This is a genomic window from Mesorhizobium sp. 43Arga, from assembly GCF_053714255.1.
In genome coordinates this window covers 1-56,144 of the sequence record NZ_JBSKBO010000015.1, presented here as the reverse complement: position 1 = coordinate 56,144, position 56,144 = coordinate 1, and the positions used below count along the sequence as shown (strand labels likewise).

Sequence of the window (56,144 nt, the reverse complement as noted above, 5' to 3'; positions counted from 1 at the left end):
CTTTGATGCTTTGAGGAGCATCGGAGCAAATGGATCCAAGTCCTACCGCAAGGCTGCCGAAGCTAGCCTTGGCTCGGCGAATGCTACGAGGCGATTTCTTGCGGCGCGCAACGCCTCGCAGCAATTCAGATCGGCGATCGACCTACTCTTTTATCTGATCGACATCGGCGCCAGCGCCCTCGAGAGGCTGGCCTCGCCGCGGCCGTAAGTCTCCGGAGTATAGTTGACGAGTGTGTCGGTCCTGGCGGTGTCCAGCAACTGATTTTTGATCTCGATCGGTGATGCTGTTGTGAATTTGCTGCCCAGGATGGCGGCATAGCCCGCAATCACAGGCGCCGCGTAAGATGTTCCCGGTAGGCCGGTTTTCTCATATTCAACACCGACGGTCAGGAACTGGTTCTGCAGATCCGGGATCGAGCCGGGGTAATTCGAATAGGAGGCCAGCTCAGCCTTGTTCTCGGGCTTGCCATTGTGGTCGAGCGCACCGACAAAAATTGTTGATGGCGCTCCCCCAAGACTGAGAGCTAGGAAATCGATTCTCCCTTCTGTCGTCGGGGTACCGATCCGGATGCCATCGTTGCCGGCAGATTTCGCGATGAAGGCAGTACCCGCCCGGGCCACGTCGACGATCGACTGAGAGAGCGGATAATCGGTTACTGGATTAAAAAGGGCGTAGCTCAAATTGATGACATTGCGGCCATAGGGCAGGTTGATCGGGGTGGTCTCGTCCACATAGTCACGCTCGAATATGTCTGCCCCAGGGGCCACCATGCCCGCTATTTCGGCTACCCATTGCCCGTGTATCTGGCTCTTTGGGCCAAGGCCGAGATCCGCTTCAATTTCGGGATAGGAGGTGAAGCCATCCACGATTGTCACCGACACACCAGAACCGGTGTAGCCCAATGCCCAAGCCTGGCCAATGTCCGGGCTCATCCAACAAAAGGTGCCGTCGGCGTTTTGTGGGCAGCCCGAGCTACTGCTCCCTGCAAGCCCTGCAGCGGCGCCCCCATCGCTGAGGTCACCAGCGAAACCACTTTTTGCCGTCAGGCAGAGGAGGAGCCCGAGGCCGGCAACGAGCGCTACCGGCAACGATTGGATCTTGCGCATATTAATCTTCCTGTCTGGATTTGTTGTTCATTGGCGAAATGTCCCGCCCACGCCCTTCACCACACTAGAACTGACGCATGAACCGGAGTTCGAGTTTCAGTCGGTTTGGGTGGAGGTTTGACAGATATTTCAACGTCTGCGCAGGCTGGATTTGTGAAGCCGCAAGGCGGCAATTTACCGCTTGGATGCCGCCGATCGCGCCATAGTCAGCCGTGCAAGGTTGTTCCGTCAGGGTCCCGCCCAAGATCGATCTGACGGTGAGAGAAAGCGTGGTGGACGGTCTCGGTCGCTTTTGCACGACAAAGCCGAGTTCCACACTTGGGTCGATGCGGAGCTTTTCGGCACGCTGACCGGTGCTCGCGCCCCACAGCAGACCGAAATCGTCCGACAGCTGCGTCAACATTTCAAATCGCATGTCGACCCAGCTGCTATGAAACCACTTATCGAAAGACACCCAGGTGCCGTCCGACAGCTCGTAACCTCCCTGGCCTAGGCGGCGCGCGGTTTCGGTGAGCTCTGACCCCTGATGGATGTCGACAAGGCTGGTCTCCTGCCCGCTCGCAGTCGTCGCGCTGACCAACACTGCCATAACCAACGCGACCAACCCCGCCGCCAACCGAATGCACATCTGCCAACGCCCGTCATTCCAGCCGGCAGCCAATCCCCGGTCGATCGACAGGGCCCCTTGATAAGTGCACAAACTCTCCCGGCGTCTCAGCTGCAAACATCAGGTCGCCAACCGGCGACGCAATCATTCTCGGTAAAGCCACTTTTCTACAGTCCTTCATTCGTCAGTGCTGCCTTTTCGGCCATCTCTTGAATGACGCCCCGCCCGCAGGGAGGAAGTACGCGAGCAGGGCGTGCCGCACAAAGGGCCGGTTGGATCGGGCAACAGCACAGTGGCGGCAGAAATTGATTAGGGGACCTTCTTGACGACAACCTGACCTCAAGCGTCTGGTGCGTGAAAAAATGCTCGAGGCTGGGCCACATTGGCTGACGGCCGTGCGGCAACCCGAAGTGCCCATCCCGTCGGTCTGGATGGCGGATACATCCGCGACCGCAACGACCGGAAGAAGAACTTCGAGCTGATCGTCGGCCGCTCGCTGCCTGGCGAGGTTGTATACTTGCGGCATTGTGCATTCGCGATCCAAAGGTCAAGTAGCTAGCCGCCTTGATGCACGGCAATGAGCTTTTGGCGGCCTTGGGGGGTAATGTGGGTCGCTGTTGCGGTGCTTTCTCCCAAGCCTCGGCAGGCGCCGGGGGTGATCCGTCTTGATGGCAGGCGGGGGAGTTGCAGGTTGCGGTCGGCGGGTTCGTTTCGGGGCGTCTTCGCTCTGTGGCTAGGTCGCGAGCCGCGGATGAACCTGCGGAAATTGCCCGTCTTCGCCGACGCTTCGAAGCGAGCCGTCGTGCTGGTCTCCAGATCCGCGATACGCTTGCGCAGCGTCATAGTGGGCGCCAGGCCGAGGGTAAAGTCGACATCGTTGGCACCGCACCAGTCGATGACCGGTGGACTGCAATAATGCCCGTCGGCTCGGATCAGGATCCGTGTGTTCGGCCAATTGCTCCGGATTGCCCGCACCAGGCGGCGCAAGGTCGGGGCGGATTTAAAACCGCACCAATGAAGCGGCCGTCGCCATCGAACACCACGATCGGCTGGAAGCCGTACTCGTCGCAGAGGGCGTTGAACAGGCGCAATTGCTGGTCGCCATGCACGGCATCAAAGGTGTCGTCAATGTCGAGCACGATCGGCTTCGGCACTTCCCGGAAGGAGGCGCAATAAAGGTCGACCATCGTCCGGCCCATCGCAATCAGCTCGCGCACACCGGGTAGGTTCTCCAGCCGGCACATCGTCGACTGCGACGCCAAATCCCGACCGGAAGGCAGCGCATCCTGGGCCATCTTGAAGACCGGATCGGAGCGCAGCCGGTTGGCGTCATTGCCATTCTCGTAGCCGGCAGCGATCATCTTCATGCGAAAGCCGATCATGTCGGCCAGGCTGTCGATGACCTGGTCCGGGCAGCGCGGATCGTGGATGCAACGCGCAAGACGCTCGGCCACTCGCAGTCGGTTCTCCACTTCGGCCAGAGCCAGAACGCCGCTGTTGGACGACAGCATGCCGCCGTCGAAACGGGCGACGACGGACTTGCCGCCAACAGATGACAAACCGCTCAGCGGATTGGCGTAAGTGACGGGACGCAATCACCTCCCGGTCATCGGCATGACGAATCGCAAATTGGTGGAATATTTATAGGCATAAACCCATACCTATACGCTCGAGCCGCATCGACTCTGCCATCCGACGGAGGGCAACGTGTGCAGGCGGCCTGACCACGCGCGGCGATGCCGAACTATCGGGGCGCGGCACGGTACTTGACCGGCAGCCTTCTGGCGCAGGTCAGGTATTTGCCGCTTACCGTCTGTTTTGGCCGCTTTGCAGGGGGTGTCGTCGGCGTCACGCTGGCCAAGGTCGCCGCCTTCGTCGTCGTCATGCTGGTGGTCGGCCGCCGGGTCATTCCCTAGATCCTGCACTACGTCGCCCATAGAGCGTCAGTGCGGCGCACCGCCGGCAAGAAGGTACCGATAGCCATTCGTGGTGATCCATCGTGCGCGTGCAAGGTGCGTTTCCCATGCCCTGAATGCTCGCTCCGGCTCCTTGTCGGGATCGATGTGCAAGACGATCCTGGCCACCTCGCGCCAGTCGGCATCCTCGGACGCGGCGTCGAGAAGGCGAATATAGGTGAGCAGTCGCTCCTCATCGTAGCCTGTGAGGACGGAAGAGGTCGGCGCCACGTCGGCGACATCGGGATCGAGGAGGGGCTTCCGCATGGTGATCTCGCACGAAGTTCCTGGGCGGTGATGGCTCTGGCAAAACAGTACAACCACCCCTGCAGCCAAGACAACCCCAGATTGGGCGTTAGAGACCGGGCACAGGAGCACCTCCCCCCAATCTGGTCTCCGCCTGGCGTTCAATTGCAGCAGCGATCCTCCCAGGCAGGGGGTTGCTCTTTGCACCTCGACGCTGCGATCCGAGTGCTTGTACCAATTCACCGTCAGCGGCATCCAGCGCTTCGTGTTGCGCGATTTAACACTCTTCCTCGTACCGTGGGTCCAGGAAGCTTCTGCGATGATAACCTAACCTGAGCCCTGTCAGCTGGACGCGATTTGCGCGCGCCACAACCGAGTATAGGCGCCATCTGTTGCCAGCAGATCGGCATGCCTTCCCTCCGCGACGGCTCGCCCCCTATCCAATATTACGATTTTGTCGGCCCCGGATACGGTGCTGAGTCGATGAGAGATGACGACGATGGTCTTACCGGCCCGACGCAGATCCTCAACGGCCCTTAGGACAAACGCCTCGGCGACCGAGTCGAGAGAGGAAGTCGCCTCATCGAGGATCAGGATCTGCGGATCCCGGTACAGCGCCCTGGCCAAGGCTAGGCGCTGCTTCTCGCCGCCGGACAGGCGTACGCCGCCTTGGCCCAGATAGGCCTGCAAGCCGCCGGGCCAGCGCTGGATCACCTCCAGCAGGCCTACTTGATCGCAGATCTTCACGATCTTCTCGACGTCCGGCTCGAACTCGCCAAGGGCGATGTTCTCGATCACCGAGCCCGAGAACATGTCGATCGATTGCGGTACCGCAGCGACTACCTGACGCAAGGATACGGCCGAGAAGTCCTGAAGGGCATGTGGGCCGATCTGGATGCATCCGCCCTCAAGCGGGTAGACATTTTGCAGCAGCGCCGCAAGAGTGCTCTTCCCCGAACCGCTTTCCCCCACTACGGCCGTCATCTCGCCCCGGCGAAAGGTGATGCTGAGATTTTGGAAAAGCTCCGGCTGCGCGCCATGGCGAAACGTCACGTTCTGCAGGCGGATATCGCCAAGGTCGATCTTAGTGGCATCAATGCCGCCGCCACTTGCCGGCTCAAGGTCGAAGATCTCGAACAGGCGGTCCGCAGCAATAAATGCATCCTGAACGATCCGGTTGGTTTGGATCAGGTTCGCGACCGGCCGCGTGATATAGCCGAGCAAGGCATAGGAGGACAGTAATTCGCCGGGCGTGACGGTCTGATCGAGGGCAAGCCTCGCACCGAACCACATCAGCAAAATGGTAAACAGGGTCGAGAGGAAAGCCGAGGCATTGTCTGCGAAGATCGAGATGAGGCCGGAGCTGTAGACGGAGTGCAGCATCTTGATGAAGCGGGTCTCCACCTTGAAGTTGGCGAAGCTCTCAATGCCGGACGTCTTGATCGTGGAGACCGCCCCGAGTGATTCCACCAGTTGGACCTCCAGGTCGGCGGCATCCTCCATAATGGTGCGCTGATGCTTTCTATTCAGCCGATTAATAATCCAATAGACTAAGAGGTAAAGTGGGATGGAGGTCGCCACGACCAACGCGATTTTCCACGAGTAGATGAACATCAATCCGAACGAGAACACTATCACTATCGCGTCGACGAACATGGTGATCGAGACGTCGTTCAGGAGGCTCCTGATCTTCACCGCGTCGTTCATGCGGGAGACGATCTCACCCAAACGCATGCTGTCGAAGAATTTCTGGGGCAAGCTGACGATGTGAGTGTAGTAGCCGAGGATCAAGTGGACATCGATCTTCTGGCCCGTTTGCAGGATGAGCCGGTTTCTGAGGAAATTCATCAGGATCTGTGTCACCAGGATCAGCAGCATGGCTACGCTCATGAGGTTGAGCAGGTTACGGTTGGCTGCCGGGATCACATTATCAACGATCTTCTGGACGTAGATGGCGGTTGAGAGGCTGAGGATCGTCGTCACCAGTGCGCCGATGAGTGCCTGCGCCATCACGTGCCTGTGTGGCGAAAGCAAACGGGCGAAATGGGTGAGTGGGGATGTCGTCTCGTCACGGCGGTTGAAGGTGTCTGCCGGGACCAGGAGCACCAGGACCCCGGTCCATTGCAGCTTGAATTCCTCATGGGACAGTTTGCGGATTTCGCCGTAGGCTGGATCCATGACGCTGACCCACTTGGCATTGATGGCCTGAATTACAACGAAGTGGTGCTGGACCTCCTTTATGATGACGTGCGCAATAGCCGGCTTCGGGATCTTGAAAAGGCTGTCGAAGCCACCTTTCACGCCCTTGGCGATGAACCCTAACTTTTGAGCCGCTTGCGTGAGGCCTGACACCGTGGTGCCGGAACGGTTGGTCGAGGCGTACTGGCGGATCCGCGACAGTGGCAGCTTGTAACCATAGAAGGCCGCAACGAAGGCAAGGCAGGCGGCGCCGCAATCAGTGATGTCGCGCTGCTTGAACTTGGTGATATTGCGCATGGCGGCTCGCTGCTTGGAGGGGGAACTATTACGTCAGGACCGGATTGAGCCAATCATCGACCCCATTGTAGAGGAGTTGCAGGAGAGTGCGGTCGGCCATGAGGAAGCGGGCCCGCACGGTCATGCCTTTCTTGAGGCGACCGACAACTCCGTTTTTGAGAACGAGGTAGCTGCGAGACAGCGAGCAGCGGACTTTGAACACCGGATTGTTGTCGTGAAGGGTGAAGTCCTGTGCCACGTCGAGCACTGTCGCGTCGATGACACCCCATTGATTGTAGTTGAAGGTATCTACCTGGAGCCGCACCGACTGGCCGGGCCGCACGAAGCCGATATCGTTGGGGAGGACGTAGATTTCCGCCACAAGGTCGCCGTCCGGCGAGACCCAAGCCACGGTTTGCCCGGCTTGGACGTAGCTATCCGGCGCAAGGCCGGAAAATTGCTCCAGAGCGCCAGACACAGGGGCGCGAATACGGCTTAGCTCCCGTTCATGCTCGAGCTGATGCAAGCTGGCTCTCAGTTCCTTAAGGCGAAGATTAGTATCGAAGAGCCGCTGGTTCCACTCCGCGGATTGGCGCCGGGCAAGAATCTCGCCCTTGATGTCAAGGCTGTTGAGGGCGAAAGCCTTGTCGTTCACCGTCTTTGCGGGCACCGCGTTACCGGAAACCAGTCGCTGAGCGCGATCGAGTTCCGTCGCGGCATTACTGCGAGCATGTTGGTTCTCTTGCAGCAGGTTGAGAAAATGTAGCCGCTCCGCCGTTGCGAGCTCGGTCAGGAGGCGGAGAGGGATGTCGGCCTGTGCGCCGGAGGAAATCAGGATTGCGAGATCATGGGCTAGATCGCTCTTCGCACGGATTTCGCCTGTGAGTGCCTTGAGCTTCTCCTCGATCACCTGATCATCAAGAGCAAGGATTTCTTGCCCACCGGCCACCTGATCGTTGTCAGCGGCAAGGATACGCGAAATCCGTCCAGAAATGGGCGCGATCAGGGGCGTCTTCTCGATGACGGGGCGAATGATACCTGCGCTTTGAACCGAAACCGTGACAGTGATGAGTGGCAGCGACACCAATGTCGCCACCGCAGAGAGCACAAGCATTTTATAAATGGCCAAAGATCGTCCTGATCTTCGGGAGAGAATGCTCTCTGCGGTGTAGCAGGCGGTTTCGGGCGAAACGGGAATTGCCAGGCTATGTTCAGGACGAAGCACAATTAGCTCCGGCACTTATGTTCTAATGTTGCCGGCGTGAGCCATACGCCCAATTCGCTTTAGTCGCCGCAATACCTATTATCGTAGCACCTGCCGCAACCAGTCCCCACAAGTAACCTCCCGAAATTGCAGAGTGTTCGTCGGGAGCTAATTCGATGACACCATAAGATGGCATATATTCGTTCATCGTCGTCTCCTTTCCTAGCAGTCAATACCTGTCATTCAGTGGTGCCGGTTGGCCAGGTTTGCCCATATTGTTACACCTGCCAGGCCAACAACTCCAAAAATGGCGAAACCTATCGCCCAAAACATCCCACCTGAAACCGCAGTCGCTTCTTCAGGAGCCAACTCGGTCACACCATAGGCTGACAAATCGGTCCTCATTGTTGATTCCCTTCGAGTGAGAAGATCGGTCGATGACCCGCGATGACGACTGCGCCGCCGCACAGGAGAGATACTCAAGAATGATGCCAACTGAGCGGCAAGCGCCTCAGAAAGAGTATTCTGCAGGTTATTCAATGACCTCACTGAGCGTGCGTCAGCGCGCCGGGTCGAGCATCATTGGTCGCGCTCTCGACAAACCCGACAGTAGCGGTCAACACAAAGCACGTCGGGAGGGTACTGTCGCCCGGACAATGAACGACAAAGGGCGAGCATGGTGAAACTTTCGATAGTGGGTGTGGCGGTGGGGGCTGGTCTCATCGGGGGCGATAAACCATTCACCCCGACCTCGCCGAAAGACATAGTCGGGCAGAAAATTCCAGACATGGGTCATTGGCGAGGTCGCGCAGATGACCTGAATAGTGGGCGGCCTCCGCTCCCGGCATCGCAATGTGCCAAAGTGTGGCTGTCGAAAGTCAAAGAGCCACAGAAACGGGCGCGACCATGGGCGTCTTCTCGATGACGGGGAGTATGGTACCTTTACCTGCGCTTTTAACCGAAACCGTGACAGTGTGTGATGAGGGGCAGCGACACCAATGTGGCCACCGCAGAGAGCACAAGCATTTTATAAATGGCCAAAGATCGTCCTGATCTTCGGGAGAGAATGCTCTCTGCGGTGTAGCAAGCGGTTTCGGGCGAAAGGGGAATTACTAGCCTAGTGCGCGTCCATAAACGGCTGTTTTCCCGGAGCTTTCAGTGGTCTTTGGCCTGCTGAAGCGATGTTTTGGGGACGCGTGATGGTACAAGGGCATGGAGGTTGCGGCCGGGGGTCGATCTGGCGGCAACGGGGTCATAGGGGTGTCGGCCGGCGCTCGCCGGCGTGCTTGTGAACGCGGCCCGAAGACTGGGGTCAGGTCGATCTGAGGCGGGTGAAGAGGGCGAGATTGTAAGCGACCACCGAGGACCAGACGTAATCCTTGCAGTGGTTGAGCCCGCGCCAGGTGCAGCGGGCCAAGCCATAGGCGCGCTTCAGGCAGGAGATGCTGGCCTCGATACCAGCGCCGAAGTTGCGCAGCTTGCGATAGACCCAGCGGCGGCTGATCATGTCTTCGATCCTGAGGGCGCTCTTCTTCGACATGGCCTTCAATTCACAGCCGATCTCGTGTCCGGCGAAAAGATCAAATACACTGGATTGGACGGTGCGTTCTTGGCGCATTGTCGGCTCCTGCGGTGGCAGAAACGCTTTGGAATCAATGGCTTGATCTCGAAGTGCATCTGAACCCGCCGGGCCTTGCCTACCCAAAATCAGGATTCATTCAATAATATCAGCAGCTTGCCGTTTATGGACGCGCCCTAGGCTATGTTCAGGACGAAGCATAATCAGCCTTGGCACCTCTGTTCTAATCGTGGATTTTGGAACGTACCGCCCCTTACCACCCGAAAGTCGCCGCCACGTAAGCTGTTATTGCAGCACCTACCCAAAGCAGTCCCCAGTAGCCCCCCGAAATTGCAGATGCTTCTTCGGGAGCTAATTCGGTGACACCATAGGATGGCATATATTCGTTCATCGTCGTCTCCTTTCCTAGCAGTCAATGACTGCTATTCAGTGATGCCGGGCCTTCCAGGCTGACCAAATGGCTAGACCTCCCACGGCAATAAATCCAGCAACGGCCATACCTATTGCCCAAGGGTTTCCGCCCGCAATTGCAGATGTTTCTTCAGGAGACAACTCGGTCACACCATAGGCTGACATATCGTTGCTCATTGTTGGTTCCCTTCGAGTGAGAGAAGATCGGTCAGTGACGCGGGTCGGCCGACTGCGCCGCCGCACCGGAGAGATACTCAAGAATGATGCCAACTGAGCGGCAAGCGCCTCAGAAAGAGTTTGGGGAGGTTATTCAACGACTCCACTGAGCTGCGTCAGCGCACCGGGTCGAACATCATGGTCGCGCTTTCGACAAACCCGACAGTAGTAGCGGTCAACACAAAGCACTTCGGGAAGGGTACTGTCGCCCCGGACAATGAAGGGCAAAGGGTGAGCATCGTGAGGCTTCGACAGTGGGTGTGGCTGTGGGAGGCTGGTCCTATCGACGGGGGATGAGCAATTCACCCCGACTTCGCCGAAAGATGTAATCGGGCAGAACATTCCAGACAAGGGTCATAAGCGAGGTCGCGTAAACGGCCGCGCAGTTCCGTCTCCGCCGGCCGACGCGTGGATACTAGGAAATCACCTTGAGCTTCAGCGCGCCTTCCATAGCCAGCGGGAAACTGATGCCGCGGCCGAGTTAGAGCACGTCGCGGCATCTGGCATTTGCTGGCGAGCGCTTCGGCAGCGAAGGGTTCCGTTACACGACCATGCTGCCGGCCCAGCGATTGGCCGCGGCTGGTGAAGATGACACGCCGCGCAGGCGCTGCTGGAAAAGGCCGGTCTGGCAATAGACCGGGGGGTCGCCGAGCCGACCGCCGAGACGGTCGCTCATGCCCCGGATCGTCACCGCGGAATCGAAAATCCTGTCGACCGAGATCGCGATTGCGGCGACCAACAAGCTGTTCGAACCCGCCGGAACACGTTCGACGCTTGCCGAGCACAATCTCGATCGGCACTGGCGACGACGCCGAGGCGATTGCGATTGCCCACCGCTTGGCGGCCGACTTCGTCAAGGATTCTTCCAAGCGCTTCGCGAGCGGGTCTGGCCGGTATGGCTGTGACAAGCAATCGGTAAGTGGGATGGCACGGCGGGCCAAAAATGATCGCGCGCACTGGCCATTCGCGAGGTTCGCCGGCCCAGACCTGCTGCTAAGGGCAGTTGCCACTAGGAATCCGAACGGGGCGTACTCAGTCCGGGCAGTAAGCAGCGCCGACAGGTCCTGCACCGTATCACTTCGCCAAGGCCCTCCGACTTGTGGATACCGAGGACGTCATCATCGAGCAGGCAGATGCGATCCGGATGAGCTTCCGGGTGTCGATGGTGCTTCCCATTCTTCCGCGCCCCTTGAACACCCATGGCCGCGACAACACATTGTGCGACGGTCGGCGGGCAATGCGGACGGTTCTGCGCAAAACGAGGAGGAGAGACGGATGAACGCGGAGGATTTCAGCAGCCCCGTTTTCGTGAGGCGTTCCGTGTACATCGTTCAAGAGATTGCCAATCTTGCGGACGCTATCGACTTCCTCAATGACTGGCCCGAAGATCAGCAAGACCTAGTTCACCTGGCGGCGCTCCGGGCGTGCCTTGATGCATGCGATGGGCAGAAACCCTTGAGCGCGGCACGCCACGCGTTTCTCGACTTTGCCAAGCGCTGTGAGATTTTGGAAGATCCGATGTCCGCCATGAAGTGGATCGCAGCCTGCAAAAAGGCGCGCGCTTAGAAATTTCTATAGCTGTGTCAGATTACCGTGGGCTGAGCGTGGCATCATGAGGCCGGAAGAAGAGCCGTTTTTATCCGTTGCAGGCAGCAGCTTCAGCGAGGCGCTCCTACAGATTGAATCGATTGCCGGCGGCGGCCGTCCGGCTGCTGAGGGGGCGCCACGACGCCTCCGGCTGATGAAAGAGGCGTGACCGCGAGTGGTATATCAGTTCAAAATGCGAAGGCGCCTAGTACATTTGCGATGCCGAAGCCGGTTCGAGAGATATCGTTTCGGGAGTGCGGCCGATGCGACAGGCTTTGCCGAGGACGTCGCTTCCCTGCTGACGGAGAGCGCCGAGAAGGCAGCGAGCAAGGTTCCAGGGATCAGGGTTCTCATGCGCAAGGACAAGGAGCCGGCAGAGGTCTACAATTATCTCTTCGGTCTTCAGTATCTGGAGCCGAAGTACACCCTGCTCTTTCAGGATACGCAGATAGAACAGCTGTCGCCCGGGCAGCGAGGCGCCTTGCTGTTGATTTTCTATCTGCTGGTTGACAAGGGACGAAATCCCATCGTGCTCGATCAACCCGAGGAAAATCTGGACAATGAGACGGTTGTAAGCCTGCTCGTGCCAGTTCTCAACGAGGCAAAGAAGGCCAGACAAATCATCATGGTCACGCATAATCCGAACCTGGCGGTGGTGTGCGATGCCGAGCAGATCATACACGCAACATTCGACAGGAAGAATGGCGCGCGAATCTCTTACCAGTCAGGCTCGATCGAAGACGGCATCATGAATAGAGCTGTCGTTGACGTGCTGGAGGGCACAAAGATGGCATTCGATAACAGAGGCCAGAAGTACCATTGAGGAATGGGTTCGCAGCACGATGTCGGTTCGATGCGAAGAGTGCCTGGTCCAGGGCGCAGTGCACGTGGTTTGAGAACCCGCTGTTAAGGTGCTCCTGGGCCCTGGCCAGGCGCGCAAAACTTGCACCGAAGTGGGTTTTCGACGGCGGTAATCTGGGCGCAGTCCCGAGGTCCCTTCAACCGGCCAACACGCTTGACATCATCCGGCTACCTTGGAAGAGGCTATGCTATAACGTCGTCGCCTGCAGCCAGGTCCGCCTGCTGCGGTGTTCTCGAGGGCAGCGCGATCAAAGCCGTGGCCTTTGCCGCCACCTCATCAAGGCTTGCGGCAAAGCGGTTATCTGTGACGCGGTTGTCACTAGTTCCGAGCCATAGCGGGTGACGAGATATTCCGGTTCTGGCTGAGGGAATGAAGATGCCTGGCGGTCTTCGCGAACGCGCGGCCCCGCTTCCAGTGCCGGCTCCGTGCGCGCCGACAACTCATGCTGCATCTTGCGGATTTGATTGGGGCTGACGCGTGAACGGAGTGGTCGTTCGAAGCTCCGATCAGATTGTTTGGACCGCAGGTATTTCGAAGCGCACATACAGCTGTCACGTATGGGGCTCAGTATGCTGGCCGCGGGGAAGAAAACATCTTCAGGCAGGAGGCTACGGAAATGTCCAAGACCACCACCGACAAGTCCAGCGAAAACGCCGAAACGGTTCAATTTCCGGCAATCGACCCTGGCAAGGCCACCGATCAATTTCGCGCCGTTGCCGAAAAGAATGTCGAGCAGTCGAAAGAAGCTCTTGCCAGGTTACAATCCGGTGCTGAAGACGCTCATAAGGCGCTCGAGTCAACCGCCGAAACCGCAAAATCGGTCACCAACGAGCTGTCGCTGAAGACGATCGCCGCACTGCGCGCCAATGCCGAAGCCGCCTTCTCTCACCTCGAGGCCCTGGTCGGTGCGAAGTCGCCGTCAGAAGTTTTTGAGTTGCAGACTGCCTTCCTCCGCAAACGCGTCGAAATCGGCATTGAGCAAGCCAAGGAATTCCAGGAGCTTACCAAAAGAGCGGTGACTGACGTCTCCAAGCCGGTCAAGGACGCCTTCGAGAAGACGCTGAGGGGTCTCAAGCCCGCCTGACTTGGTCAGACGGCCGGAGATACCTGCAAATCGGCCCATAGAAAGGAATCGACACCTCCTACCGCGCTCATCGATCACCATTTCAGGGCGCGGGCTTGGGGAGGGTATGAGGTCACGATGACGCCTGGCCCAAAAGTAAGCCGCTCAACACGGACCGGAACTTCCGATGGAAGAACGGATCCGCCGGTGCCCCCAGCAAAGGCGGCACTCTACGAGATCCATGATTTCCCTCGGGCGCAAATGCGGCTTCTTCCCGATCGAACCGTCGTCGCCGTGACAACACACTCTGCGATGGTCACCGGGGCGTCGATCCGCCGGCCTCTTACACAGATAAGCCGTTCAGCAGGTCGGAGGAAATGAATGAACGCTGAAGTTTTCGGCAGTCCCATCTTCGTGAGGCGTGCCACGGTTATCGTGCAAGAGATTGCCGGCCTTGCGGACGCAATCGAGTTTCTCGATGAATGGCCTGAAGATCGCAGAGACCTGATCCATCAGACCGCCCTTCGGGCGTGTTTTGACGCGCACGACGGGTACAAGCCTATAGCCGCGGCTCACAATGCGTTTCTTGGCTTTGCGAAACGGGCGGGGATTTTGGAAGACACAAGCTCCGCGATGCGATGGATCGCTGCCTGCAAATCGGGCAGCGGAAAAGGTGGAGGCGTAGACCGGCGGTCGGATGCGATTGGCGTGGAACGGCTGCGCCGAGCTTGCAAGGCGCAGGCAAATTCGCCAATTGGTGCGGAGTTCGAAGCTGCGTTTCGTTGATGGAGCGCCGGAAGGGCGGTCCATATAAGGCCGATCACTCGCCATGCCGGTGTCCGAATTCATCGACCTCAAAGGTACTGCGAGGCAGGTCAGCGGCCTCGAGGCTGAAACCCGTATGCTCTGCGCAAAGCCCGATTGCGGCGGCCGGCCGCTGCCTTAAACGAGTGCTGTATTCTCCTGTTGCGCGTAGGCTTTGCCCAGACATTCTGATCCGAGGATGAAATCGGCCGCCGCGCGCCTCGGCCAGCGCACCGCGGTGCTGGACCGGGTTGCCCGGCGGCGCAACGGCAGACAACAGCCGCCTATCACGCCTCGGCGTGGGTGTCGGCTCGCAACAAGACATCGTCGAAGATGACGCCTGTCTCTTCACTGATTGCCGACGGGGCGACCTGATAGCGGGCATATTCACCCGGTGCGAATTCCACTCCGAACCGATCGACAACGTCTTTCTGCGAAAGCCTAAAGGCGTAGGTGCGTAGCGATCGGCGACCGTTGATGTCGCGAGCCGAGACCGCAACTACTTTCCAGAAGACCAGGGGGTATTGCACCGGACCGGTTCCAAAATCCTCGGACGGATCGTCAGGATTTCAGGACGGGGGCCTGCTATAATGCAGGCGCGCGTGTCCCCGGATTGTAGATCGCGTTGAATGTGGTTTTCGAACCCGCCCCAGAGGCCCTGAACTCCCGGCCACTGCTTGCCCGGCTGAGAGCGGTTGAAGGCGGCATGCTGTGGTGTGCAATTGGGAAGAGTGAATGTGTCGGAATTGGCGAACTCGATCTCCGTCGGCGTATCACCCCAAGCGTTGTCTTCCCGGCGCACGATATGGCCGCGGTCGATCTGCTTGGCCGGGGCGTAGATGTCGGCATCGGTTAACTGGTATTGCGCGGGAATGCGCGGATCAAGGATCCAACGATCCTGCCCGAAGAATGCACGGCCGCTGGAGGTCCTTTTCGATGCATCATAGTCGACATTGACCGCAGACCACATCTGCATGCGTCGGGATGCGTTCACCGCCAGGCTAAAATGATGGTACTTGAGCACGACGACCTGGCCGTTCCGTCTGGCTGCACCGATACAATTGGCATCGACCTCACGGCAGCCTAAAGTCCAAAACACCAATCAGCCGCCTCGGCCTAACCGGGGACAACCTGTTGAGGCTCCACACCTAGAGCGCGTCGCAGACGGCAACGTCACAACAATTGCGACCTTCTATTCGGCCAAAGAGGCTTTGACGATCATGCCCAGCTTGAATGAGAGCTACAGGCTGATGCTGGGCGACGAGCAGATATGGCCGAACCAGGCTTCACCGGGCCGTGCTTGGGTCTAGCTTGGACTTAATAGTGCCGATGGCCTTGATGATGGCGTTGGCGGATTCCTGATCCAGTGCGATCTCTAGAAGTCCTTCCGTTGTCGCTATCGAAAGGATGCCGATAGTGCTGCCGGCATCATCGAATGTGGCAACGTGGATTTCGGTCGGCACGAAAGGCCGTGCCCTGTCCTTACGTTTCATGCTCCGGTCTGGCCCTGTTGCCTTCAGCTTATGCGTGGGTCTGGCGGTGCCGAAGAAGGCATGTGCCGTGCTCCTGCGGTCTGCGCGATGATCGCCTGCAACCCGGCCGACTTTAGGCTCCGCTCTGATGGCGCCTGGGTTCGGCAGAAGACGACAGGGAAGGGCCTTCCCGTCGAAGGCACGGCGCTGCGCCTATTTCAGCCGATCTCCACACGTCAATTCCTCGGCCTATACGGCAGCAAAAAAGGGCCAGGGGCACCGCCCTCGAACCGAGATGTCGTCTATCTGACGCACGATCAGCATCTGTGCGAGATAGCAAAGCCCACAAGAACACAGCTCGCCTCAGCTCGTCAGCTGGCAATTTCGCTCGTCACTCTGGGTGTACCAAGTGTGATTGAAGGGACAAGGAATGTTGATAATAGTTGATAAAAGCCCTATCTGAGGTATGCCGTGACCGAGGGAGATTCATATGATCAGCGCTGATCTGGGCAAACAACTTGAAAGCTACATCCAGCAACTCGTCGAAACGGGCCGCTACGGCTCGAAAAGTGAGGTTCTGCGGGAAGGCGTGCGACTGGTTCAAGATCGAGAAACGAAACTGGCCGCACTGGATGCATCAATCATGCGTGGAATAGCCGATGCTGACGCAGGGCGAACCCATGCTGCCGAAGATGTTTTCAGCGAACTGCGGGAACGCTACAAAGCCATGCTGCCGGGCTCGGCCGAATGAAAGTGCGCTTTACGACCGAAGCCAAGGCGGATTTGCGGCAGATAGCCGACTACATCGCGAAGGATAATCCGCCCCGAGCTTTGTCATTCGTGGATGAGCTGGAACAGAAATGCCTAACCCTAGCAACGTCCCCAAAAGCTTTCCCTTTGGTGCCCCGCTATGAACGGCATGAAATCCGCCGCCGCGTTCATGGAAACTACCTGATTTTCTATCGTGTGAATGGCGAGCAGGTTGTTATCGTCCACGTCCTGCACGGTGCGATGGACTATGCCGACATACTGTTTGAGGGCTAGACCCTAAACGGACCGCCGAAACCGTCTGTCAGGCGATCGGCGAAATCCTCAACCGGATAACACCCCTCGAGTGCTCAAACTACTTCGCTATTGCCGGATACGATCTGAAATAACTTCATCCCGCTCTATTGGTCTCTCGCCTCAACGCAGAGGCCAATTTTGGACAACGCTCGACCCCAGCCCCTCTGCCAGTGACATTTGCTCGTCGAGTTGGTTAGTCTGCGCCAACGCCAATCGAGAGAAACATGTCGTTCAGCCACAGCCGCCAAAAAAAGCTCATCGAGATGATCCAAGCGGATGGGGAAGTGCGCATCCGCGATCTGATGCTGCACTTCAACATCTCCGAAGAAACCGCGCGCCGCGATATCAAGCAACTCGAACAGGACGGGTTGATCGTGCGCGTTCACGGCGGTGCGGTCGCCACACAGCAGCCCAAGCTTCTGGCCATTTCATCGCGCACGATCTCGGAGCGCGACGGAAAGAACGCTATTGCCGCGATCGCGATGGATCTTCTCAAGCCCGGCCAGAATCTGTTTTTTGGCGGCGGCAGCACGGTCCTGTCGTTGGCCGCCGCATCTGGGTTCTGCCGGAAATGCGCATCGTCACCAACATGGTCGACACTGCCATTGCCGCGGCCGAAGGGCATCGACATTGCGTCGTCATGCTCGGTGGCGATTTCAATGCTGATTTCCGGACAGTGAGCGGTTTTGCCGCTTTACGCACACTTCGCGAGCAAGAGATCGATACCGCTTTCATCGGCGTCAATGCCGTACATCCGACCCAGGGTGTCTTCGACCACGAGGAGGCAGGCCAAGCTCTCGCCGCGACATTATCGGAGCAGGCCCGACAGATTGTCGTTCTCGCCGATCACAAAAAGTTCGGGCTCTCAGCGCGCTACCGGGTACTGCCGCATTCGGCAATCTCCGCAATCATCACCGACCAGCAGCCGCCAGATGACATGCTGGCGGCGCTCGAGGCCGCGGGGGCCGAGATTTTGTACCCCCAAAAACCGTCATAATCCCGCAAACACGAAGCCGGCAAACCCTGCGGTAGGCGTTGATGTGGCATTTTCCGGGCTATGCTAACTGCGGCAAGTCCGAAAAACCTCCGCATACCGTCTAAAACCCTCACAAAAGCGTCATGGAAGTCCGCTATATGTCTGCCCGCTTCGGGAAGGGACCGCAATCGACTTCGCAAGGCTCGTCGTCCCGGCAAAAACAAGAGGGTTTTGATATGCAAACGACACGTCGCACATTTCTCGGCATGACGGCGATGGCGGCCGGCGCAATGGCTTTGCCGCGCACGATCATGGCCGCCGGACAGCGCCCCAGCCTCAATATTGCGGTACAGGATCTGCGTACCATTCTGGAGCCGGTGGATGCGTCCTCCATCGCCAATGTTTCCTGGCGGGTGCAGTACAGCATCTTCGATCAACTGCTGCGGACCGACTATAACGACAATTTCCGCCTCAACTACGCGCTTGCCAAGTCACTGAGGCAGATCGACGCGAAGACGCATGAGATCGTTTTGCGCGAGAATGTCAAATTCCATGACGGCTCGGCGATGACAGCTGATGACGTCGTCTTTTCGCTGAGCCCGGAGCGGCTGCGCGGCGACAAGGCCCCCGGTGCCGCTGTCTTCGCCAACTTCCTGTCGTCAATCGCCGACGTCCAGAAACTGGACGATCGGACCGTCCGCCTGGTTACTGCTACGGAGGATCCCGTCTTCGCCAATCGCCTCGGCGCCTGGGGTACACAGATCGTCAGCGCCAAGGCATGGAAAGCTGCCAAGAACTATGACGCCTGGGCAGCAAGGCCGATCGGCACGGGTCCTTACAAAGTCGGGGACGTGCGGACCGGTGACGAGATCACGCTGGTTGCCCACGATGACTATTGGGGCGGCCAGCCGCCTTTCACCTCCATCCGGTTTAAGCGCCTGCCCGAAATTGCAGCCCGCGTCGCCGGTCTCAAGGCGGGCGACTACGACATCGTCACCGATATCACACCCGATCATATTTCCGAGATCGGTGGCGTCAGCGGCCTTGCCGTGACGGGTGGTGAGGCCATGTGGTTTCGCTTCCTGACCTTCGCTCCGCTCAAGACGCCAGTCCTGAAGGATGTCAATTTGCGTCGTGCCCTGGCCTTCGCCATCGACCGCGATGCGTTGGCCGACGGTCTCTGGAACGGTCGTGCCAAGGCGCTCAACGGCTGGCAGTTGCCGATCTTCGGCGCGATCAACGATCCCGAGCGCAAGGGCGTGTCCTACGACCCGGCCCTGGTGAAGGAACTGCTCGCCAAGTCGTCCTACAAGGGCGAGGAGATCCCTTACCCGACTGTCGGGACCTACTATCCGATGCAGCTCGCCGATAATCAGGCGCTGGTCGAAATGTGGAAAGCCGCGGGCATCAACGTCAAGCTGATGATGTGCGAGAATTGGGATCAGGTTGGCAACATCGGCGGCATCAACGACACCTCCGGCGGGGCGTTCTACGCCGACCCGGTGTCGATGCTCTGGCAGATCATCGGACCGACCAACGACCTGCAATCGAGCGGCGCCTGGACGAACGACGAGTTCAACAAACTCGGTCACGAGCTTGAAACGACGACCGATCTTGCCAGACGCAAGGCCGCGTTCAAGCGCATGCAGGACATTGTCGAGATCGACGATCCCTGCATTACGCCGCTGCACTCCATGCCGTTCATCTATGGCCAGAAGAAAGATGTTGTCTGGCAGCCAAATCCGCTACCGCAAATGTATCTCGGTCCAAAAATGCCGTCTGAGCCGGTGGCTTGAGCTCGATGCTCACCACATTGACCAGGAACAGCGCGGGTACCGCGCTGTTCCACGCTGATCATCCCCTACCCAGGCCTGCCATCAAAATCGCCGGACTGACGGTAGCGTTTGGCGGCTTGCCGGTGCTGCACGGCGTCGACCTCATCGTCAACAAGGGCGAGGCGGTCGGCATTGTCGGCGAGTCCGGTTGCGGCAAGTCGGTCACCTGGCGCGCCGTGCTCGGCCTGCTGCCGAAATCCGCAACCATCAACGGTGAAGCTTGGGTGGAGGAGACCAACCTTGCCGGTGCGCCGCAGGCGGTTTTGGATAAGGTGCGAGGCGGACGCATCGCGATGATCTTCCAGGATCCGGCGAGCGCGCTCAATCCGGTCCATCGCATTGGTGCCCAGATCACCGAGACACTGCGCCTGCATCGGGGGCTGACCGGCGGCGCCGCACGCACTGAGGCGAAACGGCTGTTGGACCAGGTTGGCATTCCCGACGCCGCAAGCAGGATGAGTGCCTATCCGCATGAACTGTCAGGTGGTCAGAACCAGCGGGTGATGATCGCCATTGCGCTTGCGGGTCAACCCGAGCTGGTTGTCGCGGACGAGCCGACGACCGCCCTCGATGCCACGGTTCAAGCGCAGATCCTGCTGCTGCTCAAACAAATCCAACGCGATACCGGCATGGCGCTGGTCATGATCAGCCACGATCTCGCCGCGGTCGCCGCGGTTTGCGATCGAGTCAGTGTCATGTATGCCGGGCGGATTGTCGAAGAAGCGCCAACCCGAACGCTTTTGACAGATCCGCAACATCCCTACACGCGTGACCTAATCGGAGCCATCCCTCCCTCGGACGGGCCACGCACCAGGCTTACGTCAATTCCAGGTGCACCACCCTACGGCGTTGTACCGGACGGCTGCGCCTATGCGCCCCGCTGCCGAAGTGTCGATCCCCGATGCAGCACCATAGGGCCCGATCTTACGACCGTTTCGTCGCGGCACGTCGTCCGTTGTGTCCATGCCACCCCGGGGGCGCGCCAGTGACATTGTTGCGTCTCAATGAGGTTAGCCGAAGATACCCGATCGGGAGACAAATCTTCGGCCGGAAAAATTGCTGACCGCCGTCGATGCGGTGTCGCTTGAGGTCAAAAAAGGCGAGACGACTGGCGTCGTTGGCGAATCTGGCTGCGGGAAGTCCACCACTGGACGCATTGCGCTCGGTTTGGAGCACGCGGACAGCGGGCAAGTCCTGTTCGAGGGAATTCCACTTCCGCCGGCCGACACAAAGGAATGGCGCGCAAAGCGGCAGCGCATGCAGCTTGTCTTCCAGGATACATTGGCAGCGCTCGACCGGCGCATGACGGTCGGTGATCTGATTGCCGAGCCCTTGATCATCCATCGGATTGGACAAGCCGAAAGTCGTGCCGAGCGCGTTCTCGAGCTTTTGCAAGCCGTCGGTCTGACCAAACATCAGCAAGCGCTCTATCCGCATCAGCTTTCCGGAGGACAGCGCCAACGCGTGGTGCTGGCGCGCGCGCTTGCGCCAAGCCCTTCGCTTCTGGTTTGCGACGAGCCAGTGTCGGCGCTCGACGTTTCCGTCCAGGCGCAGATCGTCAACCTGCTCATGGATATTCAACGCGAGCGCGGGTTGGGCATTTTGTTCATCAGCCATGATTTGAGGATCGTTCGACATGTCAGCGACCGCATCGTCGTCATGTATTTGGGTCGGGTGGTTGAGGAAGGACAGGCTGACGTCGTGATTGATCAGCCTCTTCATCCATACACCCGGGCCCTTGTGTCTGCGATGCCACGACTTCCTGGCGGCTTTGCGCACTACGTGCCCTTGGCCGGCGAGCCGCCAAGTCCTGCCAAGCGGCCGACCGGATGTCCCTTCCATCCGCGCTGTGCTCTGGCGCAGGATATCTGCCGAAAGATCGAGCCGCCGGTCCGAGCAACTGGACCGAACCGACAGGTTGCGTGCCATCTGGTGGCACACTGATGACATCCTTGGCGTTTTACATTGGCCCCAAGATACTGCGGGCGGCACTCTCGATCGTGGTGGTGGTCACTCTTACATTCCTCGTGCTGCGGGCCTCAGGCGACCCAGCGCTGCAAATCCTTGGGCCGAGTGCTCGCGCTCCGGATCTTGAGGCATTCCGCCAGCGGTGGGGATTGGATCAGCCTCTTTACGTCCAGTATGTCCGCTATCTCTGGGCAGCCCTGCATGGAGACTTTGGAAACTCGATGCTGGGCGGCAAGCCTGCGATAGATCTGGTGCTTGAGAGGATGCCTCTGACGTTGACCCTGATGCTTCCTGCGCTCGCGCTCAACGTGTTGATCGGAATCCCGATCGGCGCTTATGCCGCCATGCATCGCGACAGCTGGATCGACAGGTCCGTGATGATGCTGACCGTGCTCGGCTTCACGGTCCCGAGCTTTGTGCTGGGGCTTATCTTCATCCTGATCTTCTCGGTGACGCTCGGCCTGTTTCCGTCCGGCGGCGCTCACAAGTGGCAAAGTGCCGTCCTGCCGGTGCTCACACTTGGTGTCGGCGGAGCAGCCATCATCGCCCGCTTTACCCGCAGCGCCATGATCGAGGTCTTGTCGCAGCTCTATGTGGTGGCAGCCAGTGCCAAGGGTGTCACTTGGCGCCAGGTCATCCACTATCACGCCTTCCCCAATGCGCTTATTCCCGTCCTGACCCTGTTGGGTCTCATGCTTGGCGGACAGGTCGCCGGCGCGGTGCTGGTCGAAAACGTCTTCGGCTGGCCAGGCATTGGCCAACTCCTCGTAGTCTCCGTTGGAAACCGCGATCTCGCGGTCGTTCAGGTGATCCTTTTCCTCGTTGCGCTGACGATGACGTCAGCCAACCTGATGATGGATCTGCTCTATGGCGTCATCGATCCGCGCCTGCGGACCAATCGCTCCGCATCGCACTGAGCAAGCCGCATGCGCAAGAAACAAAAGATTGACCATCCGACGCTGATTGCGTCGCTCTGGCTTTGCCTCATGCTCCTGATCGCAATCGCCGCGCCGCTGATCGCTCCGCATGACATCACCGCAATGGATCTCCGCCACCGCCTCGATCCGCCTTTTGGTTTCGGCGGCACCGTCGCGCACCTGTTCGGCACCGACGATCTGGGTCGTGACGTCGCTTCGCGTCTATACTATTCAATCCGCACCAGCTTGCTGATCGCCTTCGGCGCAACCCTGATCAGCGTCTTCGTCGGAACGGCAATCGGGTTTGTCGCGGCCTATTGCCGGAGGCTCGTCGAGCATTTCCTGCTGCTGCTTATCGACGTTCAGGCCTCACTTCCCTTCCTCATCGTCGCGCTTGCGATGCTGGCCTTTTTCGGCAATTCGCTGGTGCTGTTTGTCGGGCTCATGGGGCTTTACGGGTGGGAGCGCAATGCCCGCCTGGCGCGCGGACTGGCATTGGTCGCGGGCGCGCAAGGGTATGCCGGCGCAACGCGTCAGCTCGGCGCTCATCCCTTGCGTATCTACCTTCGCCACATATTGCCAAACAGCGCCGCCACGCTCCTGGTTGCGGCGACTGTGACGTTTCCGGAAATCATTCTCGTCGAAAGCGGCCTGTCATTCCTCGGTCTGGGTGTCCAGCCGCCGATGACCAGCCTCGGCGTTATGGTTGGAACCGGCCGCGAATATATCACGCGGGCTCCCTGGATGTTGCTCGCCCCCAGCATCGTCATCGTGGCGACCGCTGTGGCCGTCAGCGTTCTTGGCGATTTTCTGCGCGACAAACTCGATCCGACGCTCAGCTAGTGGATGTTCCCGATGCAAAAGAAGCTCATCTCGGTCCTCGTCGACGGCGTTAGTGCCGACACATTCGAAACCTGTGCGCACCGGTTCCCGAACATGAGACGGTTGGCCGACAGCGGCCTGCGCGTTCGCCGCCTGAAATCCGGGATCCCCGGCACTTCCGTGCCCGGCCGGGCGACGATGTTGACCGGCGTTGGTCCGGAGGTGCATGGCATCTATGGCAATCACATTTTTCGGGGCGACATTTTCGTAGCACCTCTCGCCGCGGATCTGCAGGCCCCAACGCTTGCGACACACGCCACGAAAGCCGGCCTTGATGTTGCGGCGATCGGTCAGGCCCTCGTCGATCCCGCCGACACATCGGTCCATGTTTCGCCCTGGTGGTTGCGCGGCTTCGTGACCGGTCACCGTTTCAGCAAGGCGGTACCCCCGGAGGCTCTCGCTGCCTGCCGCTCCATTCATGATCCCAACGGGCGGCTTGCCGCGGCTGGGCTGACTGACATGGAGGCATTCCTCAATCCGGTCGATGAGGGCGCGCCGCATTTGATCGCGGGCTTGGCAGTCGATCAGTTTCTTAACCGGGCAGCGGTTGCCCTGCTTGGCTCCGATCAACCGCCGGACCTTATCCTGACAGAAATCGAGATGCCGGACGCGTTTCAGCACGATCTCGGCTACGGCAGTTCCGCGGCGATCTGGTCCATTGAATTCGCTGACATGTTGACCTGCTGGCGGTTCTTGATCGCTCGGGCCGGCGCAATGACTATGTGATTTCGATTGCCAGCGACCACGGGCATGGCACGGTCGATACCGCAATCTTCCCCGAGGCGGTCATTCCAGACATGCTCTGGATGACGGAAGGAGCAAGTCTCTACGTGTCGCTGAAGAACCCCGGCGACCTGGAGAAGGCCACCGAGCGATTGTCGGACTTTCGCGTGGAACGCTGGAATGACCTGCACTTGCCGGAGCCTCTGCGCGGGTCGGTCGCCATGTTCGTTGCGCCGCCAAGGCATTCGTTCGAGGAACGGCCGAGGGATGCAACAGGGGAATTGACCGCCATCGGCAAGCCGCAGGCGATATCCACGCATGGCTTTCGGCCGGGTAGCCGGGAGGATGATCGGTTGTTCATTCTCTCCGGTGGCAACATTGCGCCGCAGGTCATTGAGGAAGCGGATGCCAATCAGTTCGCGCCGACGCTGGCGAGCGTACTTGGCTTGCCACAGGCTCCCTATGCCGGGCTTTCGCTCATCGGGGCTCCAACTAGTCCCAAACCTGCCATGCGCTCTGGCCTGACGGGGAACTCGTCCACCTAGAAGACCTGTGAGACCGCACTCAACCTACTCGGCAAGCTCAGCCTGTGGCGAGATCACGGGCAGGGAAGGTTTGGCATTGATGGACCGTTATTCCTGGAACTTTTTGGCACGTACGCATCAAATCGACGAGCCGGGCGACGGCGACATCAAACTCGTAGGGGGCCAGCGCATGTCGTTTGCTGACGTCATCGGGCACCCGGCTCGAGCAGAATTGGTCGAGCGTCCCGCTTGCCGAATCTAGTCCGCCCTCATAGAAGAAGAAATGGGGCGCGCGCCTAGTCGATAGTATTGAACGGGAATGGGGGGATCACGGCAAAGCCAATGCCTTGATCCGGAGGGCTCCTGAATATGTACTCCAGAGGATCTGAATGGCGTGAGTGGGACTTACACGTACATTCGCCAGCATCATTCCATTGGGACGGCGAACGGCTCGGATCAGATAAAGCCAGAAACGATCAGCTCATCGATGAGATGATCCGCGCCCTCAATGACGCTGCTCCGATAGCGTTTGGGCTCATGGACTACTGGACATTCGACGGTTGGTTTGCCCTCAAGGCGCGGCAGGTCCAGCAGGCTGCGCCGGAGCTTATGAAAACTGTCTTCCCTGGTATCGAACTCCGCCTGGCGGCGCCGATGGAGGGACGACTGAATGCCCACGTTCTTTTCTCCAATGAGATCAGTGATCAGCATCTCAGAGATTTTCTCTCTCGGTTGAAGCTTGAACTGATCAATCAACCCCTGTCTCGCGACGCGCTCATCGAGTATGCGCGATATGCGGGCGCAGACAAACTGGCAAAACATGGTTTTGAGAAGAGCAAAATTGCGTCGGACGACGCGGAGGCGTTCATCGCCGGCTGTAAAATCGCGGAAGTGAATGTCGATTCATACAAGGAGGCGATCCGCCTTGTACCCGGGGCTCGTGCAGTCGGCTTTATGCCCTTCTCGACCAACGACGGTCTCGACACCGTCAACTGGACCGACCATTACGCCTATGCGCTAGGCCTGTTCGAATCGTCTCCAATCTTTGAAACAAGAAGGCCGGATCTCTGGGCAGCCTTTTGTGGTGTCGAGACAGAGACGAATAAGAAATGGCTTGGTAATTTCCAGGCTGCACTGAAAGGTATACCCCGACTTGCCGTGTCGGGCAGCGATGCTCATTGCTTCCGGGGAAACGGAACCAACGATAAGCGAGGATACGGCGACTTTCCGTCCGGCAAGCGCACGTGGATCAAGACTGATCCAACCTGGAAGGGCTTGTTGCAGGCGCTGAGAGAGCCCGCGAAGCGCTCATTTTTAGGTGAACGACCACCGAAGCTGGAGCGCATCAACCAGCATAAGACGTTCTACATAGATAGGATTCGCGTAGGCAAGGCGTCTGATAGCACGCTTGCAGACACCTGGCTGCATGGAACAGACATTCCTCTAAACCCCGACCTCATTGCGATCATCGGCAACAAGGGGAGCGGCAAGAGCGCGCTCGCCGATATCCTGGCTTTGCTGGGCAACTCCCAGCAAAGCGCCCACTTCTCATTTCTGAAACGCGATCGATTCCGCGGGAAAGCAGGAGAGCCGGCCCGCCAATTCGTTGGCGAACTCTCTTGGCTCGCTGGCGATCCGTGTGTGATGAGCCTTGCCGACGATCCGTCGGCTGAACGGGTCGAACTCGTCCGGTACATTCCGCAAGGCCGGTTCGAAGCTCTGTGCAATGATCATGTGTCAGGCAAGACTGACGAGTTCGAGAAGGAACTCCGAGAGGTGATCTTTTCTCACGTCTCGAACAACGTGCGCCTCGAGGCTCTGAGTTTCGACCAACTCATCGACAAGCAAGAAAACGTTTTCCGGGCTCGGGCGAATGAACTTCGCAAATCACTGCGGGCGCTCAACGAGCATATTGTGGGTATCGAAGATCAGCTTCACCCCAATGTGCAAAAAAACCTCGAGGAGCAGATCCGGCTCAAGGAGGCGCAGATTGAGGAACACTCCGCAATTAAACCACCCGTAGTCGAGCAACCCACGGACCAACTCACTGCTGATCAGCGGCAGGCAAGCGCCAGACTTGCGGAGATCGGAGCGGCGCTGGAGCAATTGAAGAATGACACCAGAAAGGCTGCCGATGACAGGCAGATCATCGGCAGAAAGCAGCGGTCGGTTCGTAACATCCGGGAGCGCATTGGGCTTTTTGAGAAGCAACTCGCAGCCTTCCTGTCCGAAATCGCCGACGACCTTGCCACCGCCGGTTTGAAAGCAGAAGAGCTGATCACCCTGACCGTCAATCGTGACGTCCTGACAGAGTACCACCAGACGCTGACCAACAGCGACGAAACGATCGCAAAGAACGTGGAAAGCGCCGCTACGACCGAGATCGCACTGGTCACCGAACAGAATCGGCTTTCTGAAAAATTGAACGAGCCGCAACAGAAATACCAGGCGTACAAACAAGCCTTGAAGGAATGGCAAACCGCACTGGAGGCGATCGAGGGTTCGGAAACCGAGCCTGAGAGCCTCAAGGGATTGCAGCTAAGGGTTGTTCAAATAAACCAACTGCCGACGAAGCTTGCGCAAGAACGGGCATCACGACGAGAGGTAACCGCTCAGATATTTTCGGTGCTGGAAGAACAGCGAGCCGCGCGGGAGGAGCTGTTCACGCCACTGCAACATTTGATTCAGAGCAATTCTCTGATCCGCTACGAGTACAAGCTTCAATTCCAGGCCAGGCTGCTGGGCTCACCTGACGCCATTGCTACCAACCTGTTTGGTGCCATCAAGCAGAATATCGGTGAGCTGCGTGGGGAAGACGAGAGCTTCATCGCGGTTCGAAGCCGGTTCGAGAGATATCGTTTCTCGAGTGCGACCGATGCGACAGGCTTTGCCGAGGACGTCGCTTCCCTGCTGACGGAGAGCGCCGAGAAGGCAGCGAGCAAGGTTCCAGGGATCAGGGTTCTCATGCGCAAGGACAAGGAGCCGGCAGACGTCTACAATTATCTCTTCGGTCTGCAGTATCTGGAGCCGAAGTACACCCTGCTCTTTCAGGATACGCAGATAGAACAGCTGTCGCCCGGGCAACGAGGCGCCTTGCTGTTGATTTTCTATCTGCTGGTTGACAAGGGACGAAATCCCATCGTGCTCGATCAACCCGAGGAGAATCTGGACAATGAGACGGTCGTAAGCCTGCTCGTGCCAGTTCTCAACGAGGCGAAGAAGGCCAGACAAATCATCATGGTCACGCACAATCCAAACTTGGCGGTGGTGTGCGATGCCGAGCAGATCATACACGCAACATTCGACAGGAAGAACGGCGCGCGAATCTCTTACCAGTCAGGCTCGATCGAAGACGGGATCATGAATAGAGCTGTCGTTGACGTGCTGGAGGGCACAAAGATGGCATTCGATAACAGAGGCCAGAAGTACCATTGAGGAATGGGTTCGCAGCACGATGTCGGTTCGAGGCGAGGAGTGCCTGGTCCAGGGCGCAGTGCTGATCTGTGGTCCCACTGCCATCAGTCCAGCAAGGCACAAGCCAAGCTCCGGATGAGCTTTGACAACTGCATCCTCCAACGTGATAAGGCAGCGGCGACAATAACGCCGGCATAGGCGCCCTCGTGTTCAGAGGCCGGAGACCGCCGAATGGCATTTCGATTCCTACATACGGCCGACATCCATCTCGACTCGCCGCTCCGTTCGCTCGCGATGCGAAACCCCGATCTTGCAGAACTCGTCGGAGACGCAAGTCGCCAGGCATTCGTCTCGACAGTGGATCTGTGCCTTGCGGAACGTGTCGATGCGCTCGTCATTGCTGGCGATCTTTATGATGGCGATCAGACGTCGATGAAAACGGCGAGGTTCCTGGCGTCGCAGATGGCACGCCTCCACCAGGCCGATGTCAGGGTTTTCAAGATCCGCGGAAATCACGACGCCCTGTCTCGGATATCGAAACAGCTGGTGTTTCCGGACACGGTCACGATCTTTGGCGGCCGTCCCCAGTCAGTGCTGCACACGGCCGGTGGGCTGGACGTCATGTTCCACGGCTTGAGCTTTGCCAACCCGAAGGCGCAAGACAGCCTGCTGCCCAAATATCCGGCCGCTCGCGAAGGAGCTGTCAATGTGGGCATCATGCACACCAGCCTTGCCGGATCGGCCGGCCACGACGTTTACGCCCCCTGCAGCGTCGCTGACTTGCACGCCCATGGTTTTGACTATTGGGCGCTCGGCCACATCCATGTCCGCCAAGTCCATCCTGGAGTGAGCACGGTGGTGATGCCAGGGATGCCGCAAGGCCGTGACATCAACGAGGCCGGCGAGAAGTCCGTCACCCTGGTGACGATACGAGACGACCGCTCGGTCGCGATCGAGGAAAGGCTGACCAGCGTTGTGCAATTCGAACGGGTGAGCGCCGATCTGACCGGGGCAGTGGAATGGTTCGAAGTCGTCGCGCGTGTCCGATCCGCGCTCGAAGCGATCCGCGCTTCTGTGACGTCGCGTCATGCCGTGGTCCGTCTCGGTCTCACGGGGATGTCGCCTTTGTCGTGGGCAATTATCCGCGACAGGGACCTTCTCTTGGCCGAGGCCGAGCAGGTAGCGGAACAGGTAGGGGACACATGGGTGGAGAAGCTTGAGCTTGGCCTCATTCCACCCAGGATGGAAACCCCCGGTGAGGCCGATCCGATTTTCGAACTCGCCCAATCCATGCGCGCCGGCGCCAGCTCGGAAGCCTTCCGAGCTGAGGCGCGGGCATTGGTCCTGAAAACAATCGCGGATCTTCCGCCCGATGGGCGCGAATTCGCTGGCAAGGACGAGACTGCGCTGGAGCTGTTCCTCGACAGGGTTCTTGCCAGTGGCGCCGACCTGGTCACGGCCCGCCTCAAGTCAGGTGGATCGCAATGAGGCTTCGGCGCCTTGACCTCATTCGTTATGGAAAGTTTACCGACAGGACGATCAACTTCGGGCCGAAACCGGTGTCGGGGCCAGACCTGCATATCGTGTTTGGCCTTAATGAGGCCGGCAAATCGACAGCGCTTTCAGGCTATCTGGACTTGCTATTCGGCATCGAGGAACGCAGCCGCTATAATTTCCTGCACGAGTATAGCGCGATGCGCATCGGCGGTGTGTTGGAACTCGGTGATGCCGAGCATGCGTTCACGCGCACGAAACAGCGCAGCAATTCACTGTTGAACGCTGAGGGCCAACCGGTGAGCGATGTGGCGATAACGGCCCATCTCGCCGGTCTGTCACGCGATGCATGCGAGACCATGTTCTCGCTGGACGATGAGACGCTGGAAGCGGGCGGGAAATCGATCCTGGAGTCGCGTGGAGACCTGGGCAAACTTCTCTTTACGGCCAGCGCCGGTCTTGGGCATGTAAGTGACACATTGAGCGCGCTGGAGGCCGAAGCGGACGGACTGTATCGCAAGCAGGCCCAGGGAACCGAATTGGCGCTGCTCAAGAAGCGCCTGGCGGAACTCAAGTCGCGCAGGGATGCGATCGACACCTTGGCGTCGACCTACGAGAGTCTTGAAGTCGAACGTCGCGACGCGATGGAAAAATACGACCGCACCATCACCGAACGATCGATACTGTCAGCCCGGCTCGATGTCATTGGGAGGCACTTGCGCGCGCGCCCGATCCTGGCCGATATCTGGCGCAAGTCAGCCCAACTGGCAGAGTTGCCCGACATAACTTCACCGCCGCGGACCTGGACAGGCAGCATCGCCGGCCTGATCGATGACGACGCCAGTCTGAGAACGCGGCTTTCCACAAACGTCAACGAAGTCGCACGCCTGACGGCGAAGACCGAGTTGGTCGACGTCGACGAGGTGATCCTGGCGATTTCCGAGCGCATTCGTGGCTTGGCGGAAAGCAAGGTGCGCCATGTCGCGGCAGGCCTGGACCTGCCAAATCGCCGGACGGACTGGCAAATCCTCAACAACGCCGTGACGACCTGTCTTGCCGCCTTGGGACGGTCTTCCGAGCGAGATCCGGCCGCGCTACTTTTGCCTGCCGCCACTGTTGGCGGTGTCCGCGCCATGCTCGAGCAGCGATCCGGGATCGCGACCCGCCTGCGCGTCGCTCGCGATGAGGCAGCAGCGGCGCTGGATGCGCTTCAGGCGGCGCGGGGCCGGGTTGGCGAGGAACGGGCGGTGCCGGAGCCTGCGAGGGCAAGGCTGAGCTCGATACTGTCGAAGGCGAGGGTGAGCGGGCACCTCGGCGAAATCAAGGCGGCACGCGAGGCGGAGGACGCGGCCGTCATCCGGTGGGAGGCGGCACTGGGTCGATTGCACCCTTGGTCGGGAGATGCCGGGGCGCTGGCCAGGATCTCCGTCCCGAGCGCCAGGCAGCTTGGCGGCTGGAAAGCTCTGGCGGCGGAGCTTGGCAGGAACAGAGCCGTCCTTTCCGAACGTCTCGCCGAATACCAGGGCAATCACGATTTGCTCGCCTCGCGTCTCGACGCCCTTCGTACCTCTGTCGCTGGCGCCGACGATGAAGCGGCCGCTACCATCCGGCGTGCCCGTGACGAGGCCTGGGCGAGGCATCGAGGCGAGCTTACCGGCGAGACAGCGGATGATTTCGCCACGGCGTTAGCCCGTGACGACAATGTCGGCGCGGGCAGACTGTCCAGTGCATCCGAGCTTGCCGAAATCCGCACAGCAACGCGCGAATTTACCCAAGCCGCGGCCGACATTGCTCGCATACGCGGGCAACTTGCACGGGTCGAGGTGGATGCGGGCACCGTCCTGTCGGAAATGCGCGCGGCAGCCAAAGATCTGCTCGGGGAATGCCTGGAACCGTCGCTGCAGCGCATGACCGAACGCATCGAGGGCCATCTCTCTGCCCACAGCGCTGCGCTCGAAGCCTGGGAGGAGATCGAGTTTGCCCGCAAGAAGGCAAGGCGGGCGGCCGATGAAGGCGAGCGAGTACGCCTGGAGCTCAGCGGGGCGCTGGAAAGCGTCGGGATCGGGTCGGACGCCGTCGACAGCCTGGAGACGATGATGGCCGTCGCGGAGCTGTTCCTCGACCGGCAGCGCAAGGTTGATGCCGAACATGCCCAGGCGCTCAAAACTGTCAGCGCCAAGGAGGAGGAACTCGCCGCCAGGCGACGAGCCGTGGATGTGGCGGGACGGCGTGAGGAAGAATGGCTGGCCGGCATTGCCGATGCGCTCAAGGGCACTTGGCTCGAGAACGGGCTTTCGGCATCTGGCGTCGGCACCGTCCTCGATCAATTGGCTGAACTGTCCAAGAGTCTCGAGGAGCGGGAGGCTATGCAGCTCCGCGTCGAAAAGATGGAGGAGGACAGGGCCAGTTTCCTGGTCGAGGTCACCGCCCTTGCAGCCGAAGCGGGCGAGCCGGCGGACGACGACGAACCGGAACAGTTGGCGATCCGGCTTGCCGAGCGTCTGGAGCGGGCCGAGCGCACGCGTGAGGCGAAGGCGACCGTCGTCACGGATTTGCAGCGCCTCCAGGACGCTCGTGAGAGTCTCGATGCTGAGATTTCGACACACGAGCGCCGCAAGAACGAGGTTTTGGGCGTCTTTGGCGTAGCAACGCTCTCCGAAGTCGTCGAACGCGACGAGCTGCTGCGCCACAGGGATCGCCTGCGCAATGCGGTCGCCGAACTCGAGGAGCAGGTGGCGGCCGAGCTTACGATGGAAGGCTTCGAGCAGGCGCGTTCGATGTTAGATGCTCTCGATTGGAATGGCCTCGCCATCGAGAGGGCGGAAGGCGAGCAACGGCTGCGAGATCTTGACGAAGCGATGCAGCAACAGCTCATTCGGCAGACGCGCGCGGCCGACAAGCTGGACGCCATTGGCGGCGACAGCGCTGTTGCCCGCATCGATGCCGAACGGCGCACCGTCTTGCTGGACATCGAGGAAAAGGCTGTCCGCTACATCGAACTGAAACTGGGAATATTGTCTGCTGGGAACGCTCTGCGCGTCTACCGCGAGCGTCATCGCTCAGGGATGATGGCGCGGGCGTCTGACGCCTTCGCGCTCATCACACGCGGTCAGTACACGGGATTGACGACCCAACCGGTGAAGGGCGGCGAAGTCCTCATCGCCGTGCAACGGGACGGGCAGTCCAAGATCGCTGACGCACTGTCGAAGGGCGCCCGGTTCCAGCTGTACCTGGCCCTGCGGCTTGCAGGGTATTACGAGTTTGCGCGGCTTAGGCCCTCCGTGCCCTTCATCGCCGACGACATCATGGAAACCTTCGACCACGTCCGGTCCGAGGAGGTTTTCAGGTTATTCGGGGAGATGGCGACCGCGGGTCAGGTGATCTACCTCACCCATCACCAGCACCTGTGCGAGATCGCCAAGACGGTTGTACCAGGTGTCACGATCCACGAGCTCAATTAGTTGCTGTCGTTTCAAAGCACGCGGGCCCGCCAGATTGATGGAGCTGGCGCTAGACGAGATTTACGAACTTGACGAACAGGGCCTCGCGCCGGAAATGGAGAAGGCTATGCCTTCGGTACGCAGACCAACGAGGTCCACAATCACGACCGCCTGATCGGAGATTATCGACCCGGCATAGCGACCGAGAACGCTGTGTCAAGGATGCACGCAACCCGCAGCCTGGTCGTGCGGAAGTCGGGGCACACTTGTATTTTATGGATCAGAAAACCCCAGGGGCCCTCCAGCCGTGGTCCCAACGGCTCGGGTTAGTGGCCGGCCGGGGGATGCAGCCTTGTGTCGAGGGCAAAGGCTTCCTGGAGCTTAAGCGCATAGACACCTGCCGCCACGCTCGCCACGAAGATAAGGTTCCAGCTATATGACGAAACCGCGCTCGGTATCGCCACGAAGCGATGTTTCAGCAGAAGGTCATCCCCAAATGCCTGCTGACCCGCGCCTGGTATGCCGGGGCGCAGCCAGTTCGGATTGGGCACGCTCGCAGGATCAACGACATGTATAGCGGACGCATCGCCGATGACAGTGGCCGTTAGCGTGTGAGGAACTGTGTCGAGCGCGCGAAAACCCTTGTGCACGGCGACTTCGAGAATGGCTCCCGCGGGATCGATCGAGCAGTAGACCGCTCTCACGCCCTTGCTGTTCCAACGACCCCCGACCCGATAGGCACCTTCGCCACTGTCCCAAGTCGAGGCGTGCAGGGTCTGATCGAGCCGCCATGCAATGAGTTCCGTCCCTCCGAGCGCTAACGGCAGAGGCGTCATGCATACACGCCATATTCAAGCCGCTCCAGATAGTCTTCGACCAGTTCGACGCCAGCGGGGGTGCCCAGCAAATCGATCGGACGATGTTGGTCGAGCCCGATCGCCGGGCGCTCCAACCATTGCTCGGCTTCCGCCTGCGTGCCGAGGACATCCGTCGCCTTTGCCAGGATCTCCGCAAACTTCCACGTCCGTCCGCTCTGCTCCTGGCTAAGAGGTTTGGATGGAGCATCTTTGCGGCGCTGCCAGGTTCGCAGGCTCATACCAACCGCCTTTTCGAGCGACGCCGTCTTGTCGATGAAGACCAGTTGCCCGACGAGATGGTACAAGGCCGAGGCCGGAAGACCGCTTAGCAGCAATTCATGCGCATCAAGTGCGCCGGTCAATCGACGCGATAACACACGAGACCCGCCGAGCAGTGCCTCCACCTTCTGGAGATCGCCGCTTCTCGCTTCCGCAAGAACCTTATCCGCTGTGGCTGCCATGTCTGCCCCTATGTCATGTGTCGCTCCAAATATGACAGTTGACGCCCAAGATTTCAAGGGCGGTGCGTATGCGATCTTTGGGGCCGAGGATCATGCCAACCGGAGCAACAAGCGGTGGGAGCTGTGACGCGGTTCCGCGAAGTTCATAGGCCGAGGCGATATGGGCGCGTCTGGCGTCTTGCCGCTCTCAGTGCAAGCCGAACTCGCGCAGCAGTTCCTCGCGATAGCGCACGAACCTTGTTTCGCTGCGGTCGCGCGGGCGGGGCAGGTCGACATCGATCAGCCGCGCGGCGCCGCCTTTCTCCTTGGGCAGGATCAGCACCCTGTCGGCGAGATAGATCGCCTCTTCCAGATCATGCGTGACCATGACCATGGTAACGTTCTCCTCACTCCATATGCGGACCAATTCCTCCTGCATGGAAATCTTGGTCATGGCGTCGAGAGCCCCGAGCGGTTCGTCGAGCAGCAGGATCTCAGGTTGCACCGTCAACGCCCGGGCGATGCCGACACGTTGCGCCATGCCGCCCGAAAGCTGCCGCGGCCAGGCATCGGCGAACTCGGCAAGGCCAACCAGCGCGATATAGAACCGCGCCCTCTCTTCGGCTTCAGCCTTGGGCGCGCCGCGCACTTCAAGCCCGAAGGCGACATTGCCGAGCACGGTCAGCCACGGCAGCAGGCGCAGCTCCTGGAAGATCACCGCGCGCTCCACGCCGACACCCTCCACCTTTCTGCCGTCGATCGCGACGGCACCACTGTCGGCGCTTTCCAGCCCCGCCAGGATGCGCAGAAGCGTCGTCTTGCCCGATCCGCTTGCGCCGACGATCACGAGGCACTCGCCGGGGTGGATGTCGAAATTGAGCGAGCGCAGCACGGCAAGCTGGCGGCCGCCGAGGCTGAATGATCTGGACAAGTCGCGTATCGTGATCTCGCCGCCGCGTGGAGTAACCATGGCTCGCGCCTCCAGAGCAATTCCCGGAAAAGCGGTCAAAGGGTTTTCCGTCCGAATTGCGTAAAACAAAAAAGTTTGATCGGTTCGGCGGTTCAACCAGACGCTGAACCGATCTGGGCTCAGTTGGTCTTGGTTTCGCCCGGCCGGTAGAGAATGTCGGCGGCCTTGAGTTTGCCCTTGGGCAAACGGCCGTCGCGTTCCAGAATGCTCAACCAGAAATCGACGTCGTGGTCGGTCGCCTTAGCGCCCTCGCGTAGGCCGAAGCCGGTCCAGTAACGCGCAAGCTCGCCATTCTCACCGCGTTTGTTAAGGAAGTCGGCCAGCACCTTGCGCGCCTCGTCAGGATTTTGCCGTGACCAGTCGGCGGCGCGCGCCGACTGTTGGACGAAGCTGCGGGCAGCGTCGGGATTGGCGGCGATGAAGTCCCGCCGCAGCACGACGAAACCGCCTGCGATTTCGCCCAGCACATCGGTATCGTTGAACACGCCGCGCACGCCGCCATTGTTGACCAGGGCGCCGCCGAACGTCGCCTGCCAGTAGCCGAACCCGGCGATATCGACCTGGTGTGAACGCAAGGTTTGCTCGAGCTGGGGCCCGGGCACCACGACCAACTTGGCGGCATCAGGTGGCATGCCGACGCTGTGCAACGCCTCGCGCACCGTATAGTCGAGATGAGCGCCGAGCGTGTTGACCGAGATCGTCTTGCCGGCGATGTCGGCGATCGATTTGATAGGACTGTCCTCGAGTACATAGAAGATGCTTTTGACTTGGCTGTTGATGCCGTTGCTCGGATAGGCCGCTACGAAATCGTTGCCGCCGGCGATCGAATTGATCACCGCCGGCGTGGCGGCCGAACCCAGATCGACGCTGCCGGAAGCCAGCGCAAACAGCGACTCCGGACCGCCGCCGACATAGCCGACATTTTCGAGCTCAATGCCGAGGCCTGTGAAATAGCCAAGCTCGTTGGCGAGCTCATGCGGAGAGAAGCCGCCGCGGCCGGCGAGATAGCGGATTTTGACGGATGCGGCCTGCGACCGGGCTATCGAAGGCATTCCGGCGGCGATGATGCCGGCGGCGATGGGAGCATGCAGAAGAAGCGAACGGCGTGTGACGGTCATGATCGAGTCCTTCATTGTTTAGAAAGAGAGTGAGGGGGACGGCTGCTCAGTCGACGGGATTGTTCCAGCGGCACAGCCGCCGCTGCAGGGCGACCAGCGCCTGGTTCGCTATCAGGCCGAGGCCGGCGAGGATGACGATCGCCGCGAACATCAGCGGGACCTGGAAATTGTACTGCGCATTCATCACCTGGAAGCCGATGCCCTTGTTGGCGCCAATCATTTCCGAAGCGATCAGCAGCAGCAGCGCCGTGGAGGCACTGAGCCTCAAGCCCACGAAGATCGACGGCACGGCACCCGGCAGCACGACGCGGCGGAACACGGTGAACGGGTTCGCGCCATAGACGCGGGCCATTTCGATCAGTTTTGGATCCACTTCCTTGACGCCGCTGGTGGTGTTGAGTAGCAGCGGAAACAACGTCGCCCAGAAGATAATGAAGATTTTGGAGGTTTCGCCCAGACCCATGAGCAGGATGAAGACGGGGTAGAGCGCCAGCGCCGAGGTCTGCCGGAACAGCTGCAGGATCGGGTCGAGCGCGGTTTCCACAGCGCGCACCTGGCCCATCAACAGGCCAAGCGGAATGGCGACCGCGACGGCGGCGGCAAAGGCGGTACCGGCGCGCTGGAGGCTGATAGAAATGTCGCCGACGAGCGTGCCGCCGGCTAGACCCTTCGACAGGGCGACGATAATTTTGTCGAGCGGTGGCAGCACGGCTGCATTCACCCAACCGACGCTACTCGATACCTGCCACAGAAAGAGGAAGGCGACCAGCACGCCGTAGCGCGACAGGAAGCGGAGGGCCGTCCGGCCGCCGAGGCGCAAGGCATCGATGCCGAGGCCGCCGCCGCCGCCCTCTCGGCCAAGGATTCCACTACGGCCAAGAACTGGCCGCTCGATGTGCTGTAAACTCATCGTCATGCCTTTCGTTGGGGAAGATTACTCGGCGGCGAGCACGGATGAGCGCGCGGCGGTTTTCAGGGTCCATGGATTTTCTGGCCGCCTGAGGCCGAGGTTTTCACGCAAGGTCCGGCCTTCGTAAGCGGTGCGGAACAGGGCGCGGCGCTGCAGCTCGGGGATCACCAGGTCGACGAAGTCGTCGAGCGCGCCGGGCAGCCAAGGCGGCAGGATGTTGAAGCCGTCGGCGGCTTCGCTGGTGAACCATTCTTCCAGCTGGTCGGCGATGTCGGTGGCGCTGCCGATGATGGTGTAGTGGCCGCGCGCCGTCGCCACCCATTGATAGAGCTGGCGGATCGAAAAATTGTGCTCGTCGGCGATCTGGCGGATCAGCGCCTGGCGGCTCTTCAGGCCTTCGGTCTCCTTGGCTACCGGCAGCGGTCCGTCGAGCGGATAGCCCCGGATGTCGAGCGTCTGGCCGGCCAGTCCGTTGAGCAGCGCCACGCCATCCTCGGGCAGGATGAGGTCGTTGAGCTGCTGGTACTTGCCTTGCGCTTCTTCCCTCGTGCGGCCGACGAAGGGCGCCACACCCGGCATGATCAGCACCTGGCCGGGGTCGCGGCCGGCTTCAAACACGCGCGCCTTGATGTCGCGGTAGAATTCCTGCGCCGTCTCGAGCTTCTGGTGGGCCGTGAAGATCACCTCGGCCGAGTGCGCGGCAAGCCCGCGCCCGTCCTCGGACTGCCCGGCCTGCACCACGACCGGATGGCCCTGCACCGGCCGCGGGACGTTGAGCGGACCTTTGACGTTGAAATGCGCGCCCTTGTGGTCGATGTCGTGCAGCTTGTCCTTGTCGTAGAAGCGGCCCGACTTCTTGTCGCGGATGAAGGCGTCGTCCTCCCAGCTGTCCCACAGCGCCTTGACCGTCTCGACATGCTCGTGCGCCCTTGCATAGCGGTCGGCATGATCGGGCTGGGTGTCGCGGTTGAAATTCTGCGCGGTCTCGTCGCCGGCCGAGGTCACGACGTTCCAGCCGGCGCGGCCATTGGACAGCAGATCCAGAGAGGCGAATTTGCGCGCTAGCGTGTAAGGCTCTTCATAGGTCGTGGAAGCGGTCGCGATGAAGCCGAGATGCTTGGTCAGCGGGGCAAGTGCTGCAAACAGCGTCACCGGTTCGAAGCCGGCGATTTTGGCGTTGCCGCCCTCGCGGCCGCCAAGCCCTACCGACAGGCTGTCGGCCAGGAAATAAGCGTCGAACAGGCCGCGCTCGGCGGTTTGGGCTAATTGCTTGTGGAACTCGAAATTGGTGGCGCCATCGGCCGGCGCATCGGGATGGCGCCATGCGGCAAGATGCTGTCCGCCACCGGGCAGGAATGCGCCAAGTCTGATCTTTCTGGACATTTGTGCTCTCATCGCTGGGTGAGGGGAAATCGCCTATGTTCAGGCGGCCTTGGCGGTCGCCGGCTTGGTTGCCTTGGTGCGGATAACGCTTCGACGCCCGTCGATGGCAACGGGCACGTCGCCATCGACGGTCGCGCGTCGGACAACCCGGTGCTGGTCGCCATAGTCATTGACGGCATAATGCTGGGTGGCGCGGTTGTCCCAGATCGCCACGTCTCCTGGCCGCCAATGCCAGCGCACGGTGTTTTCCGGTGCGGTGATGTAGGACTGGAAAACCTCATAAAGTTTTTGGGAATCGTTCTTGGAGAGGCCGACAAAGCGCTGCACGAAATTGCCGAGGAGCAGTGTGCGTTCGCCCGTTTCGGGATGAACCCGCACAACCGGGTGCTCGGTTTCGTAGATCGTCGAGGTGAACACCTCTTCGAAGTGCCTTTTCTCCGCCTCGGTCGAGCGCGGTCGCGCGGCGGCGTAGTCGTATGCGTTGGAGTGCACCGCCCAAAGATTTTCGGCCAGCAGCTTCAGTGCAGTCGGCAGGCTCTCATAGGCAGCGGTGGTGTTGGCCCAGATCGTGTCGCCACCCGCCGGCGGAATGACGACGCCGCGCAGAACCGAGAATTTTGGGTAGGCGTCGACGAATGTGACGTCGGTATGCCACTGATCGGCACGCCCGCCACCGCGGCTTGAATCCAGTTCGAGGATCGAGGCCGTCCCAGCAATCGGACCCTGAGTCGGGTGTGGCACAAGGTCGCCCAGCCGTCGCGCAAAGCGCTCCTGCTCGGCATCGTCAAGGTGGTCTTGATCGCGGAAGAACACCACCTTGTGGCGCAGCAGAAGGTCGTTGATCGCGGTTACGACCGCGTGCGGCAGATCGCCGGAGAGGCGAACGTTGCGAATTTCGGCGCCCACATGCACCGTGAGCGGCGCGACATCGGCTTGCGGTATGGAAGCATCAACGAGAACTGGCTTGGTCATGGCATTCTCCGTGGGTTAAGTGAGCTGCTGGTCTGGACAATTTCGGAATCGTCCAATGTCCGAAGTGGGGGACTGAACGATCCGTCACTCCAAATTTGCGAGGGGAATTCGGCTCAGGGAGTGCCCTAGCGCTCGGCTCGCCGACCCGTTGGCTCGGATCACTCTGGGCCGCGGGGACGGCTCCTTCGAGGTTCGCGGCTCGAGATAAGCTTCGAACTGCCCGATCGCGCGCTCGAGTCGCTCGGCGAGGCTTGGGGAAATGGACGCCGGATCGGCAAAATCCCGTTCTGAGGCATAGATGCCGGTCGCAAGCGTGTGTGCTTCGAAGAAGCCGAAGAGCGGCCGCAACTGATGCTCGATCACCAGCGCATGGCGATCCCCGCCACCGGTCGCGGCGAGCAGAATCGGCTTGCCGCTGAACGCGGTGGGCTCCAGCAGATCGATCAGGTGCTTGAAGAGCCCGGTGTAGCTGCCTTTGTAGACCGGACTTGCGACAACCAATGCCTCGGCTTGAAGGAGGCGGTCAACGAGCCTCCTTGCGGTGGGATTGAGATCGGAGAGGCGGACGGCGGTACCCAAATTGGGGAACTGGCCGATGTCGAGGATTTCGGCAGTTTTGTCGTATCGGCGCGCCGCTCGCCTGACGATCTCTTCGACCAGAATGCGCGTGCGGGAAGGGGAGTTGTAGCTGCCGGAAAGTCCGACGATGGCGGGGGTGGTCATGGTCCGGCCCTTCTCCTTTGAAATGCAGCCGCATTCGTGAAGACGGGATCAGGCTAGGTAATTATACAAAATCTATAGAGAAAGCATATTGCGTGTTTGCAGCTATTCGTAAATTGGTTTTCTCGGTTTTCGACGCGGTGCGGTTCTCACATTCGACGAGCGATCGCGGACGTTGTCGCGGCTGCGGTCAGCACTAATCCGCAAGGTGAACGGTTCCAGATGCGACTTGATGCTTTGGCGTCTGGGAAGCCAGGCGCTTACCCGGCCCCATGTGTTCACGACTGGCGTTTAATTGTGTTGTGCACGGAGAAGCACTTACCGAACTGTTGGTGCAGAATCTGAGCGCAGGGTCGCCCGACTGGTTGTGACGATGAATGTCGCCGGCAAATGATTGTGCGCTGCAAATTTCTCTTCGCAACTGCACAAAAATGTGGCACATGCTTCCACTCCTGACGCAGGGGAAGGAGAAAACCTGGTGAGCGCAAAGGGAGGATCGAAGGCATTGACCGCCCCGGATATCGCGGCGCGGAAGGGCAAGACGCCCCTTGTTTGCTTGACGGCCTATACGACGCCCGTCGCCAAGCTAGTCGACGGCCATTGCGACGTGGTGCTGGTCGGCGACAGCGTCGGCATGGTGTTGCACGGCATGTCCTCCACTGTTGGCGTCACCCTCGAAATGATGATCCTGCACGGCAAGGCGGTGCGGCGCGGACTTCATAGCGCTCTGATGGTCGTGGACATGCCCTTTGGCTCTTACGAGGAAAGCCCCGCGCAGGCCTTCCGCAATGCGGCCCTGGTTATGGCCGAAACCGGGGCGGCGGCTGTCAAGCTCGAAGGCGGCGAAAGCGTCGCAGAGACAATCCGGTTCGTGACCGCGCGCGGCATACCCGTGATGGGCCATGTCGGACTGACGCCGCAGGCTGTCAATGCTTTTGGCGGTTATCACACTCAGGGACGAGGCGAAGATGCCGAACGAATCCTGCGCGATGCAACGGCGGTGGCCGAGGCTGGCGCATTCGCCGTCGTATTGGAGAAGATACCGGAAGCTCTTGCCCGGCTGATTACACAGGAAGTTGCGATACCCACAATCGGTATCGGTGCATCGCCGGCCTGCGACGGCCAAATCTTGGTTGTCCATGACATGCTGGGCTTGTTTGGCGCTTTTCGGCCACGATTCGTCAAACGCTATGCAGAGCTGGGAAAGGACGCCGAGGCAGCGATCGCGGCATACGCAAAGGAGGTGCGCGAGCGCTGCTTTCCGGCCGCCGAACACGTCTTCGGCGATGAGCCGGGCACGGTTAGTGGAGGAGAAGGCGCATGAGCACCGCGATCGTCCGGATCGTCTCCGAATTGCGCAGCATCGTTGCTGCGTGGCGCCGCGAGGGCCTAAGGATTGCCGTTGTGCCAACCATGGGCGCCCTGCATGAGGGTCATCTCAGCCTCGTGCAAGCCGCGCTGGCCAAGGCTGATCGGGTGATCGTGACGCTGTTCGTCAACCCGAGGCAATTCAACAATGCCGATGACCTGGCCGCCTATCCACGCACGGAACATGATGACGCCGCCAAGCTTGCAACTGTCGGCGCCCATATCCTTTATGCTCCCGATGCAGCCGACATATATCCGCAAGGCTTCGGGACCACAGTTTCGGTCGGCGGTGTGAGCGATGGGCTTTGCGGCACGTTCCGTCCCGGCCACTTCGATGGCGTAGCCACCGTGGTCACGAAGCTTTTTCTTCAGACTGGCGCCGATCTGGCTTTTTTCGGCGAGAAGGATTTTCAGCAACTTCACGTCGTGCGCCAGCTTGTCCGTGACCTCGATATCCCAATCAAGATCATCGCTGGCCCCACGGTCCGCGAAGCCGATGGCCTGGCAATGTCGTCGCGCAACACGCGCCTGTCTTTGGCTGAGCGCAACAGGGCGCCTAGACTGGCTGAAATCCTGGGCCAAACTGCAAGGCAGCTGAGTTCAGGAGAATCTGTCCAGCGTGCGCTGACTATCGGCCGAGAGGCGATCCTCGCCGCCGGCTTCTCCAAGGTCGAGTATCTCGAGCTGCGCTCGGAGAGTGACCTTGCCTCAATACTCACATTAGACCGACCAGCGCGGCTGCTCGTCGCCGCCTGGCTTAGCGAAACGCGGCTAATCGACAATCTCCAGGTGACGTTGCCGCGTCCTGAAGTGTTGCATCAAGCCGCTGCCTGAATCTTGAGTACGTGGTACGAACGCCGGAACTGCCGGCGATCCTATGCAAGGCCTGTGGGGAGATCGACTCCTGCAGCATGCCAGGAGATGGTCATCATGACGCTCCAAAACCTCGCCGCGGGCGAAACAGCTTTCACCTACCGTTAAAGCAGCGCCACAACCTAAACATATGAACAAATGCTAATGTAAGGAACGGAACGTAGTCCGATCCTGAGAAACCAGCGAAGCTCATTCGAAAATTCGATCTCGCTAATCTAATCTTTACCATGGCTATGCGACCTTCACGGACGGATAGGTGCTGCGTTCCGCCAGACAAGCCCACTTGGCCCCGGCCGAGTGGGCTTTCGTTCATTGGCTTTGTTCGGCCAAAGCCTCCAGCTAAAATCATGTGGGCAGGGGCGGCATGTCTCCATCCGCCACCCTCCACAACCACGCATCGATTTCGGGCCGCGATGCGATCAACTCCCCAACTGCATCCAGGTAAGATGAATCGGCAATTGGCGGGACGATGTAAAGCGCGGTCGATCGCGGCTGCCCCTGTGTCAGGGCGGCAGCTGCCGGCCGATCTGCCGGCAAATTGTAGCGCAGGCCCTTTACGCTACGCGTCTGCAGCCTGGCCAGTGCATCGACCAGCTTCTTTTCGTAAGCGGATTCGTAAGGTACCCAGTTTTCCGCCACCACCATCAGCGCCAGTTCCTCGATGACGGCGAGCCCGGTCGGCGTGAGTGCGAACGTTGCGATCGCGATCAGGTGTGACGCCTCATCGGTGTCCCAGAGCATAAGCTCGGTCTCGAAGCGAGACTGGAGCCGGCGGTAAAGTCCATCATCGACCAAGAATACGAACCCTGGCATGTGCTTGATGATCAGCTTGTGACCGCTGCGCGCCCGCTCAAGTTCCTTGACCTCGCCAACGAGGATCATCAGCTGCCTCGGGCCGGTCTTCGGCGGCTGAGCAGGCGCGAGCGCCGCCGCACGTCGCTGCTCGATCCCGGCCTTGTCGGCAGACCGGAACGGCTCCGGCACGAACAGGATGTCGCTCAACATCCCGCCCTTCGCCGTCATCTGTCTTGCGGCTTCGATCAGGTGCCATCGGATGTTCCACCAATGGCGCTTCCCGGTCCAGCGTGAGGTCCAGGCCGTCAACTCGGCTTCATGCCAAAGGTAGTGAAGCAGGCTGCGCAAGGACAATTTCTTTGCGTCGCCGGTCACGCTGTCGGAGCTGCCCGCATACGCAACAGGTCTTGCCCGGCCAGCAACCTTGGACAGGCTGAAATCCAGCTTCAGCGAGGCCAGCCCACTCTCGGGATCGACCTGGATTGCGCTCACCATCAGCATGCCGAGACCGGATAGCTCATCGGGCGGCTCGTAGGACGAACAGGACGGATCATGCCCGCCCCCCGACGACGGCATGCGCTTGACGATGTACTGCTCGCCGACCTGGGCAATATACATCGCCACGCCCGGCTCTTGGCACAGGCAAAGTGGCCGGCTCTTGCGCCGGTAGGCCTCCGCAAGGACGACCTGCAGGTCAGACGCCGATTCTTCTATGACCTGGTCAGCAATTCTAAATCGTCGCATCGCCTCCATCGCTCCGGGTGCCGCCGCATCCCTGGATGCGCATTGATTCATGATTTCGGCATCGTGGCAACCGCGATTGTTCTCGCCAGCAGTGCGAATGTGCTGGAAGGGTGGCCTGACTCATCTCGTAGGCCGGAGCAATACTGGTGATGCATCGGCCGGGCCATCGTGCGCCTCGACCGGCTCGGCCGATCACTGGGGGAACTCCTGGCAACGGTGGCTATGCTACGGGGGCGGCAGATTGCACTTCTTAGCCTCGAGGAAAAGATAGACACCTCCTCAGCCGCCGGCGAACTCGTTTTCCAGGTATTCGGCGCCATCGCTCGTTTCGAGCGGCGCCTGAAGCGTGAGGAGTTGCTCGATAGTGACGACATGCTCCCAATGAACGCCGAAGTCGTAGAGATAGATGAACGAGGGCCCGGGATGGCGCGCGAAATCGAGAAGCCGGACCTCAGTCTCATCGAAGGAGCGGGATCCGCCCTCATATTCCATCTCACCGGGCTCTTCCGGATCGCCATAGGAAAGGCCGCCAACCCGAAACTGATGCAGATGGCAGTTCCACCAATTGAAAGCAGATGGATGACGAGATGCAGTTGTCCGAGATGCCATGTCCAGGGAACGATCACGCGGCGCCAAACCGCCGGCCCGATCCCGGCAATCTCGATCCTGATCCGTAGCGCATTGGGTTCCTGGAACAGCATGACGGCAAGTGGAACCGGTTCGCTGCGAATCTGTCAACCGTGGCGTCGCACGTTGCGGGGAATGCAGTGTTGAATATGGTTCCGGGGACGCCGGAGGTTTCTAGCGACGATAACAAGACCGCGGCCCTGTGATGTGCTTTTCCGCCAACCGGAGAGACCTCCGCCGCGACCATCGAATCAATCTTGCACGACGATCGCAGTATCCGGAACTTGTCTATGCGTCACTGATATATATTTAGGTTCGTTCTTTTAGTCTGCAGTGTTACTGCCTTGCACCAGTCGGAGCTAGTCGAGGCGGTTAAACTCAATCGCTGCGCAGGATTTTCGCTTCTAGAGCCGCCACGACGAAAGCTCGTCTGGCAACCGGCGGCGAGGCTTCGCCACGCAGAACCTGAAGGCATGCATCCATAGCCAGTTTGCGCTTCTTCGTCTGATGATGGAAGCTCCGGAGCAGGATGGTAGCCGCGTCGTTCACATCGAAAATGACGCGCTCACGGTCATGTCGCCCAACTTGCACCACCACGGGTCGGACGAACCTGCTCGACATCGAATTACACTCTCAATACCGAGCTTGGTGCAGTCTGCGCCTGCCATGACGTTAGGTCGTTTCATACATGGGTTAAAGAGGGCCTAATAGTGCCGACAGACCTCGCCTTTTACAGCTTCTCAAGCGGCGCGGCGCGGAGATGGCCGAGCTGCGCGGCCTCGTCCGCACGCTCGTCCAGCACATCCCAGTACTGATGCTGCAGGTCGCAGAGCGGGATGCCGTGATTGAGGGGCTGCGGCAGGAATTAGGACTATCGGGGGATGCCAAGGTCGTTCCGTTGTCCCGGCCGCCCTGACGGGCGGCTGGAGAGAAAGAGGGTTGCCGGAATCGGCGGGCGGTTGAAGGAGCGAGAGAGGCTTGCTCCGCTGTCCGTGGAGGTTCCCCAATGTCCAACATATCGCACTCGGTGGAACGCGCCGATGTCCATACCCGTATCACTGCCGAGATCGTCGCAGCGATCGAAGCCGGCGCCGGCGAGTTTGTAATGCCCTGGCACCATGATGGGACGGCGACCGCCCGCCCAATCAACGTTGCGTCCGGTAAAGCCTATCGTGGCGTGAACACGCTCGCCCTATGGGCAGCAGCGCAGAGTGCTGGACATTCCATGGGCCTGTGGGGGACGTATCGTCAGTGGCAGGCCCTTGGCGCGCAGGTGCGCAAAGGTGAGAAGTCCACGACGATTGTCTTCTGGGGACAGATCGGCGGCAACACTGACGAAGATGCCGACGAGTCTGGTGATGCTGGCGAACGTCGACGTTTATTCGCCCGCGGCTATTCGGTGTTCAACTGCGCGCAGGTCGATGGTTACGAGCCCGAACCCTCGGTTGCTAGCTCGGAAGAAGAACGCATCGCGCATGCCGATGCATTCTACGCCAACCTCGGCATCGACACCGTCTGCGGGGGCAACGAAGCCTATTATTTGCCTTCGGCTGATCGGGTGCATGTGCCAGCTTTCAGCTCGTTCCGTGATGCTGCCTCTCATTACAGCGTGCTTTTCCATGAAGGTCTTCACGTCACGGGGGCGAAGCACAGGCTCGACCGCGATCTATCCGGAAGGTTCGGCTCCGAAGCCTATGCCATGGAGGAGATAGTGGCTGACGCCGGAGCAGCCATGATTCTCGGCGATCTATCGATATCGGCACGGCCACGGCAGGATCACGCCGCCTATATCTCCAGTTGGTTGAAGGTTCTTCGCAACGACACTTCCGCCATTTTCGCGGCCTCGAGCAAGGCCCAGGCAGCCGTGGACTGGATGCATGCGCAACAGCCCTGCAGGCATCTCAACGCGGTAGCGGCCTGAAGCCAATGCGGCGGCGGGCACAATTGGTGCCCGCCGCCGTGACACTTCCGCCGTCCTCGCCCGATGAAGGAGATTCTCGATCGCCAGCTTCCGCTTTTCCCCGCTGAGCCGGCGCACTTCGCAGCGGAGCAGCATAATCTCAGCCTCCATTTCCCGCACCTTGGCTGCGAGGTCCTTGGACGGCCAGGTGCCTGCACGGCTGCCTCGATTTCATCGGGGATGTCACGAGGCGTCTTGTAGAGCGGATTTCGGCCTTGCCTGCTTCGAACTGAAGCGGGGCTGATCCGCGAGCCGAAACCATCGCAGTGCTTACTGACCACGACCCGTCAAATGTTGCGGCGGGCGGCCGGCGCCGGCGCGAGGCCTGGAGGCAGAGGGGGGAGGGGAGGTTTTTGACGGGCTTGGAGGTTCGGGGAGAGGCCCCGGGCCGCCCGTCGTGGAGAACCTGACCATGGCAAAGGCCATTGAGAAGATCGCGATGAACGCCGCGGAGAACATTCCCTATGACAGATTGATGCTGTCGCAGAAGAATGTCCGGGGCACTAAGGACGGCGTGTCGATCGAGCAGCTGGCCGACGACATCGGGCGGCGAAAGCTCATCTAGAGCCTGAACGTCCGTCCCGTGCTCGACGGTGAGGGCGCGGAGACCGGCACGTTCGAGGTGCCCGCTGGAGGCCGCCGTTATCTGGCGCTCGGGATCCTCATCAAGCAGAAGCGCCTGGCGAAGAACGAGCCGATCCCCTGCATCGTCAACCGCCGGCAGGAGACCTCAGCCGAAGAGGATTCGCTTGCCGAAAACTTGCGGCGCGCCGACCTCAGCCCGCTCGACCAGTTCCGGGCCTTCAAGACACTTAGCGATCAGGGCCTCGATCCCGACGAGATCGGTGCCCGCTTCTTCGTGTCGCCGGCGACGGTGAGGCAGCGCCTGAAGCTCGCGTCGGTGTCGCCAAATCTGCTCGATCTTTACGAGAAGGACGAGATCCGGCTCGAGCAAATCATCGCGTTTTCGATCTCGGACGACCACGCGCGCCAGGAGCAGGTCTGGGAGCGGATTTCCAGCTCGCATATGCATGAACCCTACTACATCAGGCGCCTCCTGACGGAGACCACGGTGCGGGCCGATGATCGCCGTGCCGTCTATGTCGGCGCGGAAGCCTATGAGGCCGCTGGCGGCGTCATCCTTCGCGACCTTTTCGAGCAGGATTGCGGCGGCTGGTTCCAGGATGCCGCACTTCTTGAGCAACTCGTGTTCGACAAGCTGAAGGCTGATGCCGAAGTGATCCGCGCCGAAGGCTGGAAATGGGTCGAGGCGGCGATCAGCTTTCCTTACGGCCACACATCCGGCATGCGGCGGATCTATGCCGAGGCGCAGGAACTGAGCGCCGAGGAGAGCGAGCGCTACGACGCGCTGAAGGCCGAATACGACAAGCTCGATGCGGATTATGCCGCGGCCGAGGATGCCGACGAGGCCAAACTCGACCAGCTCGGCGCCGAACTCGATGCGATCGACGATCGTCCTCAAAGCCACGACCCCGCCCAGAAGGCCATTGCCGGTGTGTTCGTGACGCTTGCAGCGGACGGTAAGCTCCAGGTCGAGGCCGGTTTCGTGCGGACCGAGGACGAGCCGCGGTCCGAAACCGGCGACGTCGATGAGGTCGAGGTCGTGGACGCGGATGACGAAATCCGATCCAATAGCGACGACGATGGCGTTGTCGTCAACGGCAAGCCGGTGAATGACAGCTCCAGCGAAGACGGCGAGGACGACGGCGTCAAGCCGCTGCCGGATCGGCTCGTCTTCGACCTGACCGCGCAGCGGACGCTGGCACTGCGCAACGCGCTCGCCGGTGACGTCGACGTCGCGTTCATCGCCGCGCTCCATGCCTTCGTGCTGCAGGTCTTCTATCGCTTCGCGCCGGACACCTGCCTGGAGATCAGTCTGAAGAGCGGCAGCTTCAGCCAGGTCGACGGCCTTGCCGAGACGTCCTGGGCAAAGGAGATCGCCGAGCGGCAGGAAGCCTGGGACCGCGATCTGCCCGATGAGGCGGAAGGCCTGTGGGACTTCCTCCTCAGCCTTGACGAGGCAAGCCGCAAGGCGCTGTTTGCGCACTGCGTCTCGCTGACGCTCAATGCGGTGGTCGAACCATGGAACAGGCGCCCGCGGGCGATCGAGCATGCAGACGTGCTTGGCGGTTCGCTGCAGTTCGAGATGGTTGACGCCGGCTGGACGCCTACGGTCGAGTTCCTCGGGCGGCTCACCAAGGCGCGCATTCTACAGGCTGTCCGTGAAGCCCGTGGCGCGGACTCCGCGCAGCTGATCGGCCACATGAAGAAGGATATCATGGCCCGCGAGGCCGCGCGTCTTCTCGAAGGATCCAACTGGCTGCCCGAGCCGCTGCGTCTTTCCGACGCCGCCGCCTCCGATCCCGTCGATCATGTTCCGGATGGCGAAGCCCTCGGCGCGGAAGACTGCGACGGGACGGCGGATGACCTGCCGGCGTTCATCGAGGCCGACGGGGAGCTGTCGACGGGTGAGCCGGCGGCCGAAGGCAACGACGCGAGCGCTCAGCTCGAGGCCGCCGAATAGTTATACCAACGAGCCAAGTGGGCCCGGCAATCGTGCCGGGCCCTTTTCGCATCATGGAGATCGATATGTTCCAGTGGGACAAGAGTTGCTCATACGACGAGGAGCAAAAAAGACGCTTTCATACGGCGGTCCGTTCAAGGTTGAAGAAGCTCGCCGCCGAACTCAACCTGTCATCGGGCAGCTACGACCGTCTGTCCAACAAGGCTGGGGTGGCTGTTTCGGGTGAGGCGACCTTGCATCACCCGCGCGCCTACATCCAGGTGGGCCAGTTCGGGCTTTCCTGCGGCCACGGCATCCTGATCCGATCCTGCAGGGGCCGCAAGGACTATACCGGCGGCCCGAACCATTTCGTTGCTCTCACCATGCTCGACGATATTCCCGCCCTTGCAGCCGCCGTCCGCGCCATCACCGGCGTGGGCTGTCGGGATTCGAATAGGTCCCAATTCCGCGCCGCCTGACCACCCCACAGCACCGCCGGCGCAAGTCGCCGGCGGTGTATCCCCCATGTCCTTCTGATGGCGATGCCGACGCGCCTGTAGGACATGACTGGTGAGATGTTGCCCGCCGCGACATGATCGCAAGCGCCCGTCTCGCGTGACGCAGGCGATTGAGCCGATCCCGAAGAATTCCGCCGTCAAAAGCAACGCCCACCCGCCAATCGTCAGCCGCTACCGACCACACCGGCCGACTAACATTGCGCCCGGTTCAACTCCGTCCGGCCTCCCTACAATCGCACTCCCTGCAACTGCGCCGACGCTCACCGCCGCGGCATGCCGCGCGCGGGGCACGGCCATTCCGAAAGAAAAGCCATGTCACATCATCCAGCTTTCCGAAAAGTCCATGACGAGATAGCCACCCGCGAACAGATGTTCCAGCTGTTCGACAGGCACCGCGACATCCCGGGCGTCGATCCGTTGTCCGGCACCCCTTACGAGGGTGAGTGGTTCGAGGTGACCGCGTCAACGTATCATTTCATGCTCAGCCTCCTGCCGCCGCTTTTTCAACGGACCGGCATGTTCGGCATGTCAGAGTACAAGGCCGGCTATGTCACCAGCGTGTTTTTCGCGATCAGGATCCGCGGCCGCGAACGCTGGTTTCACGGCTTCTGCAATCTTTCAAACAAACACAGCCCGAACGCCATGCGGGCTGCGATCATCGCGCACGAAACCGGGGCGGTCGACAGCATGACGCGTAAGGAGAAGCTCGAGGCGATCTGGCAAGCTACGCATCCTGACTTCAAAGGGATCGCCGGCGCCGCAAATCCGGATGCCTGGCCGGTCGAACAACGCGGCAAAGGTACCATTCTCGTCAACGCGGGCGCGCGAGGCACCGTGCTGAAGTTGCTTGAGGATCTGTCCGACGACGAGATCGACAAACTCTTGTCCGCCGCTCGATCGCGCCAGCGCCACGATTTTCGTCCACCCATGGTTTAATCAGATGGGGCATTCACATGCCATTTTGAGCAAATGCTAGTTGCGCAGCATGTAACCCGCGTTTCGTAAGGCGCCAATGAAGAGGCTGGCGTGGCCCATGATATCCACCTTGGCCTGCATCGGTAGCGGCAGGTTGGTCCAGTTCTCCAAGGGCGCGATGAAGTCCGAGAAGATACCGTTGACGATGCAATAGTGGGTTGCCAAGCCTTGCTTGTCCAACGCGAGGATGCCTATCTGATCGCTTGGATACCGGATAGCTGAGACCCGCTGGATCTCAGCGTCATCGGTCCGCACGTCGAACAGCAGCAGGCCACGACTCCTGGCGGCTATCTGCGCGGTTTTCTCAGTGAAGCTGAGGGGACACGAGCGAACGCTCTCGACCGCCATCCTGAAAACCAACGCGTCCAGTTCATCCGCCGCCATGAGCGAGACTGGCCGTAAAATAACGGCGATGGCAATCGGCTTTTACACATAGGCCGGCTGCCGACCGCTGACCGCCTAGCATGGCGAGTTTGTCGGTCGTTCGTGAAGCGGGCCAGCAGCGCCTTCGGATGACGGGCATCGATCCTGCCTCGAGTCTGGTCGAAGGGTGCAATTCCGTGTCGAACCCGAATAAGCTTGTTTTGTTCGCACGTGCGTGCCGCTCCTCCAGACGACGGGAGTCGAAACATCGCTTGCCCGGCGGCAGTTTCTTTCGATAAGGCTCGGACCGATAGAAACAGCGACCCGTTATGCAAGTCGCTTCTCCAAGGTAAGGCACCATGAAGCAGCAGACCCGACCATTCATTGTGGAGGTCAAACAGAAGCGCGGCATCCAAAAAAGAGGGAACTCTATTTGGGGCGATATTGACCTGTCCGCTGCTATGGCAGAGACAACCATGGGTGCTGAAGCAATGGATCCGCCAAATCGTCATGATGTTGACCCTAATTTAAGACCCGTTGATGCTGAAGGGGAGAATAACCCGCAAGCGGAGTATCATATGGCCGACCCTCAGGAAGCTGAATCGCCCCAAATTACTGCTGAAGCGCCGGCCAAGCCGAAGGCGCCCGGGCCGAAGAAGAAAGCTCCGCGAAGGCGGAAGGTACAGGCTGAGCCCAAGCAGCCTGCTCGCAGGAACGGCGCCAAGGCGGCGCCCGCAGCCGCTGAAGCTCCGGCAACAGCTGTCCGCACCGGACGAAAGATCTACTCCTCAAAAGAACGCGCCCAGAAGCTTGGCCAGATCGAGAAATCGATCGGCAGCGGCGAGACCCTCAAAAGCGCCGCAATGAAGGTCGGCATATCCGAGCAGACCTTTTATCAGTGGAAGAAGGTCGCAACGCCTGCCTCGGATGGCGGCGATCTCAAGGACCTGCTCGCGCTCGAGGAAGAAAACAAGCGCCTGAAGGGCCTGCTCGCCGAACATCTGCGCAAGGAGAATGCCGAGCTCAAGACGAAGCTGGGCCTCGCCTGAGACCACCCGAACCCGCTGACCGAGGATCCGCGCGACGCTCAGCGCCAGTGGCGGTATATTGTCTTCGCCGGTGCGCCACACCAAGGAGCTGAACTCGGCCGCGCACCGATCATTTCCTGGCACGACGCCTCGTCTGCACGGGCCGGCACGATATAGAGCGTGATCGGCTAAGGATCGGCTCTGAAACATGGCATTTCCAATCGGCTGATCGGCACTCGGCTCGTCGCTCAAACTGGTGGCTTCAGGCACGATCTTCTCTTGTCGGCGCAAGCCGAACTCTATGGTGACTGCAACCGGGGCGATATCTCGCCGCCCAGGAAAAAGCAGCTTATGCCCTGGGGTTGGCAACCCGGTTGTTGTTTGTCTAAACTCGCCCAGGAGCGAGTACGTGCAAAGACACGGGTTTTTGTTACCGAACAAACATGGCGAGGTGGATAACCCGCTTCGCGACAATGTTGCAGGCTGTCTTGAGACAGAACGCGATCGCCGTAAGCTTCGGCACCAACACATGGCCAAGCTATTCCAGACGGCGCCGGGACAGGGGCTGGCGTATCGCGCTTATATTCGGACGGTCCGCAAACGAAACAACGTCACTCTGCGCACTCTGGAGCAAATGGCCAAAGCGCTCGATCTCTCGATTGCCATAATGCTCTCCGGCGACGCTCACATTGAACCCTGGGCTTACGTCCTCAGCGCTAAATCGATCTGTACGCGGCTCGCCAATATTATTGACAGCGAGCGCGAGTGCCCCAATCTGCCGCGCCATGGAATGGCAGCACCGGTCGGCGTCTCGGAAGTCACCTACTCGAAACTCGAACGTGCGACTGGCAATATCAGCGTCGACACGATCGCCGGCGTCGCCAAGGCACTCGACCTTGATCCCCCGACGTTTTTCTTTATCGAACGCGAACCGGCCTAAGCAGGTCCCGTCGAGTCGCGCACGGCGTTTTTTCCAAATGTTCTTTGGCATTTTTTTCGACTGAACGACGCTTAACGTTTGGAGAACTCGAGGCCGCCCCGGGACGAAAGCAGTTGGCAAGCGGTCGTAGATGAGCGGCATGCACGCGCGCTGAGCTTGTCGAGCAGTTCAAGAGTAACGCTTAGGCTGTCCGGCCGCCCTGTTCCAGCCGGACCAGTTCAGCCTCGCCGATTGGTTGCTGCGCACGCGGTCTCGAGGACGAGGACCGCGAAGGCCACGCCGCCGATGAGGGCGGAGACTGACGGCTCGCCCTCGAGACCGCCGAGCAAGCTGGTTCCGTCCCACCCTGCGAAATGCCACCCGCTATCGGCCAATATCGTGGCGATATCGGCAGCGATTGACATTGCCCGGCTGGCCCTCCGTCAGGTCGAGATAGGCCTCATCGAGCGACAGTGGCTCTATCAGCTCTGGGATGCCGCCAGCGAAGCTTGCCCACCGCTCGTAAAAGGGGTGCTTCGCCAAGCCGCGACGAGTGCTGAGAGGAGGCGAGGTGGCCGAGCGGCCGGCGGCGGGTCGAGTGCTGGGAGATAGACTTCCGGCGCCGCCGCGGAGTCCTACCCGTGACGCAGATGGAAATCCAGGCGCCGGCGCGCAACGCGCGTGACGGCTACAAGGTCGTCGGCATCACCGACCGTGCGGGCTCAATTTGAGTGGAGGCAATCATGACCGGCTCGGCTTCCGACCTGGCACAGCGGCTTGGCGAACATGCCGAGGCGGTGTGCCGCGAATATCTTTCCAACGGCCGCCGCAGCGGCAACTACTGGATCGTCGGCGATGTCCGCAACACGCGCGGCCGCTCCATGCACGTGCGCCTGAAAGCCAATGGCAAAGGTCCGGCGGGCAAGTGGGCCGACGAGGCGACCTCCGAATTTGGTGATCTGCTCGATGTCATCCGCGAAAGCTGCGGCCTTATCGAGTTCCGCGATGTCGCCGATGAAGCCCGTCGCTTCCTCGCGATGCCACGGTCGCAGCCGCCAAACCCCGGCGCAGTAGGCCAGCCAGATGCGGCAAACGGCTCCCCCGGAGCAGCGCGTCGCCTGTTCGCCATGTCGCAGCCGGTTCCCGGCACGCTTGCCGAACGATATCTCGCTGGCCGCGGCATCCTGTTCTCCACGCATGAGCGTGCCTTGCGCTTTCATCCCGGCTGCTACTACCGCGATCTCGTGACGGGCGACACGCAGACGCTTCCTGCCCTTATTGCCGCCGTCACCGACCTCGACGGGCGTATTACCGGTGTCCAGCGCACCTGGCTGGACGCACGCGGCAACGGAAAGGCGCCGATCGCCGATCAGCGCCGCTCGCTCGGTCACTTACTCGGAAACGGCATCTGGCTTGGCCTCCAGCCCGGTACGCCTGTTCCGATCATGGCTGCTGGCGAGGGCCTCGAGACGATGGCATCCCTAAAGGTCGTGATGCCAGCGCTGCCGGTAGCCGCCGCCACCTCGGCCAATCACCTCGCCGGGATGATCTTTCCGCTTGGCTGCCGCCGCCTCTACATCGCAGCCGATGCGGACGCCGCCGGCCGGCATGGCATCGAGCGTCTCAGCCAGCGAGCAGGTCAGGCCGGGATCCTTGCCCTGGCACTGCGGCCGCGGCTCGGCGACTTCAACGATGATCTGCGCCATCTTGGCCCGGCCCATCTTGCGGCATGGCTGCGCGATCAGCTCGTCCCGGAGGATGCCAGTGTTTTCCTGCAGTCGGGATGAACGGCGCGACCCGGCGGGCGGGCAGGGGCGGCGTTCATGGGAAGGCCCGCGGGCATGGCGGGTTCCATCGAGAGGCGGCGCCCGCGGCCTGCCTGAGAGGCGACCCCTGCCACGCCCAGGCCACGGCCGCAACGGCTGCGCCGTCCTCCGCTTCGCTCCGGCCTTCGGTGCGGCCGCATCCCGAGCGAGGCCGTGGTGCGCTGTCAGGCCGCGACAGGCGCGGCCACAACCGACGGAGACGCGCCATGACCTTTGAGCTTCCTTCCGACGACGCCTACGAGCCCTACCACGCCTCCTCGCCGACCGACCGCGTCATTCTCGAGCTGCAGATGTACGGTCACCGTCCACATCAGGACGAGCCGGACCCCCGCCCCCTGCCGGACGAGACGGCGATCCGGACCGGGCTTGCGGGCATCGCCGAGACTTTCGCCGGCATGCTGGGCGACACCAGGCTCGAACCCGACCTCGACGACCTGCTCTGGTCCTTCACCAATCTCTTCCACCGCGCCGCCGAGCGCGTTTCCCGCGGCCTCGACCGCAACGAGGACGCGCAGCGCACGAGCCAGCACGAGCAGGACGGCTCCGAGGTGAAATCCGTCGAGCTCGAACGGCTCACCGCCGAAGGCATCACCCTTATCGAGCGCCGCAACGTGTTCGAGATCATGCGCGACGAGGCCGCCGACCTCTACGAGGCGAACACGGGATCGGCATGGCGGCCGCGCACCGGCTCCAAAGTCTCTCATCAGTCGCTGACGGCGGCGGTCATTGACTCCAGGGATTTCCTCGCCGCGCGGCGCCGTGCCGAAACCGAGGTGCTCGTGCCTGTCGGCACCAAGATCGCCTTTGCCGGCGGGCTCGACTTCAACGATCACGATCGGATCTGGGACGCACTCGACAAGGCCCGTGAAAAGCACCCCGACATGGTGCTGCTCCACGGCGGTAGTCCGCGGGGCGCGGAACGCATCGCCGCCTGCTGGGCCGAGAACCGCAAGGTCACGCAGATCGCCTTCAAGCCTGACTGGAACCGGCACGCCAAGGCGGCGCCGTTCCGGCGCAACGACCAGCTGCTGTCGGTCGTGCCGGCGGGCGTCATCGTCTTTCCCGGCTCCGGCATCACCGAGAACCTGGCCGATAAGGCCCGCCGCCTCGGCATCCCCGTCTGGCGGTTCGCGGAGGGCGGCGCGTGAAGCGCCGCTTTCATCGCAATCCGCACCACCGAACCGCGCGCGAAGCACCGCGCTCTCCGCCTCCACGGATCGTATCGACGCGCCGAAGCCTGCCGCCACGCAATGTGGTATTGCCTTCCGCGTTACATAGACGTATATACGTTCGCAGCACAGGAGTGCGCCATGGCCATCACAGCCACGAGGAAGGAAACACCCGTCTCGATGCGGTTTCGCGACGATGATCTCACCATCATCGACCGCGGCGCGGAGCTGCTTGGCCTGTCGCGCACGGAGTTCATGC

49 protein-coding genes and 11 pseudogenes are annotated in these 56,144 nt (G+C 60.5%); 33 read left to right on the top strand and 27 right to left on the bottom strand.

The window, feature by feature from the left end:
- Positions 1-150: 150 nt before the first annotated feature.
- The 3 genes and pseudogenes from ACWGS8_RS32070 to ACWGS8_RS32060 form a co-directional block, all read right to left on the bottom strand.
- Positions 151-1,107 carry a S8/S53 family peptidase gene (locus ACWGS8_RS32070; RefSeq protein WP_454584689.1) on the bottom strand — a complete coding sequence of 319 codons (957 nt, stop codon included), beginning with the start codon at positions 1,105-1,107 and terminating at the stop codon, positions 151-153.
- Positions 1,108-1,171: 64 nt separating this feature from the next.
- Entirely contained in the window at positions 1,172-1,735 is a 564-nt protein-coding gene (locus ACWGS8_RS32065) for a hypothetical protein (protein ID WP_454584706.1), read from the bottom strand.
- Positions 1,736-2,467: 732 nt separating this feature from the next.
- Positions 2,468-3,309 (bottom strand): annotated as a pseudogene (locus ACWGS8_RS32060) (IS1380 family transposase); the annotation flags it as partial.
- Between the two features lie 171 nt (positions 3,310-3,480).
- Between ACWGS8_RS32060 and ACWGS8_RS32055 the strand changes: the two are divergent.
- The gene (locus tag ACWGS8_RS32055; protein ID WP_454584707.1) at positions 3,481-3,630 is read left to right on the top strand and encodes a hypothetical protein; all 150 of its coding nucleotides are present in this window, start codon (positions 3,481-3,483) and stop codon (positions 3,628-3,630) included.
- A 27-nt stretch (positions 3,631-3,657) separates the two neighbouring features.
- On the opposite strand, the gene ACWGS8_RS32050 is transcribed toward ACWGS8_RS32055, so the two are convergent.
- The 8 genes and pseudogenes from ACWGS8_RS32050 to ACWGS8_RS32015 all read right to left on the bottom strand — a co-directional run.
- Positions 3,658-3,936 carry a DUF2285 domain-containing protein gene (locus ACWGS8_RS32050; protein WP_454584688.1) on the bottom strand — a complete coding sequence of 93 codons (279 nt, stop codon included), beginning with the start codon at positions 3,934-3,936 and terminating at the stop codon, positions 3,658-3,660.
- 321 nt (positions 3,937-4,257) lie between these two features.
- Positions 4,258-6,411 carry a peptidase domain-containing ABC transporter gene (locus tag ACWGS8_RS32045; protein ID WP_454584687.1) on the bottom strand — a complete coding sequence of 718 codons (2,154 nt, stop codon included), beginning with the start codon at positions 6,409-6,411 and terminating at the stop codon, positions 4,258-4,260.
- Positions 6,412-6,439: 28 nt separating this feature from the next.
- Positions 6,440-7,519, bottom strand: coding sequence for an HlyD family secretion protein (locus ACWGS8_RS32040; protein ID WP_454584686.1), 1,080 nt, complete (start codon positions 7,517-7,519; stop codon positions 6,440-6,442).
- Between the two features lie 318 nt (positions 7,520-7,837).
- On the bottom strand, positions 7,838-7,999 hold the full coding sequence (locus ACWGS8_RS32035; protein ID WP_454584685.1) for a hypothetical protein: 162 nt from the start codon (positions 7,997-7,999) through the stop codon (positions 7,838-7,840).
- Between the two features lie 907 nt (positions 8,000-8,906).
- Positions 8,907-9,137, bottom strand: a pseudogene (locus ACWGS8_RS32030) (transposase); the annotation flags it as partial.
- A gap of 289 nt (positions 9,138-9,426) precedes the next feature.
- The gene (locus tag ACWGS8_RS32025; RefSeq protein ID WP_454584684.1) at positions 9,427-9,564 is read right to left on the bottom strand and encodes a hypothetical protein; all 138 of its coding nucleotides are present in this window, start codon (positions 9,562-9,564) and stop codon (positions 9,427-9,429) included.
- A 35-nt stretch (positions 9,565-9,599) separates the two neighbouring features.
- Positions 9,600-9,761 (bottom strand): hypothetical protein, encoded by a 162-nt coding sequence (locus tag ACWGS8_RS32020; RefSeq protein ID WP_454584683.1) that lies wholly within the window; start codon positions 9,759-9,761, stop codon positions 9,600-9,602.
- A 457-nt stretch (positions 9,762-10,218) separates the two neighbouring features.
- A pseudogene (locus ACWGS8_RS32015) lies at positions 10,219-10,299 on the bottom strand (SIS domain-containing protein); the annotation flags it as partial.
- A gap of 93 nt (positions 10,300-10,392) precedes the next feature.
- Here ACWGS8_RS32015 and ACWGS8_RS32010 point away from each other — a divergent pair.
- The 5 genes and pseudogenes from ACWGS8_RS32010 to ACWGS8_RS31990 all read left to right on the top strand — a co-directional run.
- Positions 10,393-10,615 (top strand): annotated as a pseudogene (locus tag ACWGS8_RS32010) (SfnB family sulfur acquisition oxidoreductase); the annotation flags it as partial.
- Positions 10,616-11,075: 460 nt separating this feature from the next.
- Positions 11,076-11,366, top strand: coding sequence for a DUF982 domain-containing protein (locus ACWGS8_RS32005; protein WP_454584682.1), 291 nt, complete (start codon positions 11,076-11,078; stop codon positions 11,364-11,366).
- 244 nt (positions 11,367-11,610) lie between these two features.
- A pseudogene (locus ACWGS8_RS32000) lies at positions 11,611-12,210 on the top strand (AAA family ATPase); the annotation flags it as partial.
- A gap of 655 nt (positions 12,211-12,865) precedes the next feature.
- Entirely contained in the window at positions 12,866-13,333 is a 468-nt protein-coding gene (locus ACWGS8_RS31995; RefSeq protein ID WP_454584681.1) for a phasin, read from the top strand.
- Positions 13,334-13,693: 360 nt separating this feature from the next.
- Positions 13,694-13,984, top strand: a pseudogene (locus ACWGS8_RS31990) (DUF982 domain-containing protein); the annotation flags it as partial.
- A 419-nt stretch (positions 13,985-14,403) separates the two neighbouring features.
- On the opposite strand, the gene ACWGS8_RS31985 reads toward ACWGS8_RS31990, so the two are convergent.
- Both ACWGS8_RS31985 and ACWGS8_RS31980 read right to left on the bottom strand, forming a co-directional pair.
- A complete protein-coding gene (locus tag ACWGS8_RS31985; RefSeq protein ID WP_454584680.1) occupies positions 14,404-14,646 on the bottom strand; it encodes a hypothetical protein in 243 nt (80 codons plus the stop codon).
- Entirely contained in the window at positions 14,616-15,173 is a 558-nt protein-coding gene (locus tag ACWGS8_RS31980) for a DNA/RNA non-specific endonuclease (protein WP_454584705.1), read from the bottom strand. The genes ACWGS8_RS31985 and ACWGS8_RS31980 overlap by 31 nt, the downstream gene beginning before the upstream one ends.
- Here ACWGS8_RS31980 and ACWGS8_RS31975 point away from each other — a divergent pair.
- A pseudogene (locus ACWGS8_RS31975) lies at positions 15,161-15,268 on the top strand (IS481 family transposase); the annotation flags it as partial. The gene ACWGS8_RS31980 and the pseudogene ACWGS8_RS31975 sit on opposite strands and share 13 nt — an antisense overlap.
- Positions 15,269-15,402: 134 nt before the next feature.
- On the opposite strand, the gene ACWGS8_RS31970 reads toward ACWGS8_RS31975, so the two are convergent.
- Positions 15,403-15,609: a hypothetical protein gene (locus tag ACWGS8_RS31970; protein ID WP_454584679.1), complete on the bottom strand. Its 207-nt coding sequence runs from the start codon at positions 15,607-15,609 to the stop codon at positions 15,403-15,405.
- Positions 15,610-16,078: 469 nt separating this feature from the next.
- Here ACWGS8_RS31970 and ACWGS8_RS31965 point away from each other — a divergent pair, with 469 nt between their 5' ends.
- The 14 genes and pseudogenes from ACWGS8_RS31965 (at position 16,079) to ACWGS8_RS31900 (ending at position 32,847) form a co-directional block, all read left to right on the top strand.
- Complete coding sequence (locus tag ACWGS8_RS31965; protein WP_454578547.1) at positions 16,079-16,339, top strand: type II toxin-antitoxin system ParD family antitoxin; 261 nt, start codon at positions 16,079-16,081, stop codon at positions 16,337-16,339.
- Entirely contained in the window at positions 16,336-16,632 is a 297-nt protein-coding gene (locus ACWGS8_RS31960) for a type II toxin-antitoxin system RelE/ParE family toxin (protein ID WP_454584678.1), read from the top strand. Before ACWGS8_RS31965 ends, ACWGS8_RS31960 begins: the two co-directional genes overlap by 4 nt.
- Positions 16,633-16,877: 245 nt before the next feature.
- Positions 16,878-17,333, top strand: coding sequence for a DeoR family transcriptional regulator (locus ACWGS8_RS31955; RefSeq protein ID WP_454584677.1), 456 nt, complete (start codon positions 16,878-16,880; stop codon positions 17,331-17,333).
- The gene (locus ACWGS8_RS31950; RefSeq protein WP_454584676.1) at positions 17,225-17,650 is read left to right on the top strand and encodes a hypothetical protein; all 426 of its coding nucleotides are present in this window, start codon (positions 17,225-17,227) and stop codon (positions 17,648-17,650) included. Before ACWGS8_RS31955 ends, ACWGS8_RS31950 begins: the two co-directional genes overlap by 109 nt.
- 215 nt (positions 17,651-17,865) lie before the next feature.
- Entirely contained in the window at positions 17,866-19,425 is a 1,560-nt protein-coding gene (locus ACWGS8_RS31945) for an ABC transporter substrate-binding protein (protein ID WP_454584675.1), read from the top strand.
- Between the two features lie 5 nt (positions 19,426-19,430).
- Positions 19,431-20,453, top strand: coding sequence for an ABC transporter ATP-binding protein (locus tag ACWGS8_RS31940; protein ID WP_454584704.1), 1,023 nt, complete (start codon positions 19,431-19,433; stop codon positions 20,451-20,453).
- Positions 20,450-21,408, top strand: a pseudogene (locus tag ACWGS8_RS31935) (ABC transporter ATP-binding protein). The gene ACWGS8_RS31940 and the pseudogene ACWGS8_RS31935 overlap by 4 nt, the downstream one beginning before the upstream one ends.
- Entirely contained in the window at positions 21,408-22,349 is a 942-nt protein-coding gene (locus ACWGS8_RS31930) for an ABC transporter permease (RefSeq protein ID WP_454584674.1), read from the top strand. Before ACWGS8_RS31935 ends, ACWGS8_RS31930 begins: the two are co-directional and overlap by 1 nt.
- Positions 22,350-22,358: 9 nt before the next feature.
- Positions 22,359-23,192 (top strand): ABC transporter permease, encoded by an 834-nt coding sequence (locus ACWGS8_RS31925; RefSeq protein ID WP_454584673.1) that lies wholly within the window; start codon positions 22,359-22,361, stop codon positions 23,190-23,192.
- 12 nt (positions 23,193-23,204) lie between these two features.
- Positions 23,205-23,957 (top strand): alkaline phosphatase family protein, encoded by a 753-nt coding sequence (locus ACWGS8_RS31920; RefSeq protein WP_454584672.1) that lies wholly within the window; start codon positions 23,205-23,207, stop codon positions 23,955-23,957.
- A complete protein-coding gene (locus tag ACWGS8_RS31915; protein ID WP_454584671.1) occupies positions 23,954-24,499 on the top strand; it encodes a hypothetical protein in 546 nt (181 codons plus the stop codon). The genes ACWGS8_RS31920 and ACWGS8_RS31915 overlap by 4 nt, the downstream gene beginning before the upstream one ends.
- 348 nt (positions 24,500-24,847) lie before the next feature.
- Positions 24,848-27,913: a TrlF family AAA-like ATPase gene (locus ACWGS8_RS31910; protein WP_454584670.1), complete on the top strand. Its 3,066-nt coding sequence runs from the start codon at positions 24,848-24,850 to the stop codon at positions 27,911-27,913.
- Positions 27,914-28,123: 210 nt separating this feature from the next.
- On the top strand, positions 28,124-29,380 hold the full coding sequence (locus ACWGS8_RS31905) for a metallophosphoesterase family protein (RefSeq protein WP_454584669.1): 1,257 nt from the start codon (positions 28,124-28,126) through the stop codon (positions 29,378-29,380).
- The gene (locus ACWGS8_RS31900) at positions 29,377-32,847 is read left to right on the top strand and encodes an AAA family ATPase (RefSeq protein WP_454584668.1); all 3,471 of its coding nucleotides are present in this window, start codon (positions 29,377-29,379) and stop codon (positions 32,845-32,847) included. Before ACWGS8_RS31905 ends, ACWGS8_RS31900 begins: the two co-directional genes overlap by 4 nt.
- A 305-nt stretch (positions 32,848-33,152) precedes the next feature.
- Here the strand turns inward: ACWGS8_RS31900 and ACWGS8_RS31895 are convergent, their stop codons facing one another.
- The 8 genes from ACWGS8_RS31895 to msuE form a co-directional block, all read right to left on the bottom strand.
- Positions 33,153-33,662 (bottom strand): RES family NAD+ phosphorylase, encoded by a 510-nt coding sequence (locus tag ACWGS8_RS31895; RefSeq protein WP_454584667.1) that lies wholly within the window; start codon positions 33,660-33,662, stop codon positions 33,153-33,155.
- Positions 33,659-34,144, bottom strand: a complete 486-nt coding sequence (parS, locus tag ACWGS8_RS31890; protein ID WP_454584666.1) for a type II RES/Xre toxin-antitoxin system antitoxin — start codon at positions 34,142-34,144, stop codon at positions 33,659-33,661. The genes ACWGS8_RS31895 and parS overlap by 4 nt, the downstream gene beginning before the upstream one ends.
- A gap of 187 nt (positions 34,145-34,331) precedes the next feature.
- Positions 34,332-35,093 carry an ABC transporter ATP-binding protein gene (locus tag ACWGS8_RS31885; protein ID WP_454584665.1) on the bottom strand — a complete coding sequence of 254 codons (762 nt, stop codon included), beginning with the start codon at positions 35,091-35,093 and terminating at the stop codon, positions 34,332-34,334.
- 119 nt (positions 35,094-35,212) lie between these two features.
- Entirely contained in the window at positions 35,213-36,211 is a 999-nt protein-coding gene (locus ACWGS8_RS31880; protein WP_454584664.1) for an ABC transporter substrate-binding protein, read from the bottom strand.
- 46 nt (positions 36,212-36,257) lie between these two features.
- Positions 36,258-37,121 (bottom strand): ABC transporter permease, encoded by an 864-nt coding sequence (locus ACWGS8_RS31875; protein WP_454584663.1) that lies wholly within the window; start codon positions 37,119-37,121, stop codon positions 36,258-36,260.
- 24 nt (positions 37,122-37,145) lie between these two features.
- Positions 37,146-38,504, bottom strand: a complete 1,359-nt coding sequence (locus ACWGS8_RS31870) for an LLM class flavin-dependent oxidoreductase (RefSeq protein ID WP_454584662.1) — start codon at positions 38,502-38,504, stop codon at positions 37,146-37,148.
- Positions 38,505-38,543: 39 nt separating this feature from the next.
- A complete protein-coding gene (locus ACWGS8_RS31865) occupies positions 38,544-39,476 on the bottom strand; it encodes a TauD/TfdA dioxygenase family protein (protein ID WP_454584661.1) in 933 nt (310 codons plus the stop codon).
- 84 nt (positions 39,477-39,560) lie between these two features.
- Complete coding sequence (msuE, locus tag ACWGS8_RS31860; RefSeq protein WP_454584660.1) at positions 39,561-40,199, bottom strand: FMN reductase; 639 nt, start codon at positions 40,197-40,199, stop codon at positions 39,561-39,563.
- Positions 40,200-40,674: 475 nt separating this feature from the next.
- On the opposite strand from msuE, the gene panB reads away from it, so the two are divergent.
- Both panB and panC read left to right on the top strand, forming a co-directional pair.
- Positions 40,675-41,520 (top strand): 3-methyl-2-oxobutanoate hydroxymethyltransferase, encoded by an 846-nt coding sequence (panB, locus tag ACWGS8_RS31855; RefSeq protein ID WP_454584659.1) that lies wholly within the window; start codon positions 40,675-40,677, stop codon positions 41,518-41,520.
- Positions 41,517-42,398, top strand: a complete 882-nt coding sequence (gene panC / locus ACWGS8_RS31850) for a pantoate--beta-alanine ligase (RefSeq protein WP_454584658.1) — start codon at positions 41,517-41,519, stop codon at positions 42,396-42,398. The genes panB and panC overlap by 4 nt, the downstream gene beginning before the upstream one ends.
- A 384-nt stretch (positions 42,399-42,782) precedes the next feature.
- On the opposite strand, the gene ACWGS8_RS31845 is transcribed toward panC, so the two are convergent.
- Positions 42,783-43,976 (bottom strand): DUF1173 domain-containing protein, encoded by a 1,194-nt coding sequence (locus ACWGS8_RS31845; protein WP_454584703.1) that lies wholly within the window; start codon positions 43,974-43,976, stop codon positions 42,783-42,785.
- Between the two features lie 222 nt (positions 43,977-44,198).
- Here ACWGS8_RS31845 and ACWGS8_RS31840 point away from each other — a divergent pair.
- A pseudogene (locus ACWGS8_RS31840) lies at positions 44,199-44,270 on the top strand (recombinase family protein); the annotation flags it as partial.
- Here the strand turns inward: ACWGS8_RS31840 and ACWGS8_RS31835 are convergent.
- The 3 genes and pseudogenes from ACWGS8_RS31835 to ACWGS8_RS31825 all read right to left on the bottom strand — a co-directional run bounded on the left by ACWGS8_RS31835 (position 44,256) and on the right by ACWGS8_RS31825 (position 45,224).
- A complete protein-coding gene (locus ACWGS8_RS31835) occupies positions 44,256-44,585 on the bottom strand; it encodes an IS1096 element passenger TnpR family protein (protein WP_454584702.1) in 330 nt (109 codons plus the stop codon). The pseudogene ACWGS8_RS31840 and the gene ACWGS8_RS31835 overlap by 15 nt on opposite strands.
- 14 nt (positions 44,586-44,599) lie before the next feature.
- Positions 44,600-44,677 (bottom strand): annotated as a pseudogene (locus ACWGS8_RS31830) (hypothetical protein); the annotation flags it as partial.
- A gap of 304 nt (positions 44,678-44,981) precedes the next feature.
- Positions 44,982-45,224 carry a DUF982 domain-containing protein gene (locus ACWGS8_RS31825; protein ID WP_454584657.1) on the bottom strand — a complete coding sequence of 81 codons (243 nt, stop codon included), beginning with the start codon at positions 45,222-45,224 and terminating at the stop codon, positions 44,982-44,984.
- Between the two features lie 139 nt (positions 45,225-45,363).
- Between ACWGS8_RS31825 and ACWGS8_RS31820 the strand changes: the two genes are divergently transcribed.
- The 5 genes and pseudogenes from ACWGS8_RS31820 (at position 45,364) to ACWGS8_RS31800 (ending at position 50,541) form a co-directional block, all read left to right on the top strand.
- Positions 45,364-45,519, top strand: coding sequence for a hypothetical protein (locus ACWGS8_RS31820; RefSeq protein ID WP_454584656.1), 156 nt, complete (start codon positions 45,364-45,366; stop codon positions 45,517-45,519).
- 90 nt (positions 45,520-45,609) lie between these two features.
- Positions 45,610-46,524, top strand: a complete 915-nt coding sequence (locus ACWGS8_RS31815) for an ArdC family protein (RefSeq protein WP_454584655.1) — start codon at positions 45,610-45,612, stop codon at positions 46,522-46,524.
- Positions 46,525-46,975: 451 nt separating this feature from the next.
- Positions 46,976-49,108 (top strand): annotated as a pseudogene (locus ACWGS8_RS31810) (ParB/RepB/Spo0J family partition protein).
- A gap of 17 nt (positions 49,109-49,125) precedes the next feature.
- Entirely contained in the window at positions 49,126-49,566 is a 441-nt protein-coding gene (locus ACWGS8_RS31805; protein ID WP_454584654.1) for a hypothetical protein, read from the top strand.
- Between the two features lie 351 nt (positions 49,567-49,917).
- Positions 49,918-50,541 carry a DUF1419 domain-containing protein gene (locus ACWGS8_RS31800; protein ID WP_454584653.1) on the top strand — a complete coding sequence of 208 codons (624 nt, stop codon included), beginning with the start codon at positions 49,918-49,920 and terminating at the stop codon, positions 50,539-50,541.
- 36 nt (positions 50,542-50,577) lie between these two features.
- On the opposite strand, the gene ACWGS8_RS31795 is transcribed toward ACWGS8_RS31800, so the two are convergent.
- On the bottom strand, positions 50,578-50,964 hold the full coding sequence (locus ACWGS8_RS31795) for a hypothetical protein (protein ID WP_454584652.1): 387 nt from the start codon (positions 50,962-50,964) through the stop codon (positions 50,578-50,580).
- 338 nt (positions 50,965-51,302) lie between these two features.
- Between ACWGS8_RS31795 and ACWGS8_RS31790 the strand changes: the two genes are divergently transcribed.
- The 4 genes from ACWGS8_RS31790 (at position 51,303) to ACWGS8_RS31775 (ending at position 55,864) form a co-directional block, all read left to right on the top strand.
- Complete coding sequence (locus ACWGS8_RS31790) at positions 51,303-51,992, top strand: transposase (RefSeq protein ID WP_454584651.1); 690 nt, start codon at positions 51,303-51,305, stop codon at positions 51,990-51,992.
- A gap of 508 nt (positions 51,993-52,500) precedes the next feature.
- Positions 52,501-52,911, top strand: coding sequence for a helix-turn-helix domain-containing protein (locus ACWGS8_RS31785; protein WP_454584650.1), 411 nt, complete (start codon positions 52,501-52,503; stop codon positions 52,909-52,911).
- A gap of 722 nt (positions 52,912-53,633) precedes the next feature.
- Positions 53,634-54,677, top strand: coding sequence for a DUF7146 domain-containing protein (locus ACWGS8_RS31780; protein ID WP_454584649.1), 1,044 nt, complete (start codon positions 53,634-53,636; stop codon positions 54,675-54,677).
- 245 nt (positions 54,678-54,922) lie between these two features.
- On the top strand, positions 54,923-55,864 hold the full coding sequence (locus ACWGS8_RS31775) for a DUF2493 domain-containing protein (RefSeq protein ID WP_454584648.1): 942 nt from the start codon (positions 54,923-54,925) through the stop codon (positions 55,862-55,864).
- Positions 55,865-56,144 lie beyond the last annotated feature (280 nt).

What these genes read in the sequence shown, in the direction of transcription:
- ACWGS8_RS31950 (WP_454584676.1), top strand. Translation starts at nt 17,225, where the DNA reads ATGCGCATCGTCACCAACATGGTCGACACTGCCATTGCCGCGGCCGAA.
- ACWGS8_RS31815 (WP_454584655.1), top strand. Translation starts at nt 45,610, where the DNA reads ATGTCCAACATATCGCACTCGGTGGAACGCGCCGATGTCCATACCCGT.
- ACWGS8_RS31995 (WP_454584681.1), top strand. Translation starts at nt 12,866, where the DNA reads ATGTCCAAGACCACCACCGACAAGTCCAGCGAAAACGCCGAAACGGTT.
- ACWGS8_RS31920 (WP_454584672.1), top strand. Translation starts at nt 23,205, where the DNA reads ATGCAAAAGAAGCTCATCTCGGTCCTCGTCGACGGCGTTAGTGCCGAC.
- ACWGS8_RS31825 (WP_454584657.1), bottom strand. Translation starts at nt 45,224, where the DNA reads ATGTCGAGCAGGTTCGTCCGACCCGTGGTGGTGCAAGTTGGGCGACAT.
- ACWGS8_RS32050 (WP_454584688.1), bottom strand. Translation starts at nt 3,936, where the DNA reads ATGCGGAAGCCCCTCCTCGATCCCGATGTCGCCGACGTGGCGCCGACC.
- ACWGS8_RS31930 (WP_454584674.1), top strand. Translation starts at nt 21,408, where the DNA reads ATGACATCCTTGGCGTTTTACATTGGCCCCAAGATACTGCGGGCGGCA.
- ACWGS8_RS31870 (WP_454584662.1), bottom strand. Translation starts at nt 38,504, where the DNA reads ATGTCCAGAAAGATCAGACTTGGCGCATTCCTGCCCGGTGGCGGACAG.
- ACWGS8_RS32035 (WP_454584685.1), bottom strand. Translation starts at nt 7,999, where the DNA reads ATGAGGACCGATTTGTCAGCCTATGGTGTGACCGAGTTGGCTCCTGAA.
- ACWGS8_RS31910 (WP_454584670.1), top strand. Translation starts at nt 24,848, where the DNA reads ATGTACTCCAGAGGATCTGAATGGCGTGAGTGGGACTTACACGTACAT.
- ACWGS8_RS31900 (WP_454584668.1), top strand. Translation starts at nt 29,377, where the DNA reads ATGAGGCTTCGGCGCCTTGACCTCATTCGTTATGGAAAGTTTACCGAC.
- ACWGS8_RS31955 (WP_454584677.1), top strand. Translation starts at nt 16,878, where the DNA reads ATGTCGTTCAGCCACAGCCGCCAAAAAAAGCTCATCGAGATGATCCAA.
- ACWGS8_RS31965 (WP_454578547.1), top strand. Translation starts at nt 16,079, where the DNA reads ATGATCAGCGCTGATCTGGGCAAACAACTTGAAAGCTACATCCAGCAA.
- ACWGS8_RS31800 (WP_454584653.1), top strand. Translation starts at nt 49,918, where the DNA reads ATGTCACATCATCCAGCTTTCCGAAAAGTCCATGACGAGATAGCCACC.
- ACWGS8_RS31885 (WP_454584665.1), bottom strand. Translation starts at nt 35,093, where the DNA reads ATGGTTACTCCACGCGGCGGCGAGATCACGATACGCGACTTGTCCAGA.
- ACWGS8_RS31795 (WP_454584652.1), bottom strand. Translation starts at nt 50,964, where the DNA reads ATGGCGGCGGATGAACTGGACGCGTTGGTTTTCAGGATGGCGGTCGAG.
- ACWGS8_RS31880 (WP_454584664.1), bottom strand. Translation starts at nt 36,211, where the DNA reads ATGACCGTCACACGCCGTTCGCTTCTTCTGCATGCTCCCATCGCCGCC.
- ACWGS8_RS31940 (WP_454584704.1), top strand. Translation starts at nt 19,431, where the DNA reads ATGCTCACCACATTGACCAGGAACAGCGCGGGTACCGCGCTGTTCCAC.
- ACWGS8_RS31905 (WP_454584669.1), top strand. Translation starts at nt 28,124, where the DNA reads ATGGCATTTCGATTCCTACATACGGCCGACATCCATCTCGACTCGCCG.
- ACWGS8_RS32005 (WP_454584682.1), top strand. Translation starts at nt 11,076, where the DNA reads ATGAACGCGGAGGATTTCAGCAGCCCCGTTTTCGTGAGGCGTTCCGTG.
- msuE (WP_454584660.1), bottom strand. Translation starts at nt 40,199, where the DNA reads ATGACCACCCCCGCCATCGTCGGACTTTCCGGCAGCTACAACTCCCCT.
- ACWGS8_RS31790 (WP_454584651.1), top strand. Translation starts at nt 51,303, where the DNA reads ATGAAGCAGCAGACCCGACCATTCATTGTGGAGGTCAAACAGAAGCGC.
- ACWGS8_RS32070 (WP_454584689.1), bottom strand. Translation starts at nt 1,107, where the DNA reads ATGCGCAAGATCCAATCGTTGCCGGTAGCGCTCGTTGCCGGCCTCGGG.
- ACWGS8_RS31820 (WP_454584656.1), top strand. Translation starts at nt 45,364, where the DNA reads ATGGCCGAGCTGCGCGGCCTCGTCCGCACGCTCGTCCAGCACATCCCA.
- ACWGS8_RS31925 (WP_454584673.1), top strand. Translation starts at nt 22,359, where the DNA reads ATGCGCAAGAAACAAAAGATTGACCATCCGACGCTGATTGCGTCGCTC.
- ACWGS8_RS31960 (WP_454584678.1), top strand. Translation starts at nt 16,336, where the DNA reads ATGAAAGTGCGCTTTACGACCGAAGCCAAGGCGGATTTGCGGCAGATA.
- ACWGS8_RS31945 (WP_454584675.1), top strand. Translation starts at nt 17,866, where the DNA reads ATGCAAACGACACGTCGCACATTTCTCGGCATGACGGCGATGGCGGCC.
- ACWGS8_RS31780 (WP_454584649.1), top strand. Translation starts at nt 53,634, where the DNA reads ATGACCGGCTCGGCTTCCGACCTGGCACAGCGGCTTGGCGAACATGCC.
- ACWGS8_RS32065 (WP_454584706.1), bottom strand. Translation starts at nt 1,735, where the DNA reads ATGTGCATTCGGTTGGCGGCGGGGTTGGTCGCGTTGGTTATGGCAGTG.
- parS (WP_454584666.1), bottom strand. Translation starts at nt 34,144, where the DNA reads ATGGCAGCCACAGCGGATAAGGTTCTTGCGGAAGCGAGAAGCGGCGAT.
- ACWGS8_RS32025 (WP_454584684.1), bottom strand. Translation starts at nt 9,564, where the DNA reads ATGAACGAATATATGCCATCCTATGGTGTCACCGAATTAGCTCCCGAA.
- ACWGS8_RS31845 (WP_454584703.1), bottom strand. Translation starts at nt 43,976, where the DNA reads ATGCGACGATTTAGAATTGCTGACCAGGTCATAGAAGAATCGGCGTCT.
- ACWGS8_RS32045 (WP_454584687.1), bottom strand. Translation starts at nt 6,411, where the DNA reads ATGCGCAATATCACCAAGTTCAAGCAGCGCGACATCACTGATTGCGGC.
- ACWGS8_RS32020 (WP_454584683.1), bottom strand. Translation starts at nt 9,761, where the DNA reads ATGAGCAACGATATGTCAGCCTATGGTGTGACCGAGTTGTCTCCTGAA.
- ACWGS8_RS31970 (WP_454584679.1), bottom strand. Translation starts at nt 15,609, where the DNA reads ATGAAACGTAAGGACAGGGCACGGCCTTTCGTGCCGACCGAAATCCAC.
- ACWGS8_RS31865 (WP_454584661.1), bottom strand. Translation starts at nt 39,476, where the DNA reads ATGACCAAGCCAGTTCTCGTTGATGCTTCCATACCGCAAGCCGATGTC.
- panC (WP_454584658.1), top strand. Translation starts at nt 41,517, where the DNA reads ATGAGCACCGCGATCGTCCGGATCGTCTCCGAATTGCGCAGCATCGTT.
- ACWGS8_RS31835 (WP_454584702.1), bottom strand. Translation starts at nt 44,585, where the DNA reads ATGGCATCTCGGACAACTGCATCTCGTCATCCATCTGCTTTCAATTGG.
- ACWGS8_RS31895 (WP_454584667.1), bottom strand. Translation starts at nt 33,662, where the DNA reads ATGACGCCTCTGCCGTTAGCGCTCGGAGGGACGGAACTCATTGCATGG.
- ACWGS8_RS31775 (WP_454584648.1), top strand. Translation starts at nt 54,923, where the DNA reads ATGACCTTTGAGCTTCCTTCCGACGACGCCTACGAGCCCTACCACGCC.
- ACWGS8_RS31875 (WP_454584663.1), bottom strand. Translation starts at nt 37,121, where the DNA reads ATGAGTTTACAGCACATCGAGCGGCCAGTTCTTGGCCGTAGTGGAATC.
- ACWGS8_RS31785 (WP_454584650.1), top strand. Translation starts at nt 52,501, where the DNA reads ATGGCCAAGCTATTCCAGACGGCGCCGGGACAGGGGCTGGCGTATCGC.